This window comes from Bradyrhizobium zhanjiangense (genome assembly GCF_004114935.1).
Taxonomy (GTDB): Bacteria; Pseudomonadota; Alphaproteobacteria; order Rhizobiales; family Xanthobacteraceae; genus Bradyrhizobium; species Bradyrhizobium zhanjiangense.
Genome location: NZ_CP022221.1, coordinates 8,555,789 through 8,611,346 on the forward strand (window position 1 = coordinate 8,555,789; position 55,558 = coordinate 8,611,346).

Consider the following 55,558-nt stretch of genomic DNA (forward strand, 5'->3'; position numbering starts at 1 on the left):
AGGATGTTGGCGTTCGCTTGCTTGCTCATCGTGCTGCTCATGTTCCTGGTTTGCGCGCCACGTCGGAAATCTTGATTGCCTTCGGGATCAGACCTAACGCGAAGAACGCGTCGGCGACCTGCTGCTGGTCGGCGATGACGGCATCGGTGATCGGCTTGATGCCGTAGGACTGCCGCTTCAGCGCGACCTCGACCACGGGGACCGACAGGCCGATCGACGGCGCCAGCTGCTCGGCCACCGCATGGATGTCGCCCTTGGCCCAATCGTCGACAGTGCTGAGCTCGGCGAGCACGGCGTCGACGATCTTCGGATTGGCTTCGAGAAATTTCTTGGAGGAGAAATAGAACTGGTAATTGGCGACGATGCCGGTGCCGTCGGCGAGCGTGCGCGCACCGGTGGCCGCTTCCGCCGCGGCCTGGAACGGATCCCAGATCACCCAGGCATCGACCGCGCCGCGCTCGAAGGCGGCGCGCGCGTCGGCCGGCGCCAGGAACACCGGCTCGATCTCGGAATACTTCACGCCCGCCTTCTCCAGCGCCTTGACCAGGAGGTAGTGGACGTTGGAGCCCTTGTTGAGCGCGACCTTCTTGCCTTTGAGCTCGGCGACCGATTTCAGCGCGCTGCCCTTCGGCACCAGGATCGCCTCGCCCTTCGGCGCCGGCGGCTCATAGGCGACATACTGGATCGGCGCGCCGGCGGCTTGCGCAAAGATCGGCGGGGCTTCGCCGGTGTTGCCGAAATCGATCGCGCCGACATTGAGCGCTTCGAGCAGCGGCGGACCCGACGGGAATTCGGTCCACACCACCTTGTAGCCGTCGGCGGCGAGCTTCGGCTCCAGCGTGCCCTTGCTCTTGAGCAGCACCAGCTTGCCGTATTTCTGGTAGCCGATGCGGACCACTTTATCCTGTCCGTAGGACGTGCCGACCGCGGCGGCGACGATGCCGATCGACAGCACGATGGCCGCGATCAGACGCTGAATGATACGCCTCATGTTCAAACCCTTTTGGATGGGAAGGCTGGTCGGCACGATCAGGCTGCCGGGTTGCGCCAGACGATGTCGCGGATGACGATCGGCTTCGGGATCAGGCCGAGCTTGTAGAAGCGGTCGGCAACGCCCTGCTGGGTCGCAACGATGTCATCGGTGACGGGCCCGACCACGAAGTTCGCGCGATTGGCCGCGACGGTCTGAATGTCCAGCGGGACGCCGGTGATCGCGGCGAGCGATTTGGCGACCTCGTCGCGGTGCTGTTCGGCCCATTTACCCGCCGCGGTCGTCACATCGACGATCTGTTGCAGGACCGCCCCGTGGTTCTTCGCGAATTCGCGATTGGCGATGTAGAAGGAGTTGGTCCTGGTGACGTCGCGCGAATTGATCAGGATGCGGCCGCCCTGCTTGGTCTCGCCGATCGCAAAGTAAGGATCCCAGATCGCCCAGGCCTCGATGCTGCCATTGGCAAAGGCAGGCCCGGCATCCGGCGGCGTGAGATAGACCGGCGTGATGTCGGCATAGGTGAGGCCCGCCTTCTCCAGGGTCTGCAACACGATGTTGTGCGCGCTGGAGCCCTTGGTGAAGCCGACGCGCTTGCCCTTGAGATCAGCGATGGAGCGGATCGGCGAATCCTTCGGCACCAGGATGCCCTGGCCGTTGGTGATGGGCTGGCCCGCAGCATAGACGATCGCGGCGCCCGCGGCCTGGGCGAACACCGGCGGGGAATCGCCGACCGCGCCGAAATCGACGCTGCCGACATTCATGGCTTCCATCATCGGCGGGCCCGAAGAGAACTCGATCCATTTCACGTCGATACCTTGCGGCGTGAAATGTTTTTCCAGCGCGGCCTGCTGGCGCGCGATCACCAGCACGCCGGTCTTCTGGTAGCCGATACGAATTTCCTTCACCGCGCCTTGCGCGTTGGCGCGGGACGCGAACGCTGCGGCCGCAGTTCCAACGGAAAGCTTCAGAAAGTCCCGACGCTGCATTCAACACTCCCGGCCGCACGCGGCCGTCATTCATTCGCGTGTATCGAATGATGGTGCGGCTTATCGGAGGTGTCGAGACGTGCGGAGAAATAGCGATACGAGCACTGCGCGCGAGGCCGCGCGCATGATCAATCTTTCAATCGGGCAAGCGAATGCAGCTCGAATTTTTTCTGCACGCGAATGTGACAATCGCACGCCCCGGTAAGAAAGTGCGAAAACAACCCCATGCACAGTAGCCAACGTCTTGCTTCAACACGGATTTCTTATTTTACGAAATTCGTTTGACGCGTCGGGCAAAACAGTGGCATTATGTCATCGTCGCGGACTAGGAGCCGTGTGGCGCGAAGCTCCATGCACCACCTCCACCGTCATTCCCCGCGAAAGCGGGGAATCCAGTCTCCCAGAGGCGTCAATGCTTCACACAACCGCCGCGGCGTACTGGATCGCCCGGTCAAGCCGGGCGATGACACCGCAGTTGAGGCAACCACTTGCGTCCCGTTGGCGCGAAGCGCAGATACATTGCAGGCTAATTCCACCTCATCGGCAGATTGAGCAGCCCCCTGAACGCCCAGCCGCCGATCCGCACCGGCTCGTCGTCAGCGATCTCGAGCTGCTTGACGCGCGCGAACACGGTCGGCAGCGCGACGTCGGCGATCATGGCGCGGGAAGCCCAGGCGCCGGCGCAGAAATGCGGGCCGGCGCCAAAGGCGACGCTCTTCGACGTGTCTCGTCTCACGTCAAACTGGTCGGCACGCTCAAAATGCTTCTCGTCGCGATTGGCCGAGCCGAACATCAGGAACACGCGCTCATCGAGCTCGAATGAGACGTCGCGGATGCTCCAAGGTCTTGCGATGCGGCGCGGCGACATGCCGATCGGCGAGATCCAGCGGGCGTATTCCTCGAAGGCCTGGAGCCAGGACACCTCGCCCCTGCGCACGAGATCGAGCTGGTCGGGATGGGTGAGCAGCGCCCAGACCGTGCCGGCGATGGCCTTGCGCGGCTCGTTCTGGCCGCCTGAGATCGCGAGCTTGACGTTGGCGCGCACGCTCTCCATGGGCATGCCGGAGGCGAGGAGCACGCCGAGGATGCTCTGGTCGGGATTTTTGCGCATGACCGGCAGGATGTCGTCGATCGCGGCGTCGATGCCTGACGTCGCGGCATGGCAGCGCGCCTCGACCGCGGGATCGCCGGCATAGTTGGCGATGCCCTCGATCATGCCCTGCGACCACGCATCCATGTCCTGGAAACCGATATTGGTGAGGCCGGTGATCGACTTCAGACATTCGCCGGAGAACGGCAAGGCGAAGTCGCGCATGAAATCGATGCGCCCGGGTTCGATCGCGTCGATGATGCGGTCGGCATGGGCCTGGAACTGCGCCGTCCAGTGCGCCTTCACCGTCTTCGGCGACACCGTCGGAAACATCGCGCGGCGCTCGACCTGATGCGCCTCGCCGTCCTTGCGCATCATGTTGTGGCCCATCAGCCGGTTCATCAGGCCCGCCGGCTGGTGCGAGGAGAACACGTCGATCTGCTTCTCGGAGATCGAGATGTCGTCGCGGCTCGTCAGCAGCGTCGAGCCGAGCTGCGGCACGAAGGCGATCGGCGCCTTCTTGCGCATTTCCGCGAGCATCGGATAGGGATCGGCCCAGAATGTATCAGGGTCGATGTCGATGCGCGGCGCGGTGCTCAAGGCGGTCTCCCCTGGATTCTCGTTTGTTCCAGGCCAGACTAGCGAACTCCGCAACCGGCGTCTGTCCCTAGCGATAGGGACGGACTGAGTTACTGGGCCTCGGCGATCTTCGGTCCAGATGACGGCATCTGCGCGTTAGTTGCCGAGGGCCGGTTCGGCGGCGATGCCGGGTCCGGCGATCGGGAAGCGGCGTCTAGCGGCGCTCCCTGGGATGGTCGACGGGCAGCGATTGCCGGAAGCACGATCACTTTCGCCCCGACCTTCACCCGCTCATAAAGGTCCACGACGTCCTCATTGGTCAGCCGGATACAGCCGGACGAAACCCGCTTCCCGATCGTATCGGGCTTGTTGGTGCCGTGAATTCTATATTCGGTCTCGCCGAGATACATCGCCCGCGCGCCGAGCGGGTTGCCGGGACCGCCTGCCATGAACCTCGGCAGATAAGGCTGACGCGAGACCATCTCCGCAGGCGGATGCCAATCCGGCCATTCTGCTTTGCGGGCCACAGTCTGTTCACCGGACCATGTGAAACCTTCGCGGCCGACACCGATGCCGTAGCGCATCGCCTGCCTGTCGTTCAGAACGAAATAAAGGAAAGTGTTTCCGGTATCGATGATCACGGTGCCCGGCGTCTGATGGCTGGCGTAGTCAACCACCTGCCGGACAAATGCTCCGGGACCGTCAGCGGCTTTTGGTGGTTCGACCAGAGGCGCCGGAGCCGGAATCGGAGCCGGAGCAGGAGCCGGCGCTGCCGCCGCTGCGCGAACTGGAGTTGCCACGTAAACCGGAGTTGACGACGCCTGGGCTTGTTGCGCGGCCGGTTTTCGGATCGGTTGCACGCTCGTCGGGCGAGACAGCAAACTGTACCCCACTACGGCGATGGCCACGGCGCCAATCGCGACTCTCGCGACCATTGGTATCGCGAGCGTCTCTGCCTTTCCACGTTTCGCCCGCTTACCCATATCTTTCCCCAGGTCACTGTGCCTGGAAGAGGTACCCAGCAAAATTTAAGAAACTTCGAAGCGATGTCGCTCAGACTGAAACCGTCAGCGATGGTTAACGCCGAATCCTTGTTCGGCAGCATCAAAATCGGGAGTACCGCTTGATACTCAGGTCCCGACGTGGACGACGCGCTTCTCATCGCGAAACGAGTCGAGGTCCGGCGGAGCGGACACGCTACGTCCCTTTATCGACGGCGGCTTCAGGTCAAAAGGCGACGATCATGACGGGCGGGCTGCGTATCCGCTTTGCTCTCGGAAGCAGATATCGCGGACTTGGAGTACCCGTCAGTTCAGGCTGCGGGGACCCGCAAGCAGGCGCAGCACGATCGCGAACAATTCATTCTGCGAGGAGATGCCGAGCCGCTCATAGGCGCGCTTGCGATAGGTCAGGATCGAATGCAGGCTGATGCCGAGCCCTTTCGAGATCGCCTCGGAGCTGTAGCCTGCGAGGATGTGCCGGCAGACCTCCTGCTCGCGCGGGGTGAGCCCGGCAAGCGGCGCGCGCGTCGCGAACAAGGCAGCTAAAGACTGATCGGGCGTTGCGGTCTGCTGAAAATGACGCGCGACGCTCGCGCCGATCGCCGGTGCAATCGCCCAAAGCCGCTCGCGCTGCGTGGCGCTGAATCGGCCTTGCGCGGTGATGCGGTAGAAATTCACGTAGAAGCAGGTGTCATCGACCCAGATCGCGGTCGCGCATTTGTCGACGATGCCGGAATCCTGGAAGAAGATTTTCCGGTAGCGCGCCCCATACATGCGCGGCGCGAACGCGGGCAGCATGATCGGCGCGCCGCTCTCGCGTTCGAACAGCGTATCCCGGTTGGGATCGGATTCGTGGAAATGTCCGGCATAGGCGGCACCGAGATCACCGCCGATGGGGATGTTGCCGGCATCGAGCAGGCAGCGCGCAGCGCCGGCGCGGCTCAACGCGAACACCATGCAATGGCCGACATCGGCCTGCCGCCGCAGAGTGTCGATCAGCACATTTGGAAAATCGGAGCGGCCGATGGCGAGCACCGTCGACGTGACATCGCCACCCACTGAATGTGCAGGTACCGCGTGAGACCGCATCGCTCTCTCCCTAGCGCTTTGTGCCGATTTTACCAGCAACTGCGATAGGTCGAAAGGCTGCAACGGGGTCAAAAACTGCCATGGACCAAGGCCGATATAGTGTCCGCGATGGGTCTTGGCCGTGTAAAAACGGCCTTACAGGACCATCAGTCTTGCCAAAACTGGTCCGGTCTCAGGCCGCGATCGCGGCGATCAGCGGCCTGATCCCGAGGATATTCATTGCTCGGGTCAGATTGTAGGCCAGAACCGAGAGGGCCATCTCGGCGGCTACCTTTGGGAGGGTTTTGGTCAGGAAGTGCGTTGCTCCCATGCGTGCCTTCATCGTGCCGAACGGGTGCTCGACAGTCTCGCGACGAAGGCGCATAGCGAGCGGGTTCGCATCGAGCCGCTGCTGCACGGCGTCGAGCAGATCCTCGTGCTCCCATCGCGTGATCCGTCGCTCTGACCCGGGCGTACACTGGGGTTTGATCGAGCAATTCTTACAGGCGCTGGTCCAGTATCGCCGCAGCATCTTGTCGGCTTCTTCGTTTGTATAGCGATACGGCAATCGCTCCCCGGCCGGACAACGATAGGCGTCTTCCTCCGGCAAATAGACAAAGTCCTGCTTACCGAAGCGTCCGTCCGACTTGGCGCCCGAAGTCATCGGCTTAGGCAGAGTTACCGTGATGCCGGCCTCGTGGCAGGCGAGGATCTCCGGGCTGCTGAAGTAGCCGCGATCGGCAACGGCCTCGAGCGTCTCAGCCTTCAGAACAGCCTTCGCCTGCCTGGCCATATTGGCAAGTTGTGCCCGATCTGAGCCGCTGTTCGTCACCTCATGCGCGATGATCAGGTGATTGTCGGTATCGACGGCGACTTGGACATTGTAGCCGACAACGCCGGATCCGCGGCCACTGGTTGCCATCGAACGGCTATCCGGATCGGTCAGGGAGATTTGCTGATCCGGCGAAGCAAGCATCTGCTTCTCATAGGCAGCAAGCTTGCCCATCTCCCCCTTCAGCTTCGTCAGCTTCTCGGTAAGCCTCGTCACCTTCGCCGCCAGCGCCTCGCTCGGCTGCTGTCGGTCGGCCGTGTCAAGTTGGCTCAAATAGCGCGCGACGCTCTCCTCCAACTGAGCACGCCGCCGCTCCACCTTCGCGCGCGTGAAGTTCCTGTCCCGGTTGTTCACGGCCTTGAACTTGCTCCCATCGATGGCGACGCTCGCCGTCGTGAGAAGACCCATCCCGCGGCAGAGCTCGACAAAACGCACACAGACCTTACGCAGCCCGACGCTGTTGTCCTTGCGGAAGTCCGCGATCGTCTTGTGATCAGGAGCAAGCCGACCCAGCAGCCACATCACCTCGATGTTCCGTCCAGCCTCTCGTTCCAGCCGCCGGCTTGACTGTACCCGGTTCAGATAGCCGTAGATGTAAAGCTTCAGGAGAACCGAGGGGTGATACGACGGCCGGCCAGTCGCCGCCGGCGCAACTCCGCCGAAGCACATCTCGGCCAGATCAAGCGCATCGACAAACTCGTCGATCGCGCGAACAGGGTTGTTCTCGTCAATGAAATCATCGAGGCATTCAGGCAACAGCGTCCGCTGCCCACGATCCGCCTCTTCAACGAAGCGCCTCATCGATTCCCCCAAAGAATCACAGGAGAATCATAACAGCAGCCCAGCGTTTTCACACAGCCAGGGTCCAGAGGTGTAAGTGGTAACGGCCGGTAATCTAGGCGCTGGTTGCAGCGAACTCACCCGTTCCGCCGCGAGGAACGATCGCATCAGCCCCGCTTTATTCGTCAGCATCATCAGAGTTTGAAGCGGTTTGCGGTATCTGGGCCGCCAACCGAAGGACCCGGTAATGCGCATCCTTCTCGTTGGGGGTACGGGGCTTATCGGATCGGCAATCCACGCCAGGCTGTCCGCCGAAGGGCATGAATGCGTATTGGTGTCGCGTCATGCGGCGGCACCCGAAGCGCGCCACATCGCCCTCGATATTGCTCGGACCACCAATGCTTCGACATGGAAGAGCCTTCTTGCAGGCGTCGATGCCGTCATCAACGCGGCGGGTGCCCTGCAGGGACAGAACATGCAAGGCGTTCATGTCGCCGGCAGTGCGGCGCTTTATGCGGCCTGCGAAAGCGCGGGCGTCCGCCGTGTGATCCTGTTCTCGGCGATCGGCAGCAATCGCGATGCCCTGACCGATTTTTCCCGCACCAAACGGGACGGCGAAGCCGCCTTGATGGCGAGGGACCTCGATTGGGTCGTGCTGCGGCCTTCCGTCGTGGTGGGCCGGGCCGCCTATGGTGGCAGCGCGCTGTTGCGAGGGCTGGCATCACTACCGGTTCTACCGGTCATGCCGGACACGGCGGCGATCCAACCGGTGCATCTCGACGACGTCATCGACACGGTTGTGTTCTTCCTGCAACCCGGCGCGCCTTCCCGCCTCGCGCTTGATCTGGCCGGTCCGCGGCGGATGGCCTTCAGCGACGCGGTCGCGCTGTTTCGCTCTTGGCTGCGCTGGAGGCCGGCTTACCGCCTGCACCTGCCGTCCTGGGCGGCTTCGGCAGCCTATCGCGCCGGTGACGTTGCGCAGATGCTGGGCTGGGCAACGCCGGTCAACGCGACGGCACAGGGCGAGATGCGGCGCGGCGCGACCGGTGATCCCGAGCCCTGGCGTCAGGTCACCGGCATGAGGCCGCGCGATCTCGAAGTCGCGCTCACACGCGAACCCGCCTCGGTGCAGGAACGCTGGTTTGCACGGCTCTATGTGCTCAAGCCGCTGGTATTCGGCGTCTTCGGCCTGTTCTGGATCGCCACAGGCATCATCTCGCTCGGCCCGGGCTGGGAAATTGGAATGTCGTTGCTCCGGGAAGGCAGGCTGCAAGAACAGTTCGCGGCCCTCACCGTCATCGCCGGCGCACTCGCCGACATCGTCATTGGCCTTGCAATTCTTTACCGGCCTCTGAGCCGCTATGGGCTATGGGCAGCACTGATCATCTCGCTCACCTATGTCGTGATCGGTACGACACTGGTGCCGCGGCTGTGGGCCGATCCGCTCGGACCAATGCTGAAGATCTGGCCGGTGCTGATGCTCAATCTGGTCGCCATGGCGATCCGAGAGGATCGCTGATGCTCTATTTCCTTGTGAAGATGGTGCACATCATCGGTGCTGCGGTCCTGCTCGGCACCGGTGCCGGCATCGCCTTCTTCATGCTGGTGGCGCATCTACGCGGTGACCCGCGCGAGATCGCGGGGGTCGCGCGGACGGTCGTGCTGGCCGACTTCCTGTTCACGGCGAGCGCCGTGATCCTGCAGCCGATCACTGGCACATGGCTCGCCTGGTCAAGCGGGTATTCCCTTGGCGATGGCTGGATTGCGGCATCCATCGCACTCTATGTGGTGACCGGCGCCTTCTGGCTGCCTGTCGTGTGGCTGCAGATGCAAATGCGCGATCTTGCCGTCCGTGCGGTCGAGACCGACGCCAAGCTGCCCGCCGAGTATGACCGTCTCTTCCGATGGTGGTTCGCCTTCGGATTTCCGGCGTTCGCAGCGGTGCTGGCTATCTTCTGGCTGATGATCACACGCCCAGCTATTCCATACTGGGACTAGATTGACGCACCTCTTCAGAGCCTCGCTGTCCGGGACGTGCACTGCCTCTTCCACGTGGGATTTTCAGCCCACCGGGCCCAGTGTCCAATCGTCCCCTGAAAGCGGGCTGACCCTCACGTCCTTAATGACTCCGCGCTCCAGGCTCGGATCGAAATGGCGCATCGTGCGCTCGTTGAAGTCAATGATGCGGCCGGGCCTGAGTGGTCCGACGTCATTGATCTTGACGATGACCTTCTTGCCTGCGGCCTCGACGAGAGCATATTTCGGCCTCACACCAAATTGGACCCCACCAAATTTCCGGCGCAAGCTTGTCTTGATGGCAGCCGTCCAGGCAGAGGGATCATAACGCTCGCCAGACGCTGTGCGCGGACCGCCCTCCTCCTTGCCGGGTTTGAATGGATTGTACATGGATGCGGCGCCTACGACCGCATTCCCAGAGACGGCATCGACATCGACGACGGCATTTGAGTGACCCCCACGCGTTTCACTTCGAGCAACGGTAACAGAAACGGCAAGCGCAAGCAGGGCGCCGCAAATTGCGGCGCTCGAGCGGAACAGCATCATAACTCCTGTGATTTTTTCGTCGTCCGGTTCCCGACACCGCAAACAGGCGCAAGCGAACGCGGAAGCGTTCACGAAACTTGCGCCGATGTTTTGCGGATTCGCGCCAACCCCTTGGCTATGGAACCGTTGTGTGAACCAGGGCGGTTCCCACGCAGTGTTTTAAGTTGTCACCGACTAAGACAGAGATTGCGTCAGCAACATGACTTAACGAACGGCCTATTCCGCGGCCGCCTTCACCGGGGCGACGTTGATCGCGAGCTTGCCGTAGCGATCCGTAAAAGCCTGGGTGTCGATCTCTTCCAGCTTGATCTCGCCGCTCATCACACCCTGTTTCCACGCCGCCTGGGCCGGATCGTTCTGGAACTCCGGCATCACCTCGCGGCCGAACAGCTCGAGCGATTCGCAGATGTGCTCGTGGCTGTTCTTGCCGGCCTGGTTGAGCAGGATGACTTGGTCGATATGCGAAGACTGGAAGCGCTTCAGCTTCCTGCGGATGGTCTCGGGCGAGCCGATCAGGCCGCCGCGCAAGGCCGCCTCCTGCGCTTGCGGATTATCGCGCTTCCACTTGTTGTACTCGTCCCACATGTTGACGGTGCCGGGCGCAGGCCGCTGGCGGTTCTGCGAGGCGCCGTAGAAGCGCAGCGCGAACTGGAAGAAGGTGGCGCCGTCGGCGCGGGCACGCGCCTCTTCGTCGGTCTTGGCGCACATGAAGAACGAGACCAGCGCCATGTTCGGATTGATCTCGTAGTCGGCGAGCTTGGTGAGCCGCTTGGTCATCGCGTTGTAATAGGCGTGCACCCACGCATGCGCGGCGCCGGCACTGACGAACTGGAAGCCGAGCGCGCCAAAGCCGTGGCGGCCGGCGCGCTCGATGGTCGGCAGTTGCGAGCACGCCATCCACAGCGGCGGATGCGGCTTCTGCACCGGCTTCGGCACGACGTTGCGCAAGGGGATGTCGAAATACTTGCCGTGATGCTCGCTGCCGCCATCTTTGAACATCGGGAAGATCGCGGCTACGGCCTCCTCGAACACCTCCTTCTTGGACTCCATGTCGCGGCTGAACGGGGTGAGCTCGGTGATAGACGCGCTCTCGCCCATGCCGAATTCACAGCGCCCGTTACTGAGCAGATCGAGCACCGCGACGCGTTCGGCGACGCGCGCCGGGTGATTTGTCGTGAGCTGGAGGATGCCGTGGCCGAGCCTGATCTTCTGCGTGCGCTGGCTGGCAGCGGCGAGGAACGATTCCGGGGAAGGCGAGTGCGAATATTCTTCGAGGAAGTGATGCTCGACCACCCAGGCGTGGTCGTAGCCCAGCCTATCGGCAAGCTCCATCTGCGAGAGCGCGTTCTGGTAGAGCCTGAGTTCGTCGCCGGCCACCCAAGGCCGTGGCAGTTGCAGCTCGTAGAAGATGCCGAACTTCATGGCGTCGCTCTCCCGCATTGTTCTTGTTAAGCGCATCTTAATGCGCGAGGTGGCGCTGTCCACCGACTCGCAATTCCGTCATACGGACATCGCTCGGCATGGCGCGGAATCAACGCAACGCTAACGCTTGCTGTGTGCGACACGCCCTCGCCCTGAGCCGTTGATCCAAATCAAGGTAACTGGACCTCATCCTCCTAAGGTGCCGGCAGGTAACGGCCCGGATGCCGTCTCGCTTCCCATATCCCTATCAGAGAGTCCGAATATGTCGGCCCCTGACGACACGACAGATCGCGTGCGCCGTAAGCGCATGGAGATTTTCGCCTTCCTGTTCCTGACCGCGGTCGTGATGCCCGTCCTCGCGGTTGGGACCGTCGGCTCTTACGGCCTCGGCGTCTGGATCTACCAGATGTTCGCCGGCCCTCCCGGCCCGCCACCCTCCCCGCATTGATCCCTAAGAAGCGAAAGGCAGGCATCATGGCCCAAGCCTCACTGAACAAAGCCTCATTCAACAAGGCCACACTCAACCGCCGTGCCCTAATCACCGGCCGGGTGCTCAGCAATGAACGCATCATCCCGCCGCCGGGATGCGAGATCGCCAGCATCCTGGTGCAGGCGCGGCCCGAGCGGCTCGCTGAGGTCGAAGCCGAGATCACCGCGCTGGCCGGCTGCGAGATCCATGGCCGCGACGCGCGCGGCAAACTCGTCGTCGTGACCGAAGCGCCTGATGCCGGCAGCCTCGGCACCCTGCTCAACACCATCCAGTCGCTGCGAGACGTCTATTCCGCGGCGCTGGTCTTTCACGCCATCGAAACCGCCTGAAGGCCGGGAGAGCCATCATGACATCGCCCAAGCTCGACCGCCGCCAGATGCTGAAATTGGAGGCGGCCGCCATCGCCGCTGCTGCCGCCGGGCTGCCGGCCCCGGCGCTCGCCGCCAATCTCGTCACCGAGCGCACCAACAGCGAAATGAAGTGGGACAAGGCCGCCTGCCGCTTCTGCGGCACCGGCTGCTCGGTGATGGTCGCGACCAAGGACAATCGCATTGTCGCCACCCATGGCGACATCAAGGCCGAGGTCAATCGCGGCCTCAATTGCGTCAAGGGCTACTTCCTCTCCAAGATCATGTACGGCCATGACCGCCTGACGCAACCGATGCTGCGCAAGACGGCTGGCAAATATGACAAGAACGGCGAGTTCACGCCTGTTACCTGGACCGAAGCCTTCGACATCATGGAGCTGAAGTGGAAGGAGGCGATTAGGAAGCGCGGGCCGAACGGCGTCGCCATGTTCGGCTCCGGCCAGTGGACGATCTGGGAAGGCTATGCCGCCTCGAAACTGTTCAAGGCCGGCTTCCGCACCAACAACATCGATCCCAATGCGCGTCACTGCATGGCCTCCGCGGTTGCCGGCATGATGCGCACCTTCGGCATCGACGAGCCGCCCGGCTGCTATGACGACATCGAGGCGACCGACGCCTTCGTGCTGTGGGGCTCCAACATGGCGGAGATGCATCCGATCCTGTGGACGCGTCTGGCCGACCGCCGTCTCTCCGCGCCGCATGTCCGCGTCGCCGTGCTCTCGACCTTCGAGCACCGCTCGTTCGACCTCGCCGATATCGGAATGGTGTTCAAACCGCAGACCGACCTCTACATCCTCAACGCCATCGCCAACCACATCATCAAGACCGGCCGCGTCAACAAGGATTTTGTTGCCGCACATACGGTATTCAAGCGCGGCCAGACCGACATCGGTTATGGATTGCGGCCCGAGCATCCGTTGCAGAAGAAGGCGACCGGCGCGGCGAAACCCAACGATGCCACCGACATGAGCTATGACGAGTTCGTCAAGTTCGTCTCGGAATATACGCTGGAGAAGGCGGCGCAGATGTCCGGCGTACCGCTGAACCGCCTCGAGGCGCTCGCCGAGCTCTACGCCGATCCAAAAACAAAAGTGGTCTCGTTCTGGACCATGGGCTTCAACCAGCACACCCGCGGCGTCTGGTGCAACAACCTCGTCTACAACATCCATCTTCTGACCGGAAAGATCTCCGCGCCCGGCAACAGCCCGTTCTCGCTGACCGGTCAGCCGTCGGCCTGCGGCACCGCGCGCGAGGTCGGCACCTTCTCGCACCGCCTGCCGGCCGACATGGTCGTGACCAACAAGGCGCACCGCGATCACGCCGAGCACATCTGGCAGCTGCCCGAAGGCACCATCCCCGACAAGAACGGCGCGCACGCCGTGCTGCAAAGCCGGATGCTGAAGGACGGCCTGATCAACGCCTATTGGGTGCAGGTCAACAACAACCTGCAAGCCGGGCCCAACGCCAACGAGGAGACCTATCCCGGCTTCCGCAACCCCGACAATTTCATCGTGGTCTCGGACGCCTATCCGTCGGTGACCGCACTTGCCGCCGATTTGATCCTGCCGACCGCGATGTGGGTGGAGAAGGAAGGCGCCTATGGCAATGCCGAGCGGCGCACGCAGTTCTGGCATCAGCTCGTCTCCGCGCCCGGCGAGGCGAAATCCGATCTCTGGCAGCTGATGGAATTTTCAAAGCGCTTCAAGATCGAGGAGGTCTGGCCCGAGGAGTTGATTGCCAAGAAGCCGGACGTTCGCGGCAAGACGCTGTTCGACGTGCTCTACCGGAACGGTCAGGTCGACAAATTTCCGGTCTCCGACATCGAGCCCGGCTATCTCAACGACGAGTCCAAGGCGTTCGGCTTCTACGTCCACAAGGGCCTGTTCGAGGAGTACGCCACCTTCGGCCGTGGCCATGGCCACGACCTCGCGCCGTTCGAGGCCTATCACCGCGAGCGCGGGCTGCGCTGGCCCGTCGTCAACGGCCAGGAGACGAAGTGGCGCTTCCGCGAGGGCAGCGACCCCTACGTCAAGCAGGGCACGGACGTGCAGTTCTACGGCTATCCCGACGGCAAGGCGCGCATCTTCGCGCTGCCCTACGAGCCGCCGGCGGAATCGCCCGACAACGAATATCCGTTCTGGCTGTCCACCGGCCGCGTGCTGGAGCACTGGCATTCCGGCACCATGACGCGCCGTGTGCCCGAGCTCTACAAGGCGTTCCCCGAAGCCGTCTGCTTCATGCATCCGGACGACGCGCAGGAAGCCAAGCTCCGCCGCGGGGATGAAGTGAAGGTGGTCTCGCGCCGCGGCTTCATCCGCGCCCGGGTCGAGACGCGCGGCCGCGACCGGCCGCCGCGCGGCCTCGTGTTCGTGCCGTGGTTCGACGAATCCAAGCTGATCAACAAGGTGACGCTCGACGCCACCGATCCGATCTCGCTGCAAACCGACTTCAAGAAATGCGCCGTGCGCATCGAGCGGGTGAGCATGTCATGATGAAACGATCCGCAATCGTCCTGCTCGCCCTCGCGATCGCAGCTGGCGCGAGCTCCCTGACCGCGCAGACGGTGACATCGGGCCTGCGCGGCCCGACCCCGCTCAACGACGAGGGCCCGGCGCCGCCGATGCTGCCGAACCGCAATACTTCCGAGAAGGAGGTGCGCAACTATCCGGAGCAGCCGCCGGTGATCCCGCACACGATCGACGGCTACCAGATCGATCTCAACGGCAACAAGTGCCTGTCCTGCCACGCGCGGGCGCGTACCGCGGAATCGCAGGCGCCGATGGTCTCGATCACACACTTCATGGACCGTGACGGCCAGTTCCTGGGTTCGGTCTCACCGCGGCGCTTCTTCTGCACGGAATGCCACGTGCCGCAGAATACCGCCAATCCGCCCGTCAGCAACGATTTCACCGACATCGACACGCTGCTGTCGCGCACGAGCCCCGGTGGGCGCCGATGACCACGACAGCTGATGAATCCAAGCGCAAGGCCAGGCGCGGCTTTCTCACGCGCAGCTGGGATTTTGCACTCGAACTCTGGCAGGTGCTGATCCGGCCGAGCTCGGTGTTCGGGCTCGGCGTGCTGGTGCTGGCGGGCTTTGCGGCCGGCGTGATCTTCTGGGGCGGCTTCAACACCGCGCTGGAAATCACCAACACCGAGAAGTTCTGCACCGGCTGCCACGAGATGAAGGACAACGTTTTTGCCGAGCTGAAATCGACCATCCATTTCAGCAACCGCTCCGGTGTGCGTGCCACCTGCCCGGACTGCCACGTGCCGCACAACTGGACCGACAAGATCGCGCGCAAGATGCAGGCCTCCAAGGAGGTCTGGGGCAAGATCTTTGGCACGATCGACACAAGAGAGAAATTCCTCGACCACCGGCTCGAACTCGCGGCGCATGAATGGGCGCGTTTCAAGGCCAACGATTCCCTGGAATGCCGCAACTGCCACAGCGCCGATTCCATGGACATCACGAAACAGTCGCCGCGGGCCTCGGTGGCGCACCAGCGCTTCCTGTTCACCAAGGAAAAGACCTGCATCGACTGCCACAAGGGCATCGCCCATCAATTGCCCGACATGCGCGGCGTTCCCGGCTGGCAGTAGGGTGGTCGGCCCGGCTTGAACGGGCGCTGCGAATGGTTAGTTTTGGACGATGGCGAATCGGTCGATTTCGCCCTTCTTCAAGACAGACATGGCGACATTCACCCCGCATCAGGACGCCGCGCTCAAGGCCGTTGGCGATTGGCTCAAAGCAAAGCCCGGCCGGGGCGGCACGCCGCCGGTGTTCCGCCTGTTCGGCTTTGCCGGCACGGGCAAGACCACGCTGGCACGGCACATCGCCGAGGGCGTTGACGGCGAGGTGAAGTTCGCCGCCTTCACCGGCAAGGCCGCGCTGGTCATGCGCAACAAGGGTTGCGACGATGCCTCCACCATCCATTCGCTGATCTATCGCGCCCGCGAATCCGGTGAGGAGCAGCCAAGTTTTGAGCTGTGGGACGACGCGCCGGCCTCAAAAGCCAAGCTGATCGTGATCGACGAATGCTCCATGGTCGACGCCGAATTGGGCCGAGACCTGATGTCGTTCGACTGTCCGCTGCTGGTGTTAGGGGACCCCGCGCAGCTGCCACCGATCCAGGGCGGCGGCTTCTTCACCAATTCCGAGCCGGATGCGATGCTGACCGAGGTGCATCGCCAGGCCCAGGACGATCCGATCGTGCGGATGTCGATGGACGTGCGCGAGGGCCGCGAGCTCGACATCGGCCGTTACGGCGAGAGCGAGGTGGTCTCGCGCAAGGAGCTCGACCCCGATCGCGTCATGGGCGCCGACCAGGTCCTGGTCGGGCGCAACAACACGCGACGCGCCTACAACATGCGGGTGCGCCAGCGCCAGAACATCGAGGATCAATTCCCGGTCGCCGGCGACAAGCTGGTATGCCTGCGCAACAACCGCAAGAAGGGCCTGTTCAACGGCGGCCTGTGGCGCGTGAAGTCGCGCAACACCTCACGTTCCAAGTCGCGCATCCTCAGCATGCGGCTGTCGCCCGACGAAGATTTCGGCCACAAGGTGACGAAGGTCTCGGTGCGCGCCGATTGCTTCGAGGGCGGCATCGAGCAGATCGCCTGGGAGCAGCGCAAGCCCTATGACGAGTTCGACTACGGCTACGTGCTCACCGTGCACAAGTCGCAGGGCTCGCAATGGGACGACGTCGTGCTGTTCGACGAAAGCTTTGCGTTTCAGGACTCGAGGGCGCGGTGGCTGTACACGGGCATCACGCGGGCGGCGAAGCGGCTGAGCATCGTGGTCTAAGGCTGCGCTCCCGTAGGGTGGGCAAAGGCGCATAGCGCCGTGCCCACCATTTTTCTGAGAACGCATCAAGAATCGTGGGCACGCTTCCGCCTTCGCTCTTCGAGCTACGGCGGACAAGTCGCTTTGCCCACCCTACGCACATCGTGAATGTGGCGCCGGTGTCGTGTCACACGTCACTTCCCCGCAACAAGATAAAAGTCCTCGCGCCCCGGCGGCGAGCCGTAGGTGAACGGCTGCTGCTCGTGGCTGGAAATGACGCGCAGCATGTTGTCAGGTCCGCTCCAGCCACCATTTTTCTAGGTCGATCATCGATCGTGCGGGTTCATCTAGCGCGGAGTTCCGCATCCCGCCAAGTCGCGCGGTCCGAAGCCACTTCTCACGGACTCGTGTCCGTCCCGGCGTAACGATCGCCCCCCGTGCCCGTATCTCGGATGATTGAAAACACCGCCGCGCAGGCTGTTCGCCCGACGCCGGCCGCCCTAAACTGTCAGACCTTCGGAAAGAGGATCGCCATGCGCCGACCTGCCGTCCTGTCCCTGCTCGCCGCAACCGCCGCCCTGACGCTGGCCTTTGCCATGCCGTCCCGGGCCGCGGAGGATGCGGTCGTGATCCCCGCCCCCGCCATGGATGCAGCGCCCGCGAGCGGAATCCAGACCGCCGTCGTCGCCGGCGGCTGCTTCTGGGGCGTTCAGGGCGTCTTCCAGCACACCGCGGGCGTCGTCAATGCCGTCTCCGGCTATGCCGGCGGCACCAAGGCGACCGCCGACTACCAGACTGTCTCGAGCGGCCGCACCGGCCACGCCGAGTCGGTCGAGATCAAGTACGACCCGAAGAAGATCTCCTACGGAAAGATCCTCCAGATCTACTTCTCTGTGGTGCACGACCCGACCCAGCTCAACCGCCAGGGCCCTGACGTGGGCTCGCAATATCGCTCGGCGATCTTCACCACCTCCGACGAGCAGAAGAAGGTGGCGGAGGCCTATATCGCCCAGCTCAACGCGGCCCGCGTCTTCAACAAGCCGATCGTGACCAAGGTCGGTGCGCTGGAGGCATTCTATCCGGCGGAGGCCTATCATCAGGACTATCTGACGCTGCACCCGAACCAGCCCTACATCGCCTATAACGACCTCCCCAAGGTCGAGAACCTGAAAAAGCTGTTCGCGGATAATTACATTGAGAAGCCGACGCTGGTGAATGCCAGCAAGGCAACCAACTGATCGCGAGAGAAACGGGAGACCCATGCCCGACGCCAAGACGAAAATAACGGACGACAAAGTCATCAAGAGCGAAGAGCAGTGGCGGCGCGAACTGACGCCGATGCAGTACGCGGTGCTGCGCGAGAAGGCGACCGAGCGTCCCTTCTCCGGCGAATATGAGCACGACGAGCGCGCCGGCACTTACGTCTGCGCCGGCTGCGGCAACGTGCTGTTCGAGTCCGATGCCAAGTTCGATTCCGGCTGCGGCTGGCCAAGCTTCACCGAGCCCGCGGTCGAGAGCCATATCGACGAGGAGCGCGACACCAGCCACGGCATGATCCGCACCGAGGTGCTGTGCTCCAAGTGCAGCGGCCATCTCGGCCATGTCTTCCCCGACGGCCCCGGGCCGACCGGCCTGCGTTACTGCATCAACTCCGCCGCGCTGAAGCTCGAGCCGAAATAAGCTCGCGCGCGCCGGGTTCCAGCATGGAACCCGGCGGCTTAATGTGCTTTTCTCCTCTGGCGGTGCGGCCGATCAGCGCATTTTGGCGGCCGCCAGGGAGGGATGCCATGTCACTCGGGACCATCCTGATCATCCTGGTGATCATCTATCTCGTGGGCGGCCTGTCCGGCCGCTTCGGCGGTTATGGCTATGGCCTTGGCCATTCCGGCATGGGGATCGGCGGCGTTGTACTGGTGGTGCTGGTCGTGCTGTTGCTTCTTGGCAAATTGTAAACCATTCAACACATTGAAATTGCTTGATTTATTTCGCGCGCGGGGCTGCCATGCGCGGATTCACGTTCTCCCATCGCAGGGGTCGCATTTCTGTCAAAACGGCCTATATTAGGAGGCGAAAATGACATGTGCGGCGGGCCCGCTCGATTGCGGCCTCTGCCCTCCCCAACCCCACGCGCTTAAAGCCCCAGAGAAGATCACGAGGTCTTTGACCATGCGTCCACTGCGTCCGTTCAACTTCAACACCTCCGCCGAACTTTTCCCCGCCGCGATCCGCAAGAAGAAGCGCGCGGGCTTCACCTATCGCCGGTTCGGCACCGCGGCCGAAGCCGTGCAGTTCGCGATGGAGCAGTTGCCGACGGATTCGCTGAACGGCGCCTATCTCCAGGTCGAAGAAGCGCGCTTCGACCAGAACGGCATCCGCTCGCTCTATGAGAGCGAAGCCTTCCCGCTGCCCCGTCGCCGCAAGGCTGATGCCAGCACCGACGCCGACGCGGCGTAAGTTTTCGCAAGCCTCCGATGTGCGCAGAAGGCGCGATGGCCGAACGGCCGTCGCGCTTTTTGCATTGTTAGTTCTCCCTCTCCCGCTTGCGGGAGAGGCCGAGGGTATTTCCGCGATCGAGAACCCCCAAGAGGCGAAAACCCTCACCCGGCGCTACGCGCCGACCTCTCCCGCAAGCGGGAGAGGTGCAGCGAGCCTGACGCTCGAACGGCTTATCAAAATTCCTAGGGCTTCAGATCCGGGGCTGCTTCTCCAGCCAGCGGCGGAGCAGGCGCACGTTGCGCATGTTGGCGCGGAACATGACGTCGAAGGCGTCGCCCGCGAACGGCACCATGCCGACCACGCCGTCGACCGCGACATTGCCGAGCATGCGCGCCGTGATGTACCAGGGCGCGCCCAGCGCCCTCGCCTCGCGCACCAGCCACAACGAGATCGCGGTGGTGATGATGTCACCGACGACCGGGATCAGTCCGATCAGCCCGTCGATGCCGTAGCGGATATTGGTGCCGGGCAGGATGAAGGCGACGTCGAGCAGCTTTGCGATCGCCTCGAGCCGCGCGATTCGCTGCTCGCGCGTCAGATTGCCGAACGGATTGCCTTGGCCGAACTCGAAGCGAAACTCGCGAAACCCCTGCTCCAGCGTCTCGGGACGGATCTCGTGCCCCTCCTGGTCGATGATCGGCCCGCGCGCCTCCTTGCCTGAAAAGGTCGCCCGCGAGCCGCTTCCCGAACGGGATCGGCGCGGAGCAAGGATATCGTCGTCGGACATGGTCATGGCCTCCAAAGAACGCGCTGCCGCGGCAGAGGTTGCGGCGCCGCGCCCGATGGTCGCGCGCTCAGGTCGGCGCCGCCACGGCTTGCGGCTCCTCGACATATCTATGCACGAGCCAGGACGAAATCACCGCGGGCACGAACCCGACGAGGCCGTACAGGATGAACTGCACCGCGCCCGAATCCGGCCCGCGCGAGCTGTAGATCAGCGAGGCCAGGACGAAGGCGAGCAGGCCGACCAGCAGCATCCGCAAGCCCGGGCCGATCCGCCTGATGTGGACCAGGATGTCGTCGACCGCGCCAAGCATCACCGAGGGCAGGATGCCGAACAGATAGCTGTATTGCAGGGACTTGAAGAACACAGCGAACAGCTTGCCAACCTCGCCGAGGCTGGTCTGTGCCCAATAGCCGGACTGATAGGTCGTCGTCAGCAGCAGCAGGAACCCGCCGACGAACGGGCCGACCAGCGCAAACACCAGATAGCGTTTCATCGAGCATCCCCTCAACTTCGCCAGCCTTATAGCAGCGCCACGGGAACCTTGAATAGCGGGGCGCAAGCCTCCTCGAGGGGAACAAGTGGCAGGGCGATGAGTTCATGCAGGACCTGAATTTAACCCTGGCAGATTGGAGCCGCCGATGGCCCGTCAACTCGTTCTGGCGACAATCGCGCTGGCAGCCCTGACCGGTCTGTCGAACGCACCTGCTCTTGCCCAAGGCCAAGGCCACATGGGCACGCCGCAGGAGCAGAAGGCCTGCTCGCGGGATGCATCGCGCCTGTGCCGCAAGGACCTCGGCAATGACAGCGCGGTTCAGAGCTGCCTGCAGGCCAACCGGGACAAGCTGTCGAAGTCTTGCAGCAAGGTGTTTCAGAGCCACGGCATGTGAGGACCGGAACCCGCGAACGGAGTGTGAAGCCATGCTGCGCGACGAACAACTCTCGATCCTGCGGGACATCAGCCAGTCGGTTGCCTTCGCCGACGACCGCCACGGCAAGATCGGCGAACTGATCGCCGATGGCTATGTGATGAAGGACGGCGATCTGTTCGAGCTCACGCCCAAGGGTGTCACCGCCGTCGAGGAACACGCCGCTCTCGGTGCGAGCGATGCAGAACAAGCGAGCGCATCCTCCGATCGGCCGATCTGATCGCGCGCGACGTGACTCGCGCGCAACAATTGCGAATTCCTTTGCGCTGACCATTGCAGCCGCGTGACAATGGCGCATACTTCGCTTCGGGCGGCGCAGCACTTTTCGATTCGAACATCAGGAAATCGAGCGACCACATGCGGGATTGAGTTCCCGACGTGAAGGCTGTGACATGCGGCAGATCAAGCCGCGTGCGGCGCCCCAAAACCAAGTGGCTCAAGCCCACGGAACTCGGGGACCCATTCCGCATGACACGCTATCAGACGATCGCAACTCTCTTCGCCGTCGCCACCACTGCCGTCGCATTCCAGTCATCACCTGGTCTCGCCTTCTCGTCCGAAGCGCAGCAGATGTGCTCGGGCGATGCGATGCGGCTGTGCTCCAGTGAAATTCCTGATATCCCCAGGATCACCGCCTGCATGGTGCGGAAGAAGGCGCATGTCAGCCCCGGCTGCCGCGCCGTCATGGACCGCGAGCACGCAGCCGCCGCAGCATCGCGCAAGCGGGAAGCGGCGGCGCAGTAACGATCATTTCGTCCATCCAGGATGTCATCCCGGGGCGACGCGACGGGACCGCGCAAAGCGCGGCCCGGAAACGTCGAACCCGGAATCCATTTCTCGACGTCACCCGCCGCGCGATGGATTCCGGGTTCGCGCTTCCGCCTTCGCTCTTCGAGCTTCGGCGGACAAGCTGCGCGCCCCGGAATGACGAAGGTGATGTCCGCCCGGCCCTAATCGCCCCATTGCGCGAACGCGTCGTTGAAGGCGCGCTCGCCGGGGGCGCCCTTCTCGATCGCGATGATGGCGCGGCGCTGGTTGGCGTAGACCAGCGGCACGTCGAACCATGAGCGCTCTTTCAGGAGCTGGACGTTACGGGAGCGGTCGGCGTCGACATTGGACAGGCCGACCAGGAAGAAGCCGTCGGTGACCTTGACCGCGAGGCCGGCGAGCGGCGTACCGCGCGCCTGCTCGTTCGACTTCATCAGGATGCCCGGCACGTTGGAGACGCTGCCGCCCGGAAAATCCTGCGGCAGGATGAAGGTCAGTTCCGCGGTATGGCTCGCCGGCAACGAGGAGTCGGTGTTGCGGCGGAACGACATCGTCATCTTGAACTTGCGGTCGGGGATCTCGATGTCGGCGCGCACGGCGAGGTCGGCCTTCTGGTTGCCGGACGCCTTGATCGGCTCCAGCCGCCACACCACCGAGCCGACATATTGCTTGCCCTTCGGATCGGACGGATCCTCGTCATAGAGCACGACCTTCTGCGCCACGGGCGCAACCGGCTGGTCGCTCGCCGAAGGCTGGCCGACGCGATCCGGGATCTTCGGCTTGCTCTGCGGCTGGGCCGGACTCGGCGCCTCAACCACCTGGGTCGCGGACGGCTTGAGAAAGCCGTTGACGATCTGGACCAGCTGCTTGCCCCAGAGGATGCCGGCACCGACCAGGATCAGCACGATGCCGACGGCGATCGCGCTCTTGAACGGGAAGGCGGAGCCGGTGCGGACGCGCTTCTTGGCGTCGCGCTCGCGCGGACGCGGCGACTGCGGCGTGTAGCGCTCGGCCTCCTCGATCGACTCGTCGTAGGAATAGGGCGCCTCCTCCTCGCCGGTGCGGTTTTCCAGGCTCGGCTCCAGCCGGTCGAACTCCGGTGAGGGCGAGGGCACGTTGGCGTAGGTGCGGCGCGCGGCACGGCTGGCCTGCGCGGCAGCACCGCCGAGATCGTTGGCATCGGCCGTGATGTCGCGGAAGCCGCGCACGCCCGGTGCGGGTGGCAGCGGTGGCGGCGGGCCCATGTCCGGCGGACGGCGCGCACCCGCGCGATCGCGTCCGGCCGGTGGAGGCGCGGGCGGCTCCGGCGGCGGCGCGGACGGGCCGGGCTGGCGCGGGGCGTCGAAACGCGGCGCGCGCGGCGGCCGCGGCGCCTCGCCCTGGTCATCGACGTTGAAGGACGGGCGGTCGGCACGCGGCGGGGTCGGGGCCGGACGCGTGCGCGGTGCGGCCGGCTGAGGTGCGGGAGCGTTGCCTTCGGCGGCGCGGGCGCTGGCCCGGCGGAAGGCATCGCCGCTGCCGCTGCTGCGCGTGCCCCCACCGGGGCGCGAGGCCTCGCGGGCGCGCTGGGCGGCCTCCGATTCGACCTTGCGGACGGCCTCTTCCAGCGACAGCCGTTCGCGGGTGATCTCGGATTCGGAGAGCGGCGGCTGCACGCTGCGCAGCTGCGCGATCAGCGCCGTGCGCGCCCGCTCATAGAGCGCGCGACGGCTTTCGCCGGGAGCGTTGGGGTCCAGGGCGGCAATAGCGCGGGCGATCAGCGGATAGTAATCAGCCATTTCAACTCAACTATACGCGCGTCCCGGTAAGATATCGTTAAGCCTCAAACGGATTTTGCACCAGGATAGTATCCTCGCGTTCGGGGCTGGTGGAAAGCAGTGCGACCGGGCAGCCGACCAATTCCTCGATCCGGCGGACATATTTGATGGCCTGAGCCGGCAGGTCGGCCCAGGATCGCGCGCTGGCGGTCGGCTCCTTCCAGCCCTCGATGGTCTCGTAGATCGGCTCGACCCGGCTTTGCGCGCCCTCGCCGGCCGGGAAATGGTCGATCTCCTTGCCGTCGAGCTTGTAGCCGGTGCAGACCTCGATCGTGTCGAAGCCGTCGAGGATGTCCAGCTTGGTCAGCGCCAGGCCGTTGATGCCGCAGGTCCGGACCGCCTGGCGGACCAGCACGGCGTCGAACCAGCCGCAACGGCGGGGCCGCCCGGTATTGGTGCCGAACTCGCGGCCGCGCTCGCCGATCTTGCGGCCGGTCTCGTTGTCCTGCTCGGTCGGGAACGGGCCCTGGCCGACGCGGGTCGTGTACGCCTTGCACAGGCCAAGCACGTAGCCGACCGCGCCCGGCCCGAGGCCGGCGCCGGTCGCGGCCTGCGCCGCCACCGTGTTGGACGAGGTGACGTAAGGATAAGTGCCGTGATCGACGTCGAGCAGCGCGCCTTGCGCGCCCTCGAACAGCATGCGTTTGCCGGCGCGCCGCTCGATGTCGAGCAGCCGCCACACCGTCTCGGCGTAGGGCAGCAGCTGCGGCGCCATCGCCATCAGCTCTTTCAGGATCACCGCGCTGTCGAATTCCGGCAGGTTGAGGCCGCGGCGCAGTGCGTTGTGATGCGCCAGCAGGCGGTCGATCTTGTGCGGCAGCGTCTGATGATCGGCGAGATCCATCAGGCGGATGGCGCGGCGGCCGACCTTGTCTTCATAGGCCGGGCCAATGCCGCGGCGGGTGGTGCCGATCGCGGTCGCGGCGCTGGCGGATTCGCGGTGCGCATCGAGCTCGCGGTGCAGCGGCAGGATCAGCGTGACGTTTTCGGCGATGCGCAGATTGTCTGGGCTGACTTCGACCCCCTGCGCCCTGAGCTTGGCGACCTCGTCTAGGAAGGCGGCGGGATCGAACACCACGCCATTGCCGATCACCGACAGCTTGCCTTCGCGCAGCACGCCGGAGGGCAGCAGCGCGAGCTTGTAGGTCTTGCCGTTGATCACCAGCGTGTGGCCGGCGTTATGGCCGCCCTGGAAGCGGACGACGATGTCCGCCTGCTCCGACAACCAGTCGACGATCTTGCCCTTCCCTTCGTCGCCCCACTGGGCGCCGACGACGACAACGTTGGCCATTCGCGGGTAATCCCTGTTCAATCTGTCTCTAGGAGGCATGATCCTCGCGGAAAACCGGTGCCCACTCTTCCGGGATCATGCCTGCGCCCAGCCCAATCGGCGGCCGGAGCCGCCCGCACGCAAGGCAGCCAACCGGATAAAGGAAGCAGCCCCTCTAGGCAAGCAAGAACGGGGCTTTTTCGAGGTCCAAAGCCCGACCCAAGCCTTTGATATCCCCTGAAAATCCAGAAACCTCTGGGAACGGCGGAGCGGGTTTCGACCAAAGCGTGAGACGCCATGTCGGTCCCTGCATGGTCGCGATGCATCCGCCCCCCGTTGATGCCATCTCGATTTCCGTGTCTTTGAGCAGAGCCGGGCGATGAGCCGGCCCGGACCTTTCCGGGCCGGGGGCCTCGGCGCTATCCGCGGGGCCATGACGATCACAATGTCCGCAACCGCCCAGACCACCGGCACCGATACATCCGGTCACAGCTGGATCGCCAACCAGCCCTACCTGCTGCTCAGCATCACCGCGCTGTGCTGGGCCGGCAACGCCATCGTCGGTCGGCTCGCCGCCGGCCACATCCCGCCGGTGACGCTGTCGTTCCTGCGCTGGTTCTTCGCGTTCCTGTTGGTGCTGCCGTTCGCCTGGAAGCATCTTGCGCAGGACTGGCCCGCGATCCGCGGGCGGCTCGGCCTGATGGTCACGCTCTCGGTCACCGGTATCGGCGCCTTCAACACGCTGCAATATTGGGCGCTGGAGCATACCCAGGCGCTGAACACGCTGCTGCTCCAGTCGGCCGCGCCGCTGATCGTGGCATTGTGGTCGCTGGCCATTCTCGGCGTCCGACTCACCGCGGCGCAGGCCTTCGGCGTGCTGCTGTCGATGTGCGGCGTGCTCACGATCCTGCTGCATGGCGATTTCACCACGCTGTCGAATATCGAGTTCAACAAGGGCGACCTCATCTTCATCGTCGCGCTCGTCATTTTCGCGCTCTATTCGGTGCTGACCTTGAAGCGGCCGGCGATCCACGGCCTCTCGTTCCTCGCCTTCACCTTCGGCTGCGGCGCCGCCTGCCTCATTCCGCTGGAGATCTGGGAATTGTTCGCGCGCCCCGTGATGAAGCTCGACGGGCCGAACCTGCTGACCCTGTTCTATGTCGCGGTGTTCCCCTCGACGCTGGCTTATCTCTGCTTCAACCGCGGCGTCCGGCTGATCGGCGCCAACCGCGCCGCGCCGTTCTTCCACGTGGTGCCGGTGTTCGGCTCGATCATGGCGATGGTCTTTTTGAGCGAGCGCCCGCAGGCGTTCCACTTCATCGGCTTTGCGCTGGTGCTGTCCGGGGTGTTCGTGGCGTCAAGGAAGCAGGCGAGCTAGGCTCAAGGCTCATCAGGCATCCCGTCAAAAGGCCATCGCAAGGTCCATCATCTGCGATCAAGCGTTCGCTGATGGGTTCATCCATATCATCTCCCAAACATACCCATCCGGGTCTTCAACGTGTCGGTTGTACATGAAGCCAAGATCCTGTGCCGGGTTGGGATCGGCGCGACCGCCCGCAGCCACTGCGCGAGCCAGCGTTGCATCGACGGAATCGCGGTCGTCGACCGTAAGAGCGAACATGGCCTGGCTGTCGCGCCGCGCGTCGCCGATCTCGCGTTGGGTGAATTCACGATAGTGGTCGTGGGTGAGCAGCATCACGCCGATCGCGTCCGTGAACATGAGCGAGGTCGAATTTGCGCCGGAGAATTGGGGATTCACTGCGCCACCTAGCGCCACGTAGAACGCTGTCGATGCAGCGAGATTGCGTACAGGCAGGTTCACCAAAATCATCTTGGGCATTGCTTTTCCTTCAAAAAGCGGCTGGAAGCCGCACTATGGTTTGACATCGCGAACAGAAAACTCTCAGCGCTCGACATATGAAGCTGCTGATCGGCCTCCAGGACGCCCCTAACCTCCATTCAAATGTAACGCGCAGCGCCCATGCAGAGCGCGGCGATGCCGAGCAGGCCCGCCGCCACGCGTTGAGCCCCGGCGATACGTGAACGCAGATCCTCCGGATTGCCGACGCCACGACGCAAGGACGCGAGCGCACGGGGACCGATTGCCGCCTGAACACCGGCCGCGATCAGTGCGCAGACCGCACCGACCGCGAGCACCTGCTCTGTCGTGCCGAAGCTGCCGGCATGAATGAGATGTCCGAGATAGCCGCCGGTCAGGATCGCAATCGTTGCTGCGCCGAGTTGTGGAAAGACCAGTTGCTCGCCGCCCACTCCGCCGATGCGGGCCAACGCGAAGCTTGATCCCGCCCAGAACACGGATGACAACACGTGAAGCGACAGGGCGATCACAAGGGCGGTGTGCATGGCAAGCTCCGAACCAGCTTCTAAATTTGATATACAATATGTATAGTCAATACGTCAACAGAATGGCAAGGCCATGCCGAAGCGCAACTATGTGAGCTCCGCGCGGGCTTCCGCGGCGGCGGAGACGCGCGAACGTATCATCGCGGCCGGTGCGCGCCTGTTGCGCAAGGACGCGAGCATTGCGAACTTCTCACTCGATGTGGTGGCGAAGGCGGCCGGCGTCACCCGGCTGACCGTCTATAACCAGTTCGGATCGCGGCGCGGATTGCTGGAAGCCGTGTTCGACGACATCGCAAGCCGTGGCGGGCTGTTCGAACTGACCGAGGTGATGGCGATGGCGGATCCGCGCGCCGCGCTCGATCGCGTCGTGGAAATATTCTGTACGTTCTGGGGGCACGACGCCGCGGTCGGCGGACTCAACCAAGCCATTGCAACCGATCCCGAATTCGGCGAGGCGCTGGTCGCGCGCAACGAGCGACGGCGCGAATTGCTGGCTGCGCTGCTGTCGCGCATTGTCGGCAAACACGCGGCAAAGCGCGCCGTGCGGGATTCGGTCGATCTGATCTTCGTGCTGACGAGCTATCCGACGTTTGCAGCGCTGCGCTCGCAGCGGTCAACGGAGGAGGTCTGCCGCCTGCTGCAGGCTGCTTGCCGCGCCGTAGTAGACGCGCTGGCATTTGATGGGCGCGCGGTGGGGAACAAGTAGGCACTGCCCCCGATGGCGTCTTGTTCCTTGTGAAGGCAGCGCCGCCCGCGCACGATCACGCCTTCAACTTGCTGTACGCTTCGCTGGTGGCAATGATGACGTGCTCGGCGCAGCCGTTGACGCGATGCGGGTCGGCCTGCGTCTCGTAGGCCTCCGATGTCATCATGTCGAGGAAGGCTGTGACCGACGGATAGAAGACCAGCGCGACGAAATCCCAGTCGTTCCCCTCCTGCGGTCCGAGTGCGACAGCCCTGGCCTCGCCGGTCCAGAGCAAGGTGCCGCCGCGCGCCTTGATCATCGGCACGGTGATGGCGCTGTAGCGCAGATAAGCGTCCCAGCCGGAGCCGTTGCCGTCGCGCGAACGCGCGTGGAAGCGCATCAGGTTCAGCATAACCACCGGCGCGTTTGGATCGAGCCGTTCCAGGCCCTCGATGTTCAACATATTAACCGCCAAAGGCGCCTCCCCGGTTCATGCCTGCATTGTAGCATTGCGGCCGCGTGACTTGTGCCACGACGCCGATCCGGCGCAAGCTCCCATCAACGCCAATGACGATCGCTTCGCCCGCGCCAAAGGCCGCCAATCCGGCCAGTTGGCTCAACAACCAGCCTTATCTGCTGCTCAGCCTGAGCTCGCTGTTCTGGGCGGGCAACATCGTGCTCGCGCGCCATGTCGGTGCGCATGTGCCGCCGCTGACCGTGACCACGATCCGCTGGTTCGGCGTGTTCCTGATCCTGTTGCCATTCGCATGGCCGCATCTGAAGCGGGACTGGCCCGCCTTGCGGAGCAGCCTGCCCCTGATGCTGTTCCTGTCGCTGGTGGGCTTTGCCTTCAACAACGCGATCTCCTACTGGGCGATGCAATACACGGAAGCGCTGAACGCGCTGCTGATCCAGTCGGCAGGTCCGCTGTTCGTGGCACTGTGGTCGCTGGTACTGTTCGGGGTGCGGCTGACCGGCGCGCAGTTCGCCGGCATCGCGATCTCGCTTGCCGGCGTGCTGATCATCATCCTGCGCGGCGATCTCGCCGCGCTCGCGAGCATCAGCTTCAACAGGGGCGACATCATGTTCGCCTCCTCGCTGGTGGCGTTCGGTCTCTACTCCGCCTTCATCCCGCGGCGGCCGAAGATCCACCAGCTCTCATTTCTCTCCTTCACCACCTGCTGCGGCGCGACCATGCTGCTGCCGACCGCGATCTGGGAGGCGGCAAGCGGCCGCGTGCTGCAATTCGACGGGATGACGCTGGCGACGCTTGGTTACATCCTGATCTTTCCCTCGACGCTGGCCTATCTCTTCTTCAACCGCGGCGTCGCGCTGATCGGGCCGAACCGCGCCGCGCCATTCTTCCATCTGGTGCCAGTGTTCGGCTCGGCGCTGGCGATCCTGCTGCTCGGCGAAAAGCTCCAGCCGTTCCACCTGATCGGCTACGCGCTGGTGCTCGCCGGCGTCGTGATCGCCTCGCGCCAGGGTTCTGCGGTGAAGTAATTCCGCGGCGCGGACACGTTCACTACCTACGGCCATCTTTCGAATCCGGTTTTGACAAGCTACGTTCCCGGCCAACGAAAAAGAGGGAACGTCCAGACATGATTTCAGTGTTGATTCGAAACCTGCGTGCTATCGGCGCGGCCGTACTGTGCCTCGCCGCCGCATCCACGGCCCAGGCCGACAATTATCCGAGCCGCAACATCACGCTGGTGTTGCCATTCGCCGCCGGCAGTGGCACCGACACCACGACGCGGCTGATCTCGCAGCATCTGTCGCAGGCGCTCGGCGTCGGCATCGTGATCGAGAACAAGGCGGGCGCTAACGGCATGCTCGCCGCGACCTATGTCGCGCGCGCCGCGCCCGACGGCTACACGCTGCTGGTGACGACCAACACCACGCATTCGGCCAATCCCTTCCTGCTCAAGAGCCTCACTTACGATCCGGTCAAGGATTTCACGCCGATCGCGCGTACCGGCGATTTGCCCTTCATGCTGGTCATCAATCCGGACGTGCCGGCCAAGACCGTCGGCGAGCTGGTCGCCTATGGCAAGGCCAATCCGGGCAAGCTGAGCTATGCCTCGGGCTCGTCCTCGGCGATCGTGTCGGGCGCGACCTTTGCGCACAATGCCGAGCTCGACCTGTTGCACGTGCCCTACAAGAGCTCGCCGCCGGCGCTCAACGACGTCATGGGCGGCCGCGTCTCGATGATGTTCGTCGACATCCTGACTGGCCTGCCGCATGTCAACGGCAACGCGCTGCGCGCGCTCGCGGTCACCACCAAGGAGCGCTCACCGCTGGTGCCGCATCTGCCCTCGATGCAGGAGGCCGGCGTGCCGGACTTCGACATCTCGTCATGGCAGGGCTATTTCGGCCCGGCCGGCATGCCGAAGGAGATCGTGACGCGGCTCAACGCCGAGATCAGGAAGATCGTCGAGAATCCAGAGATCAAGGCCAAGCTCGCCACGCTCGGCATGGACGCCTTCTCCGGCACGCCGGAGCAGCTTGGCAGCTTCGTGAACGAGCAGCTCGTGCTGTGGGAGAAGCTGATCACGAACGCGAAGATCGAGAAGCAGTAGGCAGTCTCGTGGGGTGGGCAAAGCGTAGCGCGCCCACCATTAGGTCGTCGCAAAAAAGAAGAAGGTGGGCACGACGCTTCGCGTCTTTGCCCACCCTACGCATTTCGCGCCTATGACTACGCCGCGCGGACCTTGGCGAGGAAGCTGTCGACGGCGCTGCGCAGCGCGCCGGACTGGTTGTCCAGCTCGCGGGCGTTGGAGAGCACGTCGCTGGCCGCACTGCCGGTCGCTTCCGCGGCCGAGGTGACGCTGCCGATATGGGCGTTGATCTCGCTCGAGCCGGCCGCAACCGACTGGATGTTGCGGGCGATCTCGCGGGTCGCTTCGCCCTGCTGCTCGATCGATGCGGAAATGCCGGCGGTGATCTCGCTCATCTCGGCGATGGTCTGGGTGATACCGGAGATGGCCGTGACCGCGTCGCTGGTCGAGGTCTGCATCGCCGCGACCTGCGCGGAGATCTCCTCGGTCGCCTTCGCGGTCTGGTTGGCGAGCGCTTTGACCTCGGAGGCGACGACCGCGAAACCGCGGCCGGATTCACCGGCGCGTGCCGCCTCGATGGTGGCGTTGAGCGCGAGCAGGTTGGTCTGCGCGGCGATCGAATGGATCAGTTTGACGACCTCGCCGATCTTCTCGGCGCCGGTCGAGAGCACCTGCACGGTGGCGTTGGTCCGCTCGGCATCGCTGACGGCGCGGCTCGCGACTTCGGTCGAGCGGGTGACCTGGCGGGAGATTTCCACAACCGAGCTCGACAGCTCTTCGGCGGCAGCCGCAACCGTGCCGACATTGCCGGAGGCCTTTTGCGAGGCAGCGCCGACCGTTGCGGCACGCGAGGAGGCGTCGCTCGCGGTCGCGGTCATCGACTGCGCCGTGTTCTGCATGCCGGCCGCGGCCGAGGAGACCGAGCGGACGATGCCGTTGACGCTGCGTTCGAAGTCGTTGGCAATGTCTTCCATCGCGCTGCGACGTTCCGCCGCGGCACGCTCCTTGGCATCGGCCTCGGTCTTTTCGAGGTCGCGGATGCGAACGGCGTTGTCCTTGAAGATCTGCACGGTCGAAGCCATCGCGCCGACCTCGTCGCCGCGGCCGACACCCGGGATGTCGCCCTCGAGCTTGCCGTCGGCCAGCTCCTTCATGCGGGTCCCGAGCAGCGCCAGCGGGCGGCTGATGCTACGGCCGATCAGCCAGGCGACGCTACCCGCAACGATGACGATGCCGAGCATGGCGAAGCCGAGCAGCCAATAGACCGGACCCATCCTCTCGTCGATGTCCTCGAGATAAGCGCCGGTGCCGAGATACATCTCGAAGCCGGGCACTGCGACGGCGTAGCCGAGCTTGCGGATCGGCTTGGCCTGACCGGGCTTCACATATTCGTAGAACAGCAAGATCTCGCCATTCGCCCTGACCCCATCCATGATCTCGCGGGACAGCTTCCGACCGTTCGTCTCCACATCCATGCGGTTGGTGCCGATCACCTTCGGATCGGGCGCGAGCTGCGTGATGCCGTCATAGGTGGTGCCGAACAGATAGCCGGAGCCCTTGTCGTAGGTCATCGCATTGCCGTAGCGGCGCAGCTCGGCGAGCGCGGCGTCCTTGGTCAGCTCGCCGGCATTGGCCCGCTTCACCAGCGTGGCCGCGTAGTTGCGGGCCAGCTCGACGATCGCCTTGGTCTGGTCGATGCGCGCATTCACCATCTCGCGCTTCATCAGGTAGCCGGCGAGGACACCGGAGATGCACAGGCCGAACAAGGTGACGCCGACGAGAATGCCGAGCTTCGGGGCGATCTTCAGATTGCTCAATTTCACGGGATGGCTCCGGCAACAATGGGATACGGGCACGCGACCAGATCGATCAAAATCGAATCAACTTTTATGTGTGGGGCCTTATCAAGTTACTTACGGGCCTCCGTAGAAGCCCGTACGCCGCCGCAAAAACCGCCAATTTATCTCCACGCCGACAACCGGGAATTGTACGCGGCCGCATCGATTTCGCGTAAAAGACGCAAAGGCCAGCCACGAAGGCGGGTCACAACAAGAAACCAAATCGGGAGCAGAAAATGCCGAAATACAGGGTGGTGACGCCGAAGGGCGCGAGCTTCACGGTCGCGGGCAGCGATTATTCCTATGAGCGCGAGGCGCTCGATCCGATCGATGCCGAGATCGTCGAAGCACCCGCCGACGAGGCCGGCTTCATCGCCGCCGCGAAGAACGCCGACGCCATCTATGCCAAGGGCATTCCGATCACCAAGACCATCATCGACGCGTTGGAGAGTTGCAAGGTCATCACGCTCGGCTCGGTCGGCGTCGACAGCGTCGACGTCAAGGCCGCCACCGCCCGCGGCATTCCCGTCACCAACATCCCCGACACTTTCATCGAGGAGGTCGCCGACCACGCCATGATGCTGCTGCTCGCCGGCTTCCGCCGCCTGGTCGAGCAGGACCGCATGGTGCGCGACGGCCGCTGGGCCGAGGGCCGGCCGGCGCTGCTCAAGATCCCGAGGCTAATGGGCCAGACGCTCGGCTTCATCTCGTTCGGCCGCGTCGCGCGCGCGGTTGCGAAACGCGCAGCCCCGTTCGGCCTGCGCATGATGGCCTATGATCCCTTCATCCAGGAAACGCTGATGTACGATCACGGCGTGATCCCGGCGACGCTGAACGAGGTGCTGTCGCAATCCGACTTCGTCTCGATGCATGCCCCCGCCCGGCCTGAGGTGCATCACATGCTGACCGAGAAGCACTTCCGGCAGATGAAGAAGGGCTCGATCTTCATCAACACCGGCCGCGGCGCCACGGTGGACGAGGAGAGCCTGATCAAGGCGCTGCAAGAAGGCTGGATCGCGCATGCCGCCCTCGACGTGCTGGAGAAGGAACCGCCCTCGCACAACAATCCGCTGCTCGGCATGGAGAACGTGACCCTGACCGCCCACGTCGCTTCGGCCTCGGCACGGTTCGACGAGGCGCGCAAGCGCCGTGTGGGCTACGAATTGTCACTGGTGCTTCAGGGCATGTGGCCGGTAAGCTGCGTTAATCCGTCGGTGCTGCAAAGCACCGCGCTCCGCCGCTGGCAGCCTGTCAGCATGGATCGCGGACCGAACAGCTAGGCGGACGGCGCAAAAGGCGCCGGTAACCGGAACGGCCCTTCACCGGCGATCAACGCCGGGAAGGGAGACATTTAGGGAGGAACTGATGAGGAACGACATCACGCGTCGTGATGCCTTGGCGCTGGGCCTGTCCGCTGCAACGCTCGCGGCCACTGGTGCTGCAGCGCAAACAACGCAATCCAACATCAAGGCCGCCGATGTGGCGGCGCCCAAACGCGACATCGAGAAAGGCGCATCCTTGCGCATGCTGCGCCCGGTGCGTTTCGTCCAGGCCGACGAGGACGTGTTCCGCGCCAATGCGGCAAAATTCACCAAGGAGACCGGGGTCGAGGTCAAGGTCGACTTCGTCGGCTGGGAAGACATCAACCAGCAGACCGCGGTGACCTCGAATTCCGGCGCCGGCCCCGACATCATCATCGGCTTCTCCGATGCCCCGCACATCTATATCGACAAGCTGATCGAGCTGACTGATGTCGCCGACTATCTCGGCAAGCGTTATGGCGGCTGGCTGCCGCTGGCGCAGCGCTACGGCAAGAAGAACAAGAGCGACGCCTGGATCGGGCTGCCATTCGGCGCCACCGCCGGTCCCCTGATCTACCGCAAGTCGATTCTGCAATCGGTCGGCTTCGACAAGGTGCCGGAAGACCATGCCGGAATCGTCGACCTGTGCCAGAAGCTGCACAAGGCCGGCAAGCCGGCCGGCTTCGCGCTCGGCAACGCCAAGGGCGACGGCAACGGTTTTGCGAACTGGGCGCTGTGGTCGCACAACGGCTCCCTGCTCGACGAGGACGGCAACGTCGTCATCAACAGCAAGGAGACGATTGCCGCGCTGAACTGGGTCAAGCAGCTCTACCCGACCTTCATCGCCGGCACGACGTCGTGGAACGACGTCAGCAACAACCGCGCCTACTCCTCGCAGGAGATTTCCCTGACCGCCAACGGCGTCTCGCTGTACTTCTCGTTGAAGAACGACCCCGCGACCAAGGCGATCGCCGAGGACAGCGAACATCAGTTGCTGCCGAAGGGCCTGGCCAAGGTCTCGCCGATGGCGGGCCTGACGCTGAACGCCATGGTGTTCAAGCACAGCCAGTACCCCAACGCGGCAAAGGCATTCCTGCAATACATGCTTGAAAAAGACCAGTACGAGCCGTGGCTCAATGCCAACTCCGGCTATTGGTCACAGCCGCTGGCCGCCTATGCCGAAGCCGCCGTGTGGTCGCAGGATCCCAAGGTGAAGCTGTTCAAGGACACCATGAACAGCACCTATTATGACGGCTATAAGGGCCCGATCTCGACCGCGACGGGTGCCGTCAGCGCTGACTACGTGCTGATTCAGATGTTCTCGTCCGTAGCCACCGGCGCTGCCACGCCGGAGGCCGCTGCCGCAGAAGCCGAGCAACGCTGCAAGCGGTACTTCCGGCGGCAAAACCGGTAACGGGCGACGACAAAGCGGCCGTCATTGCGAGGAGCACTTGCGACGAAGCAATCCAGACTATCTCCGCGGAGACAGACTGGATTGCTTCGCTTCGCTCGCAATGACGGTGGAGTGACTTTCACAGACGGGACAACAAACTGATGTCCGTGACCACCCTCTCCTCCCCTGCCCTAGCCCAGCGGCAGCCGAACTGGCTGGTACGCCTGTTCGACTACAAGCCGTTCCTGATCGCGATGTGTCTGGCGCCTGCGATCGGGCTGCTCGCGGTCTTCCTGACCTATCCGCTCGGCCTCGGCGTCTGGCTCGCCTTCACCGACACCACGATCGGCCGGCGTGGCATCTACGTCGGCTTCGAGAATTTCCAGTATCTGCTCACCGATTCCCTGTGGTGGAACGCGGTGTTCTACAGCGTGGTCTACACGGGCATCGCAACGTTCGGGAAATTCGCACTCGGCTTCTGGCTCGCGCTGCTGCTCAACAACCATTTTCCTTTCAAGAGCGTGCTGCGTGCGATCATCCTGCTGCCCTGGATCGTGCCGACCGTGCTGTCGGCGCTGGCGTTCTGGTGGATCTACGATCCTCAATTCTCGATCATCTCCTACCTGCTGGTCGACGTGCTGCATTGGCGCGACAGCAATATAGACTTCCTCGGCTCGCCCTGGCCGGCGCGCTTCTCGCTGATCGCCGCCAATATCTGGCGCGGCATTCCCTTCGTCGCGATCTCGCTGCTGGCGGGGCTTCAGACCATCTCGCCCTCGCTCTACGAGGCTGCGATGCTCGACGGCGCCAGCGCCTGGCAGCGCTTCCGCTACATCACCTTCCCGATGATGATGCCGATCCTCGCCATCGTCATGACCTTCTCGATCATCTTCACCTTCACCGACTTCCAGCTGGTCTACGCCATCACCCGTGGCGGGCCCGGCAACTCGACCCATCTGCTGGCGACGCTGGCCTTCCAGCGCGGCATCGCCGGCGGCGAGCTCGGCGAAGGTGCCGCGATCGCAGTGTCGATGATCCCGTTCCTGGTGTTCGCGACGCTGTTCTCCTATTTCGGCCTGGCGCGCCGCAAATGGCAGCAGGGAGAGAGCAATGACTGATACTGTCGCCCAATCGGCTGTCGCCGATGCGAAGGCAGCGCCCGACACGATGGCCTGGGATTCCGGGCTGCGGCGGCTGATGATGATCTATCTGCCGCTCGGCTGCTTCGTACTCATCCTGCTGTTCCCGTTCTACTGGATGGCGATCACCTCGTTCAAGCCGAACGCGGAGCTGATGAACTACAAGGAGCACAATCCGTTCTGGATCTCCTCGCCGACGCTGGCGCATATCAAGCACCTCTTGTTCAACACCGCCTATCCGCATTGGCTGTGGACGACGATGTTGGTGGCAATCGGCTCGACCACGCTGTCGCTGATCGCGAGCACGCTGGCCGCCTACGCCATCGAACGCCTGCGCTTCCGCGGCAGTCCTTATGTCGGCCTCGGCATCTATCTGGCGTATCTGGTGCCGCCATCGATCCTGTTCATTCCGCTCGCCACCGTCGTCGTGCAGTTCGGCCTGTTCGACTCACCGTTGGCGCTGATCCTGGTCTATCCGACCTTCCTGGTGCCGTTCTGCACCTGGCTCCTGATCGGCTATTTCAAGTCGATCCCGTACGAGCTCGAGGAGTGTGCGCTGGTCGACGGCGCCACGCGGCTCCAGATCCTGCGGCGGATCACACTGCCGCTGGCGGTGCCCGGCCTGATCTCGGCCGGCATCTTCTCCTTCACGCTGTCCTGGAACGAGTTCATCTATGCGCTCGCCTTCATCCAGAGCGGCGCCAACAAGACCGTGCCGGTCGCGATCCTGACCGAGCTCGTCACCGGCGACGTCTATCAGTGGGGCGCGCTGATGGCGGGCTCGCTGCTCGGCTCGCTGCCGGTTGCGATCTTCTACTCGCTGTTCGTGGATTATTACGTGTCGTCGCTGACAGGCGCGGTCAAGGAGTAGACGGCCGCCGCGGCCTTTGGCCCGGCTTCACAAAACTGCAACGTGCCGTCCGCATAAGGCGTGCGTCCGCCAACAGGAGACGCACATGCGCGCGACTTTTCTCAGCACCGTCGCAACGATCATTCTCACCGCGAGCGCAGCACTCGCGCAGAGCGAAGGTGAATTCCCCGCCAAGCTCGCCGGCCACGTGGTGATGCCGGCCGCCTCGTTCATCGACGCTCCGGTCGACGCCCCCGCCGATCTCAAGACCTCGGGCAAATACACCACGGGCAAGCGCGTCGACGCACTCGGCACCGTGATGGGCAAGTCCTATGAGCGGGCGACCGGCGTGTCGCTGCCGTTCAAGGGCCAGCCGCTCCAGGGTCATTCCGGCATCAAGACCATGCCCGACGGCACGTTCTGGGTGATCACCGACAACGGCATGGGCGCGCGCGCGAACTCGCCGGATTCGATGCTGTATCTGAACCGCTACAAGATGGATTGGGCGGGCGGCAAGATCGAGCGGCTGGAGACGATCTTCCTGCACGATCCCGACAAGAAGGTGCCCTTCCGCATCGTGCACGAGGGCACGCAGAAGCGTTACCTCACTGGCTCGGACTTCGACACCGAGGGCTTTCAGATCATCGGCGACACCTTCTGGATCGGCGACGAGTTCGGCCCCTACATCCTGAAGGCGGACAGATCAGGCAAGATTCTCGGCGTGTTCGAGACGGTCGCCGACGGCAAGCCGGTGCGCTCGCCCGACAACTGGGCGGTGGGAACGCCGGGCGCGCCGGGCGCGACCTACACCAACGTCAACCTCCGCCGCTCCAAGGGTTTTGAAGGCTTTGCGTCGTCGAAGGACGGCAAATTCCTCTACGGCCTGCTCGAGGGGCCGCTGTGGGACACCGACAAGAAGGATTGGGAGAAGGTCGACGGCAAGGAAGCCTCCCGCATCCTCGAATTCGACGTCGCCGCCGAGAAGTTCACCGGCCGCTACTGGCAGTATGTCTTCGAGCAGAACGGCAACGCCATCGGCGACTTCAACATGATCGATCAGGCCTCCGGCCTCGTCATCGAGCGCGACAACGGCGAAGGCACCGCCGACAAGGCCTGCCCGCAAGGTCAGCGCGGCGAGAACTGCTTCCCGGACCTCGCCAAGTTCAAGCGCATCTACAAGATCGAGCTCAGTGACGCCAATGTCGGCAAGCCCGCGCGCAAGATCGGCTATATTGACCTGATGAAGATCCAGGATCCCGACAAGAAGGCGAGGAAGCCGCTCAATGATGGCGTCTACACGTTCCCGTTCTTCACCATCGAGAACGTCGATCGCGTTGACGACACCCACATCATTGTCGGCAACGACAACAATCTGCCATTCTCGTCCAGCCGCGACCCCAACAAGGCCGACGACGACGAGTTCATGCTGCTCGAGGTCGCGGATTTCCTGAAGGCGAAGTGAGATCTCGCTCCATCAATGCGGTCATCGCCCGGCTTGACCGGGCGATCCGGTACGCCGCGGCGCCAGCGATTGGATCGTTAGGCCTCGGCGTACCGGATGCCCCGCCCCCGTGCGCAATTGCGCGCTAGGCGGGACATGACATCGCACCGTAAACTCCCTACCCCGCCGGCACGATCACCATGCCCTTGTCCTTCGGCCAGCGGATGCGCCAGGCGAAGTTGATGTCGTGGGCCTCGCCGGGCTTGGCGTCGAATGTCCATTCCAGCACACCGCGCTTGTCGCGGATGTTGCTCGCGGTGGGCGGCGTGGTCGCGGGCAGCATCTCGACCACGATGTCCTCGTTCTCGCTGACCGGCAATTGATCCTCGATCGCAACCTTGATCGGGAAATCGTGACCATTGCGGATCGTCGTCTTGAATGAACGCTCGTCGGTCTTCGAAGTCGTGACCAGCAGACCCGCCGAGCCTTCGTTGCGCTTGAGCACTGCGCGCTCGATCTTGATCTTGTCATCGGCGCCGAAGCCGAGCCGCACGATGTCGTCCTTGGCCGACGCCGTGATCTTGCCGCGGCCGACGAAGATGCCGTCGCGGTAGATCGCGACCTTGCCAGGCAGCAATGTCGTATCGTCGGTCTGCTTGAAGCTGGCCTCGAGGAAGGCGGTCGGGTCCATCACCGGTGCGGCGCGCACCACCAGATCGACGGGCACATTCACCGAAGCGATACGGAGGCTCTTGGCGCCCTCGGCGGCACCGAGGCTGACGCGGCCGGGAATCCTGAAGGTGGCCTGGAAGTCGCCGATTTCGGCAACCGCCTGCTGTTCTTCGGCGCGTTCACGCGGCTCAGAAGCCTCCGCGACTTTGGGCATCAGCGGCTGCATCTGACGTGCGACCGGGGCGGGCCGCGCCAGATCAGAGGCCGTGCCGAGCGCCAGCGGCCTCGGCACCTGCGGATATTGTGCCACCAGCGAATTCAGCTCCGGGGCGCTGCCGCCGCGGCCGATGCGCACCGTGGAGACGCCGAGCGTCACGTTGGACCAGTCTTCGCCGGTCGATTGCGTGATCTCGGCACGGCGGACGAGCTCGAGCTGCGGCTTGCGGTCCTTGGCGCCGGTGTCGAGCCGGGCGTCGTAGAGCGGCAGCCAGCGCGCGTTGCGCACGGCATAGGTCACCCGCAGCGTCGCCTTCGTCGCGGCGGCCGAGGCGACGTCGATCCGCACCTCCAGCTTGCTCGGCGGCTTGGCCGAACGCTCGACTTCCAATTGTGCGATCTGGCGATCGATCTCGCGCTGTTTTCGTGTGGCATCGCGGATCGCAGTGTCCGCCGTCGCAGTCTCTTCAGCCACCGCCGCAAAGGCCGCGCGCCATTCGGTGATCGGGCGCGCTTCACCCTTGTCGCCGAGGCCGGCGGGCGAAGCTTCGGCGAAGTGCTGCGCGAAATTGCGCCGTGCGGTGGCCGAGTCGATCGCACCTTGCAGGTCTGCCCGCTGATCCCTGAGCGCCTCGATGCGCTTGTCGAGCTCGGGCAGGTTCACGGGCGGCGCCGCACGCGGCGGCCGCGCGTCGATCGTGCCGATGGTCAGCTTGGCGCCCGCCTCGCCTTCGACGCGGAGGGAAGACGGATCGAGCGAGAGCGGAAAATCCTTGGCGACCAGCGTCGAGTCACCCGAGGCGAGATCCAACGAAATGACGCGGGTCACGGTGGCGCCATCGGGATAGACGGTGACCGTGTCGATCGCGGATTTGGCGTCCACGTCGGCTGCCCGTGACGGCACCGCGACGGCCGAGGTCACCAGGACCAGGCTCGTGGTTGCCAAATATTTCGCGATGATGCGCATAAATCCCTCCTGCCATTATCGCCGCGCCGCCAGCCGGACGCGTGCGATCAGATGCCTCGCCATCGTGATGAGACGCGGGGGGGAAGGAACTGGTTCGATTGGGGTTTCCGTGGGGCGCTTCGGCGGCGGCACGGTGGCCGCGGAACGCCTTATGGTCCCGCCAGGCCTCAGATCTGGGTTGGAGAGCCCTGGCCGAAGATGCGGCGGAGCAGATCGGTCACGTTGCGGGCGCCAGCCTTCCTCAGGATGCTGGCGCGGTAGCCCTCGACCGTCCGCGCGCTCAGATGCATGCGGCGGGCGATTTCCTTGTTGGTCAGCCCCGCGGCGAGATGCTCGAGCACCGCGCCTTCGCGCGCGGTGAGGGGTTCGCGCCCGGGCAGCCAGCGCTGCCGGTTCGAGCCGGGCTGCGCGAACTCGTCGATCGCAGCATCGATACGATCGACGATGTCACGGCTGCGGAACGGCTTTTCGATGAAGTCGGCCGCGCCGCTCTTGATGGCGTCGACCGCCATGGAAATGCTGCCGTTCGCCGAGGTCACCAGCACCGGCGCCATGCAGTTTTCCTCGCGCAGCCGCTTGAGCACGTCGAGGCCGGAGCGATCCGGCGGCATCTCCAGCAGCACGCAGGCCGGCATCCGCGCTCTCGCCTCCGATAGCAGCGAGGCACCATCGGCGAAGCAGATCACGTCATAGGCGCTCTGTTGAAGCGCGGTCGAAAGCTGCTCGCGGGAGACCGCGTCAGTTTCAATGACGAACACCTCACCCTTGGAAACCATGTTTCCCGGCATCATCCCGATCCAGCAATGTCTTGGTCAAATGGCCCGAGACGGCAGCGGGCCCCGTCGCCACCGCGCCGTCGTGAGCACGGCATTCACGCCAGTGCTTCGGTTTCCCCTATGTATGTTCCAACGCGTTCCCGGATTTGACGGATGGGGACATAAACTTTACATTTCGGGACATCCCTCATGGCTGGCGGGAAACGGGTCGCATGACCGACCTCATTCGCAGCGCAGGCTTGAGCTATTATCCGGAGGTCGCCCGATCGGTCGGACTCGACCCCAGGCAGATGATGCGCAAGGTCCGACTGCCGCTGGCCTGCCTCGACAAGCCCGACACGCCGATCGCCGTCGCCGGCCTGCGCCGCTTGCTCGAATTGTCGGCCGAGGCATCCGGCGCCGAAGATTTCGGCTTGCGCCTTGCCGAGCGGGGCGGCCTGACCAATTTCGGCGCGGTCGGTTTGATCGTGCGCGAACAGGCGACAGTCGGCGAGGCCATCGCAGCATTCTCACGCTTCATTCATGTCCATCACGAGGGCATGCGGCTCGATGTTGCGCGCGACAAGCACACCGTGACAGTCACGCTGCATCTGCGCGGCCGGCAGCCGAGCGCGCCGCGTCAGGCCATCGACATGGCGCTCGGCAGCGTCCACCGCATCATCCAGTCGCTGTTCAGCAGCGATTGGCGGCCACTGGAGGTGCAACTGCATTATCCGCCGCCGCACGACCGCAAGCGTTATCGCGAGTTCTTCGGTTGCCGCGTCACCTTCAATGCGGATGACGATGCGATCCTGTTGTCGGCGCACGACATGGAGCGCCGGATCCCGAGCGCGCATCCGCTGATCGCGAATTATCTGCGCAAACGGATCGAGGCGATCGAGACGCGCCCCGCAAGCTGGGAGGCAAAGGTCGACGAGGTCGTGCGCAGCCTGCTCGCCAGCGGCGATTGCACCGTCGAGCACGTGGCCGAGCATCTCGCCTGCACCCGGCGCACCATCCACCGGCGCCTTGCTGCATCAGGCAGCAGCTTCTCGGCCATCCTCGATGCACAGCGCGCCTATCTCGTGATCCAACTGATCGACGACACGCGCCGGCCGCTGGCCGACGTCGCCGTGCAGCTCGGCTTCTCCGCGCAGAGCGCCATGGCACGCTGGTTCCGCGGCCGTTTCGGCTGCACCGTCACCGAATGGCGCAAGGGCATGCGGGGCGAGGTGCCCTCGCAGACCGCGGCGTAAGCTCAGCGTGCCGGGACCGGCACGCCCATGATGGCAAGCGCCCGCCGGCGGCTGCCGGCGAGCAGCGGGCCGAACGCAATGGCAAATCCGAGGAATGCGACGACCCAGCCGCAAGCGGCGATTTGCAGCAGCGCGCCACTGTACGCAGGCAGTACCACCGCGGCGACCCGCGCCAGCGCCGCGACGATGATCGCGACGTAGATCCCCTGTGTCGCGGGCGAAGCCGTCAGCGCCTGCCCGGTGTGGCCGAGGCTCGCGCGCGTCATCACCGCGAGCGTCATGGTTCCGGCCGCCCCGGCCATCCAGGCGTGAATGCCCGCACTCGGCGGCAGCGCGCCGAAGGCAGCGAGCGCATGCAGGAGGAATCCGAGCGGCACGAAAAAATAGCCGACGTGGAGGATCAAGAGCAGCCGTTCGCGGAACGTGCGGTCGCCGGCCCAGCGCGCAAGCCGCACCAGGTGCAGCACGCCGACGAGCGTCATCGCGACGCCGGTGACGGCATTCAATGGCGCCACGATCCACGCGATGAGCGCGAGCGCGCTGCATCCGATCACCGCGCCGTCGAAGCGTCCGAACGGCACCGGCAGGCGGCCGGGATTGAACTTGACCAGCCAGTTGCGGGTGAAGCTCGGGATGATGCGGCCGCCGATCAGCGCGATCAGCAGCACGACCACGCCGATGCCGATGCGGATGCCGATATCGGCCGTGCCTTCGAAGTGCGTTTCGAGATGAAAGGCGATGTTGCCGGCAAGCAGCACCAGCACGAGCGCCACCACAGGCAGGTTGCGCCAGTTACCGCCTGCCATGATCTCGCGCGCCGCGGCGGCGACGACCAGCGCCAGGAAGGCGGCATCGACGAGAAGCGCGAACACCCAGCCCGTGTCGGCCGACAGCATCACCGCAATGCGCCCGGCAAGCCAGACCACCAGCAGCGCCCCCAGCGAGGTGCCCTGGATCGGCAACCGCCCGGTCCAGTTCGGGATCGCCGTGAACAGGAATCCGGTGATCACCGCAGGCAGGAAGCCGTAGAGCATCTCGTGGACATGCCAGTCGCGCGGGGCGAAGGCTGATGTCACTGACAGCTCGCCATAGAACATCGGCAGCCAGACCAGGATCGACACGGCGGCCTGGATCGCGGCGAACAGGAAAAAGGGCCGAAAGCTGTTCGCAAACAGCGGCCAGCCCTCAAAGTTGCGGGATCGGGCGCCAGCCATGGGGTCAACTCCTGGAAATTCAAACCGGTGTCTGGAAAAATACTGCCGCCCGGCCGGCCCGTTTTGCGCTATCGCAAACTGTTGGACGATTGCAGGTGCCATCACACTCCCCAGCGCCAAGGAGACAGAATGGCCAAGGTCGACACATCGCTGGTTGCGCATTTGCCGCTGTTTGGGGGCGTCAAGCCGGAGGACCTCGAGGAAATCCTGCGCGAGGCCCGCTCGGCGCGTTACCCCAAGAACAGCACCATCTTCGAGCAGGGGGCGGACGCGCAGTCCTTCTTCCTGCTGCTGCACGGCCACGTCCGGGCCGCCAAGACCACGCCGACCGGCGAGCAGATCGTGGTGCGCTATGTCGCGCCCGGCGAGACGTTCGGCCTCGCGATGGCGATCGGAGCCGCGCACTATCCGGCGACGGCGATGGCGGTCGACGACAGCGTGGTGCTGATCTGGCCGACCTCGGCCTGGCCGCGGCTGATCGAGCGGTTTCCCTCGCTCGCCGCCAACACGCTCCAGACGGTCGGCACGCGCCTCCAGGAGAGCCACACCCGCATCCTGGAAATGTCGACCCAACAGGTCGAGCAGCGCGTCGCGCATGTGCTGCTGCGCCTCGCCAAGCAGTCCGGCAAGAAGCTCGATCATGGCATCGAGATCGACTTCCCGATCAGCCGCCAGGACATCGCGCAGATGACCGGTACCACGCTGCACACCGTCAGCCGCATCCTGAGTGGCTGGGAGAGCCAGGGTCTCGTCGAGAGCGGCCGCCAGCGCATCATCCTGCGCGAACCGCACAGGATCGTCGTGCTGGCGGAGCGGAGCCCCGACAGCGGCGCGGCGTGAGAGCAGCGCCAGAACGTTTCCCTACCTGCTCTGTGCCTGCAAGATAGGAGCGAGGGGCGATTCCGCTTACGGCGAAAGCGCGCCCTCACCCGGGAATCCGCACGCGCCCGCGCGAATTCCGGACCACCTCACGCCGGCACGCAGTCGCAGAGCGCGGCGAGGAATTTCTCGCGGTCGATGCCATGCTCGCGGCAGGCGTCATCCACCGTGTGGAAGGTCGCGATCGGGCAGCCGACACAGGCCATCCTGAAGGCGAGAAACACACGGATCGTGTGCGGCGCCGTGCGCATGATGTCATCGACCAGATCGTCGGATCGGAAAGACATGGACAACTCCGTTCCGAGAGGACGATAGCGGAGCGCGGCGGAGTTTCTTTGTTGAAGCGCAAGCTGTTGCCAGTTCACCAGCTTGTCATTCCGGGGCGCAGCACGAGTCCGGAATCCATTGTGCAGCGCGTGATGTGGAACAATGGATTCCGGACTCGCGCCAAAGAGGCGCGCCCCGGAATGACGGAGAGAGCATCTAAACCGCCCGGCTGTGCAGCTGCTTTCCCGGATCCAGATGCGCGTCGAACGCGGCCGCGACGCTGCGGACCAGGAAGCGGGAGTCCCTGGCGACCGCGAGCTTGTCGCCGTCCAGCCTCACCACACCGTCAGAGATCAGCGGCTTCAGACGCGACGCCGACTTCAGCATCGCCTCGGGCTCTGCGCCATGGCGCGCGCAGATGTCGCCGAGATCGGCGCCGAACTCGCACATGATGCGCTCGATGATGTCGGCGCGCAGCCGGTCGTCATCGGTGAGCCCATAACCCTTCGCGGTGGCGAGACGGCCAGCGCTGATGCATTGCGCGTAGGCGCCGATCTGCACCTCGTTCTGGACGTAACCTTGCGGCAGGTGTCCGATCGCGCTCGCGCCGAAACCGAGCAGCACCTCGGCCTTGTCGGTGGTGTAGCCCTGGAAATTGCGTCGCAGCGTCCGCTCCTCGAAGGCCACGGCCATGGAATCGTCGGGTCGCGCGAAATGGTCGAGCCCGATCTGCACGTAGCCAGCCTCCTTCAGCGCATTCGCGATCGCGCAAGCCTGGTCGTGACGCGCAGGGCCGTCGGGCAGGACGGCCTCGTTGATCATGCGCTGATGCTTCTTGAAATCAGGCACATGGGCATAGCCGAACACCGAGAAGCGGTCGGGCGCGAGCGCGAGCGCGCGCCGGACCGTGTCCAGGCACGAGGCGACGGTCTGGTGCGGCAGCCCGTAGATCAGGTCGAAATTCACTCCCGCGATATCGGCGCGCCTGAGCATGTCGACGACGCAGGCCGTCTGCTCGAAACTCTGCACGCGGTTGATCGCGCGTTGCACGACGGGATCGAAACTCTGAACCCCGAGGCTCGCGCGGTTGACGCCGGAGAGCCGCATCGCCTCCACCATGTCGGCGGTCAGCGTCCGAGGATCGATCTCCACCGCGATCTCGGCCGTGGGCAGCACGAAGAACGCCTGGCGCATCGTTGCCATCAACTCGACGAAAGCTTCCGGCGCCATGATCGTCGGCGTGCCGCCGCCGAAATGAATATGCTCGACCTTGATGCGGCGGCCGATCGTGTCGGCCACTTGCACGATCTCGCTGCGCAATGTCCGCTGATAGGCCGCGATCAGCTCGTCGCGGCGGACGATCTGGGTATGGCAGCCGCAATACCAGCACATCTCGCGGCAGAACGGCACGTGCAGATAGAGCGACGCGCCGGCGCCCGCCGGGAGCTCGGCAAGCCACCCGGCGTAGGTGTCTCCACCGATCGCAGGCGAAAAGTGCGGTGCGGTCGGGTAGCTCGTGTAGCGCGGCAACCGTTCGTCGCCGTAGCTCACCGCGAGATCAGCTCTCATATCTTACCCATTCGTAAATCCCAGCCGCGAACGGTTGCGACAAGTCCCGGATGGCGCTCAATTTATCCGTTTTCGAGCAAACGACCTTGCGCTTGCTCAAAGTCCAAGCGCCGAAGCGGGACTATTGGGACTCGACCATTGCCCTTTCGGAGATGACGCCATGGCGCCGTTCGCCCTCGATCTCATTCTCTGGCTCACCGGCGTTCGCGGCCACATTCCGCGCTTCGACGATTTTCGTCCCGTACCCGCGGCGCCCACGACCGGCGCCGGCCATCCCATGCGCGTCCTGGCCATCATGGCGACTGTCTTTGCCGCGCTGTCGCTCGCGGTCTGGGGAACGGTCTGGCTTGCGATCCAGCTGCTCTAGCCGAAGCAATCAGTCTGTCGGAATCGACCGCAATTGAACATGCGAACGAATTGCCGCTACGCGGCTGACGCCGCACCAATATCCGTCTTCTTGCTCTCGCGGCAATTGCCGTAAACCTCTTAAGGATCTTCGCGGAGGCAAATCCGGCTGAAGGTTGTTGCAGCGCAAATCATCTTGCTGTGATCGGCGCACACTGCATCCGTCATCAAAACCATTTTCAGATGAAGGATGCTTCCGATGTTCCCCCGCAGAGCTGCACTGATCGGCGCCGCCGCGACTGCGCTGATGTTGGCGACCCCCGCTTTGGCCGCTGACGATCTCAAACTGCCTCGACAGAAGGTCGAGCTGGTCGCTCCGCCTTTCGTGCATGCGCACGAACAAGCGACCAAGCAGGGCCCCAAGATCATCGAGTTCAAGCTCACCATCGAGGAGAAGAAGGTCGTCGTCGACGAGAAAGGCACCACCTTCCAGGCGATGACCTTCAACGGTTCGATGCCGGGACCGCTGATGGTCGTGCATGAGGGCGACTACGTCGAGACGACGCTGGTCAATCCCGCCACCAACACCATGCCGCACAACATCGACTTCCATTCCGCGACCGGTGCGCTCGGCGGCGGTGCGCTCACGCTGGTCAATCCCGGCGAGCAGGTCGTGCTGCGCTGGAAGGCGACCAAGACCGGCGTATTCGTCTATCACTGCGCGCCGGGCGGCCCGATGATCCCCTGGCATGTCGTCTCCGGCATGAACGGCGCCGTGATGGTGCTGCCGCGCGACGGACTGAACGACGGCAAGGGCCACGCGCTGAAATACGACAAGGTCTACTATATCGGCGAGCAGGACATGTACGTGCCGCGCGACGAGAAGGGCAATTTCAAGTCCTACGATTCGCCCGGTGAAGCCTTCACCGAGACCGAAGAGGTGATGAAGAAGCTCACGCCGACCCATGTCGTGTTCAACGGCAAGGCCGGCGCGCTGACCGGCAAGAACGCGCTGACCGCCAATGTCGGCGAGAACGTGCTGATCGTGCATTCGCAGGCCAACCGCGACAGCCGTCCGCACCTGATCGGCGGCCATGGCGACTATGTCTGGGAGACCGGCAAATTCGGCAATGCCCCCGAAGTCGGGCTCGAGACCTGGTTCATCCGCGGCGGTTCTGCGGGCGCAGCGCTGTACAAATTCCAGCAGCCCGGCATCTACGCCTACGTCACGCATAACCTGATCGAGGCCGCAGATCTCGGCGCCACAGCGCACTTCAAGGTCGAAGGCAAATGGAACGATGATCTGATGACCCAGGTGAAAGCGCCGGCCGAAATTCCGGCGCAGACGCAGGGCGCCCTGGAGACCGGCCGCAAGACCAACTGACAAACAGAGGGGCCGGCAAATCGCCGGCCCCTTTTTCATTGCGGGGATCACCATGCTGATCGCATTCAAGCTGAAGTTGGCGCTGGCCTGCGCGGCCGGACTCGCGGGACCGCTGGCGGTCGCGCCTCTGGTCTCCGAGATGGCGACGCCGCGCGCGGGCGGCGAGCCGGCGATCATCGAGATCGCCGCCGGCAGCTTGGTCTATCGCGAGGCCGGTGATTTCACGCGCGCCGGGCAGCAGGCCGAAGCGCCGCTGCGAAAGCTGCGGTTCAACAGACCGCTTCACATCATGCGCGAACAGGTCTCCTCCGCCGACTTTCAGCTCTGCGTGCAGGATGGCGCATGCCGCGCGCTGGGCCGCGACGTCGTCGTCGCGCCCGATCGCCCTGCGGTCCAGGTGAGCTGGTACGACGCCGAAGCCTATGCGGGCTGGCTCTCGCGCAAGACCGGCAGGCATTATCGCCTGCCGAGCGACGAAGAATGGGCATTTGCCGCCGGCAGCCGTTTCAAGGATGACGGCGTGCCGGTCGACGCAAGCGATCCTTCGAAGCGCTGGATCAGCCGCTACGAGCGTGAGTCTGAGCGCGACCTCGCCGACACCACCGCCTATCCGTTCGGCAAGTTCGGCCTCAACGAGCACGGTCTCGAAGACATCTCCGGCAACGTCTGGGAATGGACCTCGACCTGCTTCGTGCGCTCGCGGGTCGACGAGACCGGCAATGCCATCCGCCCGACCGTGAATTGCGGCGTGCGCGTCGCGGAAGGCGCGCACCGCGCCTATGTCACCGATTTCATCCGCGACGCCCGAGCCGGCGGCTGTGCGCAAGGCGTGCCGCCAGCCAGTCTCGGCTTCCGGCTGGTGCGAGAGGAAAGGTCGTGGGTCGCGAGTGTGTCGGCGCGCTGGGGCAAGGTGTGGTCGGCGAGGTCTTGACGCTGGTAGCGGGAGCGCGCTCGTGCCTCTCCAATGTCGTCCTGGCCTAGTGCGCAATTGCGCACTAGACCAGGACGACACCGGGGATGTAGAAGCGACCTGCCGCCTCGCGACCTCCCAGGCCCGATCACCCGCCTGACCCGCACGTTCAAGCGAAAATGGCCGGGCAAGCCCGGCCATTCGCAACTACTTCCAGAGCCTTACGTGTTCTTCAGCGCGACGCGGAATTCGGCTTCGGTCTTGGCCTTGACTTCGTCGAGCGAGACGCCGTCGGCGAGTTCGATCAGGGCCATGCCGCCGTCGCCGTGCTTGTCGATGGTGAAGACGGCAAGATCGGTGACCACCATGTCGACCACGCGCTCGCCGGTGAGCGGCAGATTGCACTTCTTCAGGAGCTTCGGACCGTCCTTGGCGGAATGCTCCATCACCACGACGACGCGCTTGACGCCGGCGACGAGGTCCATCGCGCCGCCCATGCCCTTGACCATCTTGCCGGGGATCATCCAGTTGGCGAGATCGCCGTTCTGGGCCACCTGCATCGCGCCGAGGATCGACAGATCCATGTGGCCGCCGCGGATCATGCCGAAGGAATCGGCGCTCGAGAAATAGGACGTCGAGGGCAGTTCGCTCACGGTCTGCTTGCCGGCGTTGATCAGGTCCGCGTCCACCTCGTCTTCATAGGGGAACGGGCCCATGCCGAGCATGCCGTTCTCGCTCTGGAGGCTGACGTCCATGCCGTGGGGGATGTAGTTCGAGACCAGCGTCGGAATGCCGATGCCGAGATTGACGTAATAGCCGTCGCGCAGTTCCTTCGCGGCGCGCGCGGCCATCTGTTCACGGGTCCAGGCCATCGTTGTGCTCCTGTCGATTCTTTAGTGGCGCATGATCTGATCGGAAAACCGGCTTCCACTTTTCCGGATCATGCGCTGGTGCGCGGGCGGGTGTTACGGAATTCGATGCGCTTCTTGGCCGTACCGACCTCGACGATGCGCTTCACGAAGATGCCGGGCGTATGGATGTGATCGGGATTGAGTTCGCCGGCCGGAACCAGATGCTCGACCTCGGCCACGGTGATCTTGGCGGCGGTCGCCATCATCGGGTTAAAGTTGCGCGCGGTCTTACGGTAGATGAGGTTGCCGGCGGTGTCGCCCTTCCAGGCATGCACGATGGCGAGGTCGGCGAACAGGCCGCGCTCCATCAGATACTTCTCGCCGTCGAACTCCTTCACTTCCTTGCCTTCGGCGATCAGCGTGCCGACGCCGGTCTTGGTGTAGAAGGCCGGGATACCTGCGCCGCCGGCGCGAATGCGCTCGGCCAGCGTGCCCTGCGGATTGAATTCGAGTTCCAGCTCGCCGGCGAGAAATTGCTGGGCGAACAGCTTGTTCTCGCCGACATAGGACGAGATCATCTTCTTGATCTGCCGGGTTTCCAGCAGGCGGCTGAGCCCGATGCCGTCGACGCCGGCATTGTTGGAGACCACCGTCAGGCCCTTGACGCCGGACTCGCGGATCGCGTCCGACAGCTCCTCGGCGATGCCGCAGAGGCCGAAGCCGCCCGACATGATCATCATGTTGTCTTTGAGAATGCCGTCGAGAGCCGACTTGGCGTCGGGATAGACCTTGTTCATGCAAATGACCTTCGACTGAACCTTCGGCTTGCGGGCGTCGCGCCTTATTGGCGGCGATTATTAGGCGAAATTCTCCGAGGCCGTCAATGATACGGGGTTCTCCGTTCCGCCCCCGGGTGATAGAAGCTGCCCACGCCGTGGGCAGAATCGCCCGCGGCCTTGAAAGCGACAAGAAAACCCATCAAGTTGCGGGGGTTGGGCGTAGGCACGCAGGTTTCCCGACCCGCCCTTCTGGCTCCAACGACCAACCCGATCAGGACATGCCATTGACCATGGCCCAAGGAATGAAGCGCCTCGGGACGCCGATCGCGGCGCTGCTCGGCGTGGCGCTGATAGCCCTGATCGCGACCTCCTGGCTCATCAACCGTGACGCGCTGCGCAAGGCGGTGGAAGCGCAGATCCGCGACGTGACCGGGCTCGAGCTCAGTGTCGCAGGCAACATCGACATTTCGGTCCTGCCGGCGAGCTACATCTCCTTCCGCGACGTCGGTCTCAAGGGCGGCGGCGCCAACGATCCCGCGCTCCATGTCGACGTGCTCACCGCCAATTTGCGGCTGCTGCCGCTGCTGCTGCAACGATTCGAGATCGCCGACCTGGCGCTGCTGCGGCCGCGCATCCATGTCAGCCTGAAGCCGGACGGCGAGAGCAACTGGACACCCTTCATCCAGACCATTGCACGCACCATGAAGCCCGGGGCCGACAACCAGGTGTCGTTCTCCGAGATCAGGATCCAGGACGGCGTACTCAATTACGAGGACGCCGCTACGCACGCCACCGAGAAGCTCGAGGACATCGACCTGTCGCTGGCCTGGCCCTCGATCTCGCGCTCCTTTGCCGCGACCGGACAGTTCGACTGGCGCGGCGAGCGCGTCGACGGCTCGATCAGCTTTTCCGATTTCGTCGCCGCCCTCTCCGGCGAGCGGTCGGGGTTGAAGGCGCGGATCGCGAGCGCGCCGCTCAAGCTCGCCTTCGACGGCAGCGTCGCCAACCGCACCAGCCCGATGATGGAAGGCACCCTCACCATCGACAGCCCGTCCTTGCGCAACGCCCTGCGCTGGACCGGACAGCCGCAGCCGGGCAGCGGCGGCTTCGGCCGTTTCGCGCTGAAGGCGCGCGCCAACGTCGTGGGTGCCTCGATCGCTCTCACCAACGTCAATGTCGAGCTCGACGGCAATACCGCCGAGGGCGTCATGACCTACGCCAATAACGGCCGGCAGACGCTGCAGGCGACGCTCGCCGCCGACGCGCTCGACTTCACGCCTTATATCTCGACCTTCCGCCTGCTCGCGAGCGGGGCGCGCGACTGGAACAGACAGCTGTTCGATCTCAACGGATTGTCGACCACCGACCTCGACATGCGCCTGTCGGCGGCAAAGCTGACGGTCGGTCCGTCGAAGCTCGGCCGCACCGCGATCGGCGCCAATTTGCGCAACGGCACGCTGGCGCTCTCGGTGGGCGAGGCCCAGATCTTTGGCGGCATCGCCAGGGGCTCGTTCGGCATCGCGCGCGCCGACAGCGTCGCCGACATCAAGGCGCAGTTCCAGTTCACCGATGTCGATCTGCAGGCCTGCGCCACCGAGCTGTTCGGCATCAACAAGCTCTCGGGGCGCGGCAACATCAACGTGTCGCTCTTCGCTTCAGGCTCGAGCCCGTTCGGCCTCGTGCAGTCGCTCGACGGCAGCGCCACCGTCAACGGGCATGACGGCGCGATCGCTGGCTTCAACGCCGAGCAGCTGCTGAAGCGTCTGGAGCGGCGGCCGCTGTCGGGCGGCGGCAATTTCCGCAACGGCTCGACCCCTTATAACAATCTCACCATCGCGGTGAAATTCGCCGATGGGATCGCCACCGCCGAGGACATCCGCATCGAGGGACCCGCGGCGAAGATCACGCTGACCGGCACCGCCTCGGTGCCGACGCGCGAATACGACATGAAGGGCGTGGCGAGCCTCAACACCACGTCCGGCTTTCAATTGCCCTTCATGGTGCAGGGGCCTTGGGACGATCCCCTGATCTTCCCCGACCCCGAAAGCTTGATCCGCCAGTCGCCTGCGGCGTCTCCCTTCCTCGATCTCCTGAAGCAGCGCATCACCGGGGGCGGAAAGCGCCCCGCGCAGGACGGATCGCCGACGGCGGAGAATGCGAAGGACAGCGCCAAATCCAACTAGCAGGCTGTTGAAGAAGTAGCCAATCGGCGGGCGATAAAAGGAATGTCGTCGCCGCCTTCGAGGCATATCTTACCTTCGAGCGAGCCATCGGCGAGCTCTTCTGCCCAACCACGGCCTTTTGCGGGCTCCATCTCGTCGTTGCCATCCCATGTGAACTCGACGGCATCGCCTTCGCAACGGCCGTATATTGCCCCGGTGAGACAATCCAGGGCGAACTCGCCACCATCGTTTGTGAACAGGATGTAAGAGCCCGACCCGGCCATGTCGTGATCGGGCGTTTCCACGACGCGCCATTTGCCCCGCACGCTCATAGCTGCACCGCCAGCAGCTTGGGCAGGCGGATCAGATTGTAGGCGGCAAGCGCCAACGTAAAGACGGCGTCCACACGCTCGCGCCCTCGCAGCTTTACCTTGGCCAGACCGGCGGAACTCTTGATCCATCCGAACACTTCCTCAATCCGCTTGCGGCAGCGTTGGCTGATCTCGTAGCCGGCATGGCGGGTGGAGCGGGCATCGACCGCCGTCTTGCGCGGGACGCCTGTCTTGCTGAGGTGTCCGTCGATTGCGATGTGCGGCGTCACCGATCGTTCTCTCAAGTCGTGCACGAACTGCGTAACGTCATAAGCCTTGTCCGCGCCGAGCGTGACCCGCCGGCCTCTGGGATGGCAATTATCAATCAACGCCAGCGCTGTCTCTCGTTCGGCCGTACCGGTGGCCTGGCTGACAATGCCGCCGACCGCCAAACCATGGCGATTTTCCATCAGAGCATGCCCCATGTAGCAGAGCTTGGCCGGCTGCCCATCGCCCTTCTTGTACAGCCGAGCCTCCGGATCGGTGGTGCTTTGGTGCGTCTTGTTTGAACGCTTCTCCTTGTGGAAGCTGCGCTCAGCGTTACGTCCCGGCCCCCACTGTCGTTGTCGCCTCCATCCCTTCTGCGGAAGCTCTTGATCGAAGCCCACGCCTCAATCAGCGTGCCGTCCACCGAGAAGTGGTCGCTCGACAATAGCCGCTTCACTTTCGGCTGAGCCATTACCGCGGAGAGGAACTTAGCGGCGATCTCACCCTCTAGCAGCCGGTCGCGGTTCTTGGAAAAGGTCGAGTGGTCCCACACCGGATCGTCCACGCCAAGACCGACAAACCAGCGGAACAACAGGTCGAACTCCAGCCGCTCCATCAATTGTCGTTCCGAGCGGATGCCATAGAACGCCTGCAACAACATCGCCCGAAGCAGCCTCTCCGGTGCAATCGAGGGTCGGCCAAAGTCCGTGTAAAGCCCCGCAAATGCCTTCGATAGATCGTCCAGCGCAGCGTTCACAATCTCCCGGATCTTCCGTAAGGCGTGATCCGGGCGAACCCGCGCTTCAAGATCCACGTAACTGAAGAGCGATCCAGACCGCTCGTCCGATCCCCGCATCATGGCCTCCCGATTCAACTATCGAGAGAATCACGTCCACTGCCATCCCGCCAGAGACTTCTTCAACAGCCTGCTAGAGTGATCAACGTCGCTCTCTTAGGGATTGGCAGCCTGCAGGCCACGGGCTCGATTTGCCAGGCTGAATACTGCGACCGATTTTGCAAACGCTGCGTCAAGCGGCCGGTTGCGTCGTCGAGATCCAGCTCTTGTCCTCCCGCACCAGCGCTGCCTCCGCGATCTTCGTCCCGGCCGTGACAGTGCCGCTCTGTCCCAGTTCACGGGCCAGCACCTCGCGGTCACAGGCGTCCTCCCACAGCGAAACGGTGATGGACGCGACACAGTTGCTGATCATGCTGGTCAGCGCCCGCGCCTCCGACATGAAGCGGTCGATGCCGACAAGCAGCGCCACGCCGGTCACCGGCAAATCCGGCATGACCGAGAGGGTCGCGACAAGCGCGACGAAGCCGCTGCCGGTGACGCCGGCCGCCCCCTTGGACGTCAGCAGCATCAGTCCGAGCATCGCCGCGATCTGACCCCATGACAGGTGAATGTCACAGGCCTGCGCAATGAAGATGGAGGCCAAGGTGAGATAAATGGCGCTGCCGTCCAGATTGAACGAGTAGCCCATCGGCAACACGAGCCCTGACACGCCTTTCCGGCATCCGAGCTGCTCCAGCTTGCGCAGCGCGCCAGGCAGCGCCGGCTCCGACGACGACGTGCCGAGCACGATCAGCAGTTCTTCCCTGAAGTAGCGGATGGTCTTCCACAGACTGAAGCCGTTCAGCCGCGCCAGCGTACCAAGCACGACGACCACGAAGACGGAGCAGGCGATATAGAATGTCAGGATCAGCAGTCCGAGCGAACCAATCGAGCGGATGCCGTAGCGGCCCACCGTGAACGCCATGGCGCCAAAGGCGCCGAGCGGCGCGAGCTTCATGATGAAGCCGAAGGATACAAACAGCACGTGAGAGAACGAGGCGACTGCCTTTGTCACCACGACGCCGCCATCGCCGGCACGGCTTAGGCCAAAGGCGATCAGGATGGAGATCAGTAGCACCGGCAGCACTTCGCCATCGGCAAACGCTCCAAAGAACGAATGCGGGATGATGTGCAGCATGAAGTCCGCAAATCCGGTCGCACCTGCCTGCTTGGTGAATTTCGCAGCCACCGACGGGTCCAGCGTACTGACGGAAACATGCATGCCCGCCCCTGGCTGGATCAGCGATACAGCGATCAGGCCGGCCATCAGCGCGAGCACGGTCAGCAGGTAGAACAGCGCCATGGATTTCACCAGCGTGCGGCCGACCTCGCGGGAATCGCTGATGCTGTTGATGCCGCTGACGATGGTGCAGAACACGATCGGCGCGATC

Annotated in this window: 56 protein-coding genes and 1 pseudogene (2 of these 57 cut by a window edge); 30 read left to right on the plus strand and 27 right to left on the minus strand. The window is 64.0% G+C overall.

The genetic code is table 11. The features are described from left to right. The 7 genes from ssuD to XH85_RS40925 form a co-directional block, all read right to left on the minus strand. Positions 1-41 carry the 5' portion of an FMNH2-dependent alkanesulfonate monooxygenase gene (ssuD, locus tag XH85_RS40895; protein ID WP_128936430.1) on the minus strand. It extends 1,138 nt beyond the left edge of the window, so only the first 41 of its 1,179 coding nucleotides appear in the window; it begins with the start codon at positions 39-41; the stop codon falls past the left edge of the window. Next, a complete protein-coding gene (locus XH85_RS40900; RefSeq protein WP_128936431.1) occupies positions 38-991 on the minus strand; it encodes a sulfonate ABC transporter substrate-binding protein in 954 nt (317 codons plus the stop codon). Before XH85_RS40900 ends, ssuD begins: the two co-directional genes overlap by 4 nt. A 38-nt stretch (positions 992-1,029) precedes the next feature. Next, a complete protein-coding gene (locus tag XH85_RS40905) occupies positions 1,030-1,977 on the minus strand; it encodes a sulfonate ABC transporter substrate-binding protein (protein WP_128936432.1) in 948 nt (315 codons plus the stop codon). 526 nt (positions 1,978-2,503) lie between these two features. Further along, on the minus strand, positions 2,504-3,667 hold the full coding sequence (locus tag XH85_RS40910; RefSeq protein ID WP_128936433.1) for a cytochrome P450: 1,164 nt from the start codon (positions 3,665-3,667) through the stop codon (positions 2,504-2,506). An 89-nt stretch (positions 3,668-3,756) separates the two neighbouring features. Beyond that, positions 3,757-4,629, minus strand: a complete 873-nt coding sequence (locus tag XH85_RS40915; protein ID WP_164940589.1) for a L,D-transpeptidase — start codon at positions 4,627-4,629, stop codon at positions 3,757-3,759. A gap of 324 nt (positions 4,630-4,953) precedes the next feature. Next, a complete protein-coding gene (locus XH85_RS40920) occupies positions 4,954-5,736 on the minus strand; it encodes a helix-turn-helix transcriptional regulator (protein ID WP_128936435.1) in 783 nt (260 codons plus the stop codon). Positions 5,737-5,908: 172 nt separating this feature from the next. Then, positions 5,909-7,348: an IS1182 family transposase gene (locus tag XH85_RS40925; RefSeq protein WP_128934711.1), complete on the minus strand. Its 1,440-nt coding sequence runs from the start codon at positions 7,346-7,348 to the stop codon at positions 5,909-5,911. 226 nt (positions 7,349-7,574) lie between these two features. On the opposite strand from XH85_RS40925, the gene XH85_RS40930 reads away from it, so the two are divergent. Then, positions 7,575-8,846, plus strand: a complete 1,272-nt coding sequence (locus XH85_RS40930) for an SDR family oxidoreductase (protein ID WP_128936436.1) — start codon at positions 7,575-7,577, stop codon at positions 8,844-8,846. Then, the gene (locus tag XH85_RS40935) at positions 8,846-9,325 is read left to right on the plus strand and encodes a DUF2269 family protein (protein ID WP_128936437.1); all 480 of its coding nucleotides are present in this window, start codon (positions 8,846-8,848) and stop codon (positions 9,323-9,325) included. Before XH85_RS40930 ends, XH85_RS40935 begins: the two co-directional genes overlap by 1 nt. A gap of 63 nt (positions 9,326-9,388) precedes the next feature. On the opposite strand, the gene XH85_RS40940 is transcribed toward XH85_RS40935, so the two are convergent. Further along, positions 9,389-9,889, minus strand: coding sequence for a septal ring lytic transglycosylase RlpA family protein (locus XH85_RS40940; protein ID WP_206732766.1), 501 nt, complete (start codon positions 9,887-9,889; stop codon positions 9,389-9,391). Positions 9,890-10,105: 216 nt separating this feature from the next. Then, positions 10,106-11,311: an LLM class flavin-dependent oxidoreductase gene (locus XH85_RS40945; protein ID WP_164934743.1), complete on the minus strand. Its 1,206-nt coding sequence runs from the start codon at positions 11,309-11,311 to the stop codon at positions 10,106-10,108. A 262-nt stretch (positions 11,312-11,573) separates the two neighbouring features. On the opposite strand from XH85_RS40945, the gene napE reads away from it, so the two are divergent. The 10 genes from napE (at position 11,574) to XH85_RS40995 (ending at position 19,409) form a co-directional block, all read left to right on the plus strand. Beyond that, the gene (gene napE / locus XH85_RS40950; protein WP_128936439.1) at positions 11,574-11,759 is read left to right on the plus strand and encodes a periplasmic nitrate reductase, NapE protein; all 186 of its coding nucleotides are present in this window, start codon (positions 11,574-11,576) and stop codon (positions 11,757-11,759) included. 26 nt (positions 11,760-11,785) lie between these two features. Continuing rightward, positions 11,786-12,130, plus strand: a complete 345-nt coding sequence (locus XH85_RS40955; RefSeq protein ID WP_128936440.1) for a chaperone NapD — start codon at positions 11,786-11,788, stop codon at positions 12,128-12,130. 17 nt (positions 12,131-12,147) lie between these two features. Next, the gene (gene napA, locus XH85_RS40960; protein WP_128936441.1) at positions 12,148-14,661 is read left to right on the plus strand and encodes a nitrate reductase catalytic subunit NapA; all 2,514 of its coding nucleotides are present in this window, start codon (positions 12,148-12,150) and stop codon (positions 14,659-14,661) included. Further along, a complete protein-coding gene (locus XH85_RS40965; RefSeq protein ID WP_164934742.1) occupies positions 14,658-15,128 on the plus strand; it encodes a nitrate reductase cytochrome c-type subunit in 471 nt (156 codons plus the stop codon). Before napA ends, XH85_RS40965 begins: the two co-directional genes overlap by 4 nt. Further along, positions 15,125-15,772: a NapC/NirT family cytochrome c gene (locus tag XH85_RS40970; protein WP_128936443.1), complete on the plus strand. Its 648-nt coding sequence runs from the start codon at positions 15,125-15,127 to the stop codon at positions 15,770-15,772. The genes XH85_RS40965 and XH85_RS40970 overlap by 4 nt, the downstream gene beginning before the upstream one ends. Before the next feature lie 88 nt (positions 15,773-15,860). Further along, positions 15,861-16,976, plus strand: a complete 1,116-nt coding sequence (locus tag XH85_RS40975) for an ATP-dependent DNA helicase (protein WP_164934741.1) — start codon at positions 15,861-15,863, stop codon at positions 16,974-16,976. 512 nt (positions 16,977-17,488) lie between these two features. After that, entirely contained in the window at positions 17,489-18,193 is a 705-nt protein-coding gene (gene msrA, locus XH85_RS40980; RefSeq protein WP_128936445.1) for a peptide-methionine (S)-S-oxide reductase MsrA, read from the plus strand. A gap of 22 nt (positions 18,194-18,215) precedes the next feature. Then, on the plus strand, positions 18,216-18,635 hold the full coding sequence (msrB, locus tag XH85_RS40985) for a peptide-methionine (R)-S-oxide reductase MsrB (protein WP_128936446.1): 420 nt from the start codon (positions 18,216-18,218) through the stop codon (positions 18,633-18,635). Positions 18,636-18,742: 107 nt separating this feature from the next. Continuing rightward, on the plus strand, positions 18,743-18,907 hold the full coding sequence (locus XH85_RS40990; RefSeq protein WP_091888324.1) for a DUF3309 family protein: 165 nt from the start codon (positions 18,743-18,745) through the stop codon (positions 18,905-18,907). Positions 18,908-19,121: 214 nt separating this feature from the next. Beyond that, the gene (locus XH85_RS40995) at positions 19,122-19,409 is read left to right on the plus strand and encodes a hypothetical protein (protein WP_091888322.1); all 288 of its coding nucleotides are present in this window, start codon (positions 19,122-19,124) and stop codon (positions 19,407-19,409) included. A 232-nt stretch (positions 19,410-19,641) separates the two neighbouring features. Here XH85_RS40995 and XH85_RS41000 read toward each other — a convergent pair whose 3' ends face one another. Then, positions 19,642-20,184, minus strand: coding sequence for a DUF4112 domain-containing protein (locus XH85_RS41000; RefSeq protein WP_091888320.1), 543 nt, complete (start codon positions 20,182-20,184; stop codon positions 19,642-19,644). Between the two features lie 61 nt (positions 20,185-20,245). After that, complete coding sequence (locus XH85_RS41005; protein ID WP_091888318.1) at positions 20,246-20,671, minus strand: DUF5413 family protein; 426 nt, start codon at positions 20,669-20,671, stop codon at positions 20,246-20,248. Positions 20,672-20,816: 145 nt separating this feature from the next. On the opposite strand from XH85_RS41005, the gene XH85_RS41010 reads away from it, so the two are divergent. The 3 genes from XH85_RS41010 to XH85_RS41020 all read left to right on the plus strand — a co-directional run bounded on the left by XH85_RS41010 (position 20,817) and on the right by XH85_RS41020 (position 21,848). Further along, positions 20,817-21,065, plus strand: coding sequence for a hypothetical protein (locus tag XH85_RS41010; protein ID WP_128936447.1), 249 nt, complete (start codon positions 20,817-20,819; stop codon positions 21,063-21,065). 31 nt (positions 21,066-21,096) lie between these two features. Next, entirely contained in the window at positions 21,097-21,324 is a 228-nt protein-coding gene (locus XH85_RS41015; protein WP_128936448.1) for a hypothetical protein, read from the plus strand. A gap of 248 nt (positions 21,325-21,572) precedes the next feature. Beyond that, on the plus strand, positions 21,573-21,848 hold the full coding sequence (locus XH85_RS41020) for a hypothetical protein (protein ID WP_420837864.1): 276 nt from the start codon (positions 21,573-21,575) through the stop codon (positions 21,846-21,848). Positions 21,849-22,054: 206 nt separating this feature from the next. Here the strand turns inward: XH85_RS41020 and XH85_RS41025 are convergent, their stop codons facing one another. Both XH85_RS41025 and XH85_RS41030 read right to left on the minus strand, forming a co-directional pair. After that, a complete protein-coding gene (locus XH85_RS41025) occupies positions 22,055-23,650 on the minus strand; it encodes a hypothetical protein (protein WP_128936450.1) in 1,596 nt (531 codons plus the stop codon). A 37-nt stretch (positions 23,651-23,687) separates the two neighbouring features. Next, positions 23,688-24,980 (minus strand): adenylosuccinate synthase, encoded by a 1,293-nt coding sequence (locus tag XH85_RS41030; protein ID WP_091888310.1) that lies wholly within the window; start codon positions 24,978-24,980, stop codon positions 23,688-23,690. Positions 24,981-25,404: 424 nt separating this feature from the next. Between XH85_RS41030 and XH85_RS41035 the strand changes: the two genes are divergently transcribed. After that, entirely contained in the window at positions 25,405-26,337 is a 933-nt protein-coding gene (locus tag XH85_RS41035) for a DMT family transporter (RefSeq protein WP_128936451.1), read from the plus strand. Positions 26,338-26,394: 57 nt separating this feature from the next. On the opposite strand, the gene XH85_RS41040 is transcribed toward XH85_RS41035, so the two are convergent. Both XH85_RS41040 and XH85_RS41045 read right to left on the minus strand, forming a co-directional pair. Continuing rightward, entirely contained in the window at positions 26,395-26,799 is a 405-nt protein-coding gene (locus XH85_RS41040) for a VOC family protein (RefSeq protein WP_128936452.1), read from the minus strand. A 119-nt stretch (positions 26,800-26,918) separates the two neighbouring features. Further along, entirely contained in the window at positions 26,919-27,323 is a 405-nt protein-coding gene (locus XH85_RS41045) for a hypothetical protein (RefSeq protein WP_128936453.1), read from the minus strand. A 73-nt stretch (positions 27,324-27,396) separates the two neighbouring features. On the opposite strand from XH85_RS41045, the gene XH85_RS41050 reads away from it, so the two are divergent. After that, positions 27,397-28,029, plus strand: a complete 633-nt coding sequence (locus XH85_RS41050) for a TetR/AcrR family transcriptional regulator (protein WP_128936454.1) — start codon at positions 27,397-27,399, stop codon at positions 28,027-28,029. Positions 28,030-28,084: 55 nt separating this feature from the next. On the opposite strand, the gene XH85_RS41055 is transcribed toward XH85_RS41050, so the two are convergent. Then, a complete protein-coding gene (locus tag XH85_RS41055) occupies positions 28,085-28,471 on the minus strand; it encodes a DUF1330 domain-containing protein (RefSeq protein ID WP_128936455.1) in 387 nt (128 codons plus the stop codon). 104 nt (positions 28,472-28,575) lie between these two features. Between XH85_RS41055 and XH85_RS41060 the strand changes: the two genes are divergently transcribed. Both XH85_RS41060 and XH85_RS41065 read left to right on the plus strand, forming a co-directional pair. Further along, complete coding sequence (locus XH85_RS41060; RefSeq protein ID WP_128936456.1) at positions 28,576-29,511, plus strand: DMT family transporter; 936 nt, start codon at positions 28,576-28,578, stop codon at positions 29,509-29,511. Positions 29,512-29,609: 98 nt separating this feature from the next. After that, positions 29,610-30,587, plus strand: a complete 978-nt coding sequence (locus XH85_RS41065) for a Bug family tripartite tricarboxylate transporter substrate binding protein (protein WP_128936457.1) — start codon at positions 29,610-29,612, stop codon at positions 30,585-30,587. A gap of 116 nt (positions 30,588-30,703) precedes the next feature. Here the strand turns inward: XH85_RS41065 and XH85_RS41070 are convergent, their stop codons facing one another. After that, complete coding sequence (locus XH85_RS41070; RefSeq protein WP_128936458.1) at positions 30,704-32,389, minus strand: methyl-accepting chemotaxis protein; 1,686 nt, start codon at positions 32,387-32,389, stop codon at positions 30,704-30,706. 251 nt (positions 32,390-32,640) lie between these two features. Here XH85_RS41070 and XH85_RS41075 point away from each other — a divergent pair, with 251 nt between their 5' ends. The 5 genes from XH85_RS41075 to XH85_RS41095 all read left to right on the plus strand — a co-directional run bounded on the left by XH85_RS41075 (position 32,641) and on the right by XH85_RS41095 (position 38,549). Then, entirely contained in the window at positions 32,641-33,684 is a 1,044-nt protein-coding gene (locus XH85_RS41075) for a C-terminal binding protein (RefSeq protein ID WP_091888294.1), read from the plus strand. Between the two features lie 85 nt (positions 33,685-33,769). Continuing rightward, entirely contained in the window at positions 33,770-35,119 is a 1,350-nt protein-coding gene (locus XH85_RS41080; RefSeq protein WP_128936459.1) for an ABC transporter substrate-binding protein, read from the plus strand. A 140-nt stretch (positions 35,120-35,259) separates the two neighbouring features. Continuing rightward, positions 35,260-36,216: a carbohydrate ABC transporter permease gene (locus XH85_RS41085; RefSeq protein ID WP_128936460.1), complete on the plus strand. Its 957-nt coding sequence runs from the start codon at positions 35,260-35,262 to the stop codon at positions 36,214-36,216. After that, complete coding sequence (locus XH85_RS41090; RefSeq protein WP_128936461.1) at positions 36,209-37,108, plus strand: carbohydrate ABC transporter permease; 900 nt, start codon at positions 36,209-36,211, stop codon at positions 37,106-37,108. Before XH85_RS41085 ends, XH85_RS41090 begins: the two co-directional genes overlap by 8 nt. An 85-nt stretch (positions 37,109-37,193) precedes the next feature. Next, positions 37,194-38,549, plus strand: a complete 1,356-nt coding sequence (locus XH85_RS41095; RefSeq protein WP_128936462.1) for an esterase-like activity of phytase family protein — start codon at positions 37,194-37,196, stop codon at positions 38,547-38,549. 157 nt (positions 38,550-38,706) lie between these two features. On the opposite strand, the gene XH85_RS41100 is transcribed toward XH85_RS41095, so the two are convergent. Continuing rightward, complete coding sequence (locus XH85_RS41100; RefSeq protein WP_128936463.1) at positions 38,707-40,383, minus strand: mucoidy inhibitor MuiA family protein; 1,677 nt, start codon at positions 40,381-40,383, stop codon at positions 38,707-38,709. A gap of 167 nt (positions 40,384-40,550) precedes the next feature. Further along, positions 40,551-41,171 carry a response regulator transcription factor gene (locus XH85_RS41105; RefSeq protein WP_128937608.1) on the minus strand — a complete coding sequence of 207 codons (621 nt, stop codon included), beginning with the start codon at positions 41,169-41,171 and terminating at the stop codon, positions 40,551-40,553. Between the two features lie 200 nt (positions 41,172-41,371). Between XH85_RS41105 and XH85_RS41110 the strand changes: the two genes are divergently transcribed. Next, the gene (locus tag XH85_RS41110) at positions 41,372-42,394 is read left to right on the plus strand and encodes an AraC family transcriptional regulator (protein WP_128936464.1); all 1,023 of its coding nucleotides are present in this window, start codon (positions 41,372-41,374) and stop codon (positions 42,392-42,394) included. Positions 42,395-42,396: 2 nt separating this feature from the next. On the opposite strand, the gene XH85_RS41115 is transcribed toward XH85_RS41110, so the two are convergent. Further along, positions 42,397-43,608, minus strand: a complete 1,212-nt coding sequence (locus tag XH85_RS41115) for an NnrS family protein (RefSeq protein WP_128936465.1) — start codon at positions 43,606-43,608, stop codon at positions 42,397-42,399. A 129-nt stretch (positions 43,609-43,737) separates the two neighbouring features. On the opposite strand from XH85_RS41115, the gene XH85_RS41120 reads away from it, so the two are divergent. Continuing rightward, a complete protein-coding gene (locus XH85_RS41120; protein WP_091888281.1) occupies positions 43,738-44,448 on the plus strand; it encodes a Crp/Fnr family transcriptional regulator in 711 nt (236 codons plus the stop codon). A gap of 128 nt (positions 44,449-44,576) precedes the next feature. On the opposite strand, the gene XH85_RS41125 is transcribed toward XH85_RS41120, so the two are convergent. Further along, positions 44,577-44,774 carry a DUF1858 domain-containing protein gene (locus tag XH85_RS41125; RefSeq protein WP_091888479.1) on the minus strand — a complete coding sequence of 66 codons (198 nt, stop codon included), beginning with the start codon at positions 44,772-44,774 and terminating at the stop codon, positions 44,577-44,579. Between the two features lie 196 nt (positions 44,775-44,970). Further along, complete coding sequence (gene hemN, locus XH85_RS41130; protein ID WP_128936466.1) at positions 44,971-46,323, minus strand: oxygen-independent coproporphyrinogen III oxidase; 1,353 nt, start codon at positions 46,321-46,323, stop codon at positions 44,971-44,973. A 160-nt stretch (positions 46,324-46,483) separates the two neighbouring features. On the opposite strand from hemN, the gene XH85_RS41135 reads away from it, so the two are divergent. The 3 genes from XH85_RS41135 to XH85_RS41145 all read left to right on the plus strand — a co-directional run bounded on the left by XH85_RS41135 (position 46,484) and on the right by XH85_RS41145 (position 48,983). Beyond that, positions 46,484-46,690 carry a hypothetical protein gene (locus XH85_RS41135; protein WP_128936467.1) on the plus strand — a complete coding sequence of 69 codons (207 nt, stop codon included), beginning with the start codon at positions 46,484-46,486 and terminating at the stop codon, positions 46,688-46,690. 237 nt (positions 46,691-46,927) lie between these two features. Continuing rightward, positions 46,928-48,052, plus strand: coding sequence for a copper-containing nitrite reductase (gene nirK, locus XH85_RS41140; RefSeq protein ID WP_164940418.1), 1,125 nt, complete (start codon positions 46,928-46,930; stop codon positions 48,050-48,052). A gap of 52 nt (positions 48,053-48,104) precedes the next feature. Further along, positions 48,105-48,983 (plus strand): SUMF1/EgtB/PvdO family nonheme iron enzyme, encoded by an 879-nt coding sequence (locus XH85_RS41145; protein ID WP_128936469.1) that lies wholly within the window; start codon positions 48,105-48,107, stop codon positions 48,981-48,983. A 200-nt stretch (positions 48,984-49,183) separates the two neighbouring features. Here XH85_RS41145 and XH85_RS41150 read toward each other — a convergent pair whose 3' ends face one another. Together XH85_RS41150 and XH85_RS41155 are read right to left on the minus strand one after the other, a co-directional pair. Further along, entirely contained in the window at positions 49,184-49,834 is a 651-nt protein-coding gene (locus tag XH85_RS41150) for a 3-oxoacid CoA-transferase subunit B (protein ID WP_128936470.1), read from the minus strand. A 68-nt stretch (positions 49,835-49,902) separates the two neighbouring features. Continuing rightward, a complete protein-coding gene (locus XH85_RS41155; RefSeq protein WP_027573157.1) occupies positions 49,903-50,610 on the minus strand; it encodes a CoA transferase subunit A in 708 nt (235 codons plus the stop codon). 272 nt (positions 50,611-50,882) lie between these two features. On the opposite strand from XH85_RS41155, the gene XH85_RS41160 reads away from it, so the two are divergent. Further along, the gene (locus XH85_RS41160; protein WP_164940421.1) at positions 50,883-52,775 is read left to right on the plus strand and encodes an AsmA family protein; all 1,893 of its coding nucleotides are present in this window, start codon (positions 50,883-50,885) and stop codon (positions 52,773-52,775) included. Here the strand turns inward: XH85_RS41160 and XH85_RS41165 are convergent. From XH85_RS41165 to dctA, 3 genes and pseudogenes are all read right to left on the minus strand, one after another. Then, positions 52,772-53,086: a hypothetical protein gene (locus tag XH85_RS41165; RefSeq protein ID WP_128931407.1), complete on the minus strand. Its 315-nt coding sequence runs from the start codon at positions 53,084-53,086 to the stop codon at positions 52,772-52,774. The two genes, XH85_RS41160 and XH85_RS41165, sit on opposite strands and share 4 nt — an antisense overlap. After that, a pseudogene (locus XH85_RS41170) lies at positions 53,083-54,188 on the minus strand (IS5 family transposase). The gene XH85_RS41165 and the pseudogene XH85_RS41170 overlap by 4 nt, the downstream one beginning before the upstream one ends. 172 nt (positions 54,189-54,360) lie before the next feature. Beyond that, positions 54,361-55,558: the 3' portion of a C4-dicarboxylate transporter DctA gene (dctA, locus tag XH85_RS41175; RefSeq protein ID WP_128936471.1), read on the minus strand. 182 nt of this gene lie beyond the right edge of the window; the window shows 1,198 of its 1,380 coding nt (coding positions 183-1,380); its start codon lies beyond the right edge, outside the window; its stop codon occupies positions 54,361-54,363.

Excerpts from the sequence above, each read along its gene's own strand:
- XH85_RS40900 (WP_128936431.1), bottom strand. The coding sequence starts at position 991 with ATGAGGCGTATCATTCAGCGTCTGATCGCGGCCATCGTGCTGTCGATC.
- XH85_RS40905 (WP_128936432.1), bottom strand. The coding sequence starts at position 1,977 with ATGCAGCGTCGGGACTTTCTGAAGCTTTCCGTTGGAACTGCGGCCGCA.
- XH85_RS40915 (WP_164940589.1), bottom strand. The coding sequence starts at position 4,629 with ATGGGTAAGCGGGCGAAACGTGGAAAGGCAGAGACGCTCGCGATACCA.
- XH85_RS40920 (WP_128936435.1), bottom strand. The coding sequence starts at position 5,736 with ATGCGGTCTCACGCGGTACCTGCACATTCAGTGGGTGGCGATGTCACG.
- XH85_RS40925 (WP_128934711.1), bottom strand. The coding sequence starts at position 7,348 with ATGAGGCGCTTCGTTGAAGAGGCGGATCGTGGGCAGCGGACGCTGTTG.
- XH85_RS40930 (WP_128936436.1), top strand. The coding sequence starts at position 7,575 with ATGCGCATCCTTCTCGTTGGGGGTACGGGGCTTATCGGATCGGCAATC.
- XH85_RS40935 (WP_128936437.1), top strand. The coding sequence starts at position 8,846 with ATGCTCTATTTCCTTGTGAAGATGGTGCACATCATCGGTGCTGCGGTC.
- XH85_RS40940 (WP_206732766.1), bottom strand. The coding sequence starts at position 9,889 with ATGATGCTGTTCCGCTCGAGCGCCGCAATTTGCGGCGCCCTGCTTGCG.
- XH85_RS40945 (WP_164934743.1), bottom strand. The coding sequence starts at position 11,311 with ATGAAGTTCGGCATCTTCTACGAGCTGCAACTGCCACGGCCTTGGGTG.
- napE (WP_128936439.1), top strand. The coding sequence starts at position 11,574 with ATGTCGGCCCCTGACGACACGACAGATCGCGTGCGCCGTAAGCGCATG.
- XH85_RS40955 (WP_128936440.1), top strand. The coding sequence starts at position 11,786 with ATGGCCCAAGCCTCACTGAACAAAGCCTCATTCAACAAGGCCACACTC.
- napA (WP_128936441.1), top strand. The coding sequence starts at position 12,148 with ATGACATCGCCCAAGCTCGACCGCCGCCAGATGCTGAAATTGGAGGCG.
- XH85_RS40965 (WP_164934742.1), top strand. The coding sequence starts at position 14,658 with ATGATGAAACGATCCGCAATCGTCCTGCTCGCCCTCGCGATCGCAGCT.
- XH85_RS40970 (WP_128936443.1), top strand. The coding sequence starts at position 15,125 with ATGACCACGACAGCTGATGAATCCAAGCGCAAGGCCAGGCGCGGCTTT.
- XH85_RS40975 (WP_164934741.1), top strand. The coding sequence starts at position 15,861 with ATGGCGACATTCACCCCGCATCAGGACGCCGCGCTCAAGGCCGTTGGC.
- msrA (WP_128936445.1), top strand. The coding sequence starts at position 17,489 with ATGCGCCGACCTGCCGTCCTGTCCCTGCTCGCCGCAACCGCCGCCCTG.
- msrB (WP_128936446.1), top strand. The coding sequence starts at position 18,216 with ATGCCCGACGCCAAGACGAAAATAACGGACGACAAAGTCATCAAGAGC.
- XH85_RS40990 (WP_091888324.1), top strand. The coding sequence starts at position 18,743 with ATGTCACTCGGGACCATCCTGATCATCCTGGTGATCATCTATCTCGTG.
- XH85_RS40995 (WP_091888322.1), top strand. The coding sequence starts at position 19,122 with ATGCGTCCACTGCGTCCGTTCAACTTCAACACCTCCGCCGAACTTTTC.
- XH85_RS41000 (WP_091888320.1), bottom strand. The coding sequence starts at position 20,184 with ATGACCATGTCCGACGACGATATCCTTGCTCCGCGCCGATCCCGTTCG.
- XH85_RS41005 (WP_091888318.1), bottom strand. The coding sequence starts at position 20,671 with ATGAAACGCTATCTGGTGTTTGCGCTGGTCGGCCCGTTCGTCGGCGGG.
- XH85_RS41010 (WP_128936447.1), top strand. The coding sequence starts at position 20,817 with ATGGCCCGTCAACTCGTTCTGGCGACAATCGCGCTGGCAGCCCTGACC.
- XH85_RS41015 (WP_128936448.1), top strand. The coding sequence starts at position 21,097 with ATGCTGCGCGACGAACAACTCTCGATCCTGCGGGACATCAGCCAGTCG.
- XH85_RS41020 (WP_420837864.1), top strand. The coding sequence starts at position 21,573 with ATGACACGCTATCAGACGATCGCAACTCTCTTCGCCGTCGCCACCACT.
- XH85_RS41025 (WP_128936450.1), bottom strand. The coding sequence starts at position 23,650 with ATGGCTGATTACTATCCGCTGATCGCCCGCGCTATTGCCGCCCTGGAC.
- XH85_RS41030 (WP_091888310.1), bottom strand. The coding sequence starts at position 24,980 with ATGGCCAACGTTGTCGTCGTCGGCGCCCAGTGGGGCGACGAAGGGAAG.
- XH85_RS41035 (WP_128936451.1), top strand. The coding sequence starts at position 25,405 with ATGTCCGCAACCGCCCAGACCACCGGCACCGATACATCCGGTCACAGC.
- XH85_RS41040 (WP_128936452.1), bottom strand. The coding sequence starts at position 26,799 with ATGCCCAAGATGATTTTGGTGAACCTGCCTGTACGCAATCTCGCTGCA.
- XH85_RS41045 (WP_128936453.1), bottom strand. The coding sequence starts at position 27,323 with ATGCACACCGCCCTTGTGATCGCCCTGTCGCTTCACGTGTTGTCATCC.
- XH85_RS41050 (WP_128936454.1), top strand. The coding sequence starts at position 27,397 with ATGCCGAAGCGCAACTATGTGAGCTCCGCGCGGGCTTCCGCGGCGGCG.
- XH85_RS41055 (WP_128936455.1), bottom strand. The coding sequence starts at position 28,471 with ATGTTGAACATCGAGGGCCTGGAACGGCTCGATCCAAACGCGCCGGTG.
- XH85_RS41060 (WP_128936456.1), top strand. The coding sequence starts at position 28,576 with ATGACGATCGCTTCGCCCGCGCCAAAGGCCGCCAATCCGGCCAGTTGG.
- XH85_RS41065 (WP_128936457.1), top strand. The coding sequence starts at position 29,610 with ATGATTTCAGTGTTGATTCGAAACCTGCGTGCTATCGGCGCGGCCGTA.
- XH85_RS41075 (WP_091888294.1), top strand. The coding sequence starts at position 32,641 with ATGCCGAAATACAGGGTGGTGACGCCGAAGGGCGCGAGCTTCACGGTC.
- XH85_RS41080 (WP_128936459.1), top strand. The coding sequence starts at position 33,770 with ATGAGGAACGACATCACGCGTCGTGATGCCTTGGCGCTGGGCCTGTCC.
- XH85_RS41085 (WP_128936460.1), top strand. The coding sequence starts at position 35,260 with ATGTCCGTGACCACCCTCTCCTCCCCTGCCCTAGCCCAGCGGCAGCCG.
- XH85_RS41090 (WP_128936461.1), top strand. The coding sequence starts at position 36,209 with ATGACTGATACTGTCGCCCAATCGGCTGTCGCCGATGCGAAGGCAGCG.
- XH85_RS41095 (WP_128936462.1), top strand. The coding sequence starts at position 37,194 with ATGCGCGCGACTTTTCTCAGCACCGTCGCAACGATCATTCTCACCGCG.
- XH85_RS41100 (WP_128936463.1), bottom strand. The coding sequence starts at position 40,383 with ATGCGCATCATCGCGAAATATTTGGCAACCACGAGCCTGGTCCTGGTG.
- XH85_RS41105 (WP_128937608.1), bottom strand. The coding sequence starts at position 41,171 with ATGCCGGGAAACATGGTTTCCAAGGGTGAGGTGTTCGTCATTGAAACT.
- XH85_RS41110 (WP_128936464.1), top strand. The coding sequence starts at position 41,372 with ATGACCGACCTCATTCGCAGCGCAGGCTTGAGCTATTATCCGGAGGTC.
- XH85_RS41115 (WP_128936465.1), bottom strand. The coding sequence starts at position 43,608 with ATGGCTGGCGCCCGATCCCGCAACTTTGAGGGCTGGCCGCTGTTTGCG.
- XH85_RS41120 (WP_091888281.1), top strand. The coding sequence starts at position 43,738 with ATGGCCAAGGTCGACACATCGCTGGTTGCGCATTTGCCGCTGTTTGGG.
- XH85_RS41125 (WP_091888479.1), bottom strand. The coding sequence starts at position 44,774 with ATGTCTTTCCGATCCGACGATCTGGTCGATGACATCATGCGCACGGCG.
- hemN (WP_128936466.1), bottom strand. The coding sequence starts at position 46,323 with ATGAGAGCTGATCTCGCGGTGAGCTACGGCGACGAACGGTTGCCGCGC.
- XH85_RS41135 (WP_128936467.1), top strand. The coding sequence starts at position 46,484 with ATGGCGCCGTTCGCCCTCGATCTCATTCTCTGGCTCACCGGCGTTCGC.
- nirK (WP_164940418.1), top strand. The coding sequence starts at position 46,928 with ATGTTCCCCCGCAGAGCTGCACTGATCGGCGCCGCCGCGACTGCGCTG.
- XH85_RS41145 (WP_128936469.1), top strand. The coding sequence starts at position 48,105 with ATGCTGATCGCATTCAAGCTGAAGTTGGCGCTGGCCTGCGCGGCCGGA.
- XH85_RS41150 (WP_128936470.1), bottom strand. The coding sequence starts at position 49,834 with ATGGCCTGGACCCGTGAACAGATGGCCGCGCGCGCCGCGAAGGAACTG.
- XH85_RS41155 (WP_027573157.1), bottom strand. The coding sequence starts at position 50,610 with ATGAACAAGGTCTATCCCGACGCCAAGTCGGCTCTCGACGGCATTCTC.
- XH85_RS41160 (WP_164940421.1), top strand. The coding sequence starts at position 50,883 with ATGGCCCAAGGAATGAAGCGCCTCGGGACGCCGATCGCGGCGCTGCTC.
- XH85_RS41165 (WP_128931407.1), bottom strand. The coding sequence starts at position 53,086 with ATGAGCGTGCGGGGCAAATGGCGCGTCGTGGAAACGCCCGATCACGAC.